48 protein-coding genes and 1 tRNA gene (1 of these 49 running past the window's edge) are annotated in these 57671 nt (G+C 46.6%); 17 read left to right on the top strand and 32 right to left on the bottom strand.

The features are described 5' to 3' along the window. Together QN395_RS14505 and QN395_RS14500 are read left to right on the top strand one after the other, a co-directional pair. A protein-coding gene (locus tag QN395_RS14505) for a hypothetical protein (RefSeq protein WP_322118309.1) crosses the window boundary here: on the top strand, positions 1-248 show its 3' portion. The gene continues 199 nt to the left of window position 1, outside the view; the window shows 248 of its 447 coding nt (coding positions 200-447); its start codon lies beyond the left edge, outside the window; its stop codon occupies positions 246-248. After that, complete coding sequence (locus QN395_RS14500; RefSeq protein ID WP_322118308.1) at positions 245-1087, top strand: DUF2145 domain-containing protein; 843 nt, start codon at positions 245-247, stop codon at positions 1085-1087. Before QN395_RS14505 ends, QN395_RS14500 begins: the two co-directional genes overlap by 4 nt. Before the next feature lie 260 nt (positions 1088-1347). Here QN395_RS14500 and QN395_RS14495 read toward each other — a convergent pair whose 3' ends face one another. From QN395_RS14495 to QN395_RS14485, 3 genes are all read right to left on the bottom strand, one after another. Beyond that, complete coding sequence (locus QN395_RS14495) at positions 1348-2661, bottom strand: replication-associated recombination protein A (RefSeq protein WP_322118307.1); 1314 nt, start codon at positions 2659-2661, stop codon at positions 1348-1350. Beyond that, positions 2658-3314 carry an outer membrane lipoprotein chaperone LolA gene (lolA, locus tag QN395_RS14490; RefSeq protein WP_322121552.1) on the bottom strand — a complete coding sequence of 219 codons (657 nt, stop codon included), beginning with the start codon at positions 3312-3314 and terminating at the stop codon, positions 2658-2660. Before lolA ends, QN395_RS14495 begins: the two co-directional genes overlap by 4 nt. A gap of 115 nt (positions 3315-3429) precedes the next feature. Further along, entirely contained in the window at positions 3430-5763 is a 2334-nt protein-coding gene (locus QN395_RS14485) for a DNA translocase FtsK (RefSeq protein ID WP_322118306.1), read from the bottom strand. 468 nt (positions 5764-6231) lie between these two features. Here QN395_RS14485 and trxB point away from each other — a divergent pair, with 468 nt between their 5' ends. Both trxB and QN395_RS14475 read left to right on the top strand, forming a co-directional pair. Further along, complete coding sequence (gene trxB / locus QN395_RS14480) at positions 6232-7185, top strand: thioredoxin-disulfide reductase (RefSeq protein WP_322118305.1); 954 nt, start codon at positions 6232-6234, stop codon at positions 7183-7185. A 51-nt stretch (positions 7186-7236) separates the two neighbouring features. After that, positions 7237-7875 carry a Smr/MutS family protein gene (locus QN395_RS14475; protein WP_322118304.1) on the top strand — a complete coding sequence of 213 codons (639 nt, stop codon included), beginning with the start codon at positions 7237-7239 and terminating at the stop codon, positions 7873-7875. Positions 7876-7929: 54 nt separating this feature from the next. Here the strand turns inward: QN395_RS14475 and QN395_RS14470 are convergent, their stop codons facing one another. The 3 genes from QN395_RS14470 to QN395_RS14460 are packed head-to-tail and all read right to left on the bottom strand — an operon-like array spanning position 7930 to position 11150. Continuing rightward, on the bottom strand, positions 7930-9078 hold the full coding sequence (locus QN395_RS14470; RefSeq protein WP_322118303.1) for an ABC transporter substrate-binding protein: 1149 nt from the start codon (positions 9076-9078) through the stop codon (positions 7930-7932). A 21-nt stretch (positions 9079-9099) separates the two neighbouring features. Then, on the bottom strand, positions 9100-9438 hold the full coding sequence (locus QN395_RS14465) for a P-II family nitrogen regulator (protein ID WP_322118302.1): 339 nt from the start codon (positions 9436-9438) through the stop codon (positions 9100-9102). Positions 9439-9488: 50 nt separating this feature from the next. Continuing rightward, positions 9489-11150, bottom strand: coding sequence for an NAD+ synthase (locus tag QN395_RS14460; RefSeq protein WP_322118301.1), 1662 nt, complete (start codon positions 11148-11150; stop codon positions 9489-9491). Positions 11151-11259: 109 nt separating this feature from the next. Between QN395_RS14460 and QN395_RS14455 the strand changes: the two genes are divergently transcribed. Together QN395_RS14455 and QN395_RS14450 are read left to right on the top strand one after the other, a co-directional pair. Then, positions 11260-12450: a GNAT family N-acetyltransferase gene (locus QN395_RS14455; RefSeq protein ID WP_322121551.1), complete on the top strand. Its 1191-nt coding sequence runs from the start codon at positions 11260-11262 to the stop codon at positions 12448-12450. Positions 12451-12501: 51 nt separating this feature from the next. Continuing rightward, the gene (locus QN395_RS14450; RefSeq protein WP_322118300.1) at positions 12502-13545 is read left to right on the top strand and encodes a serine/threonine-protein kinase; all 1044 of its coding nucleotides are present in this window, start codon (positions 12502-12504) and stop codon (positions 13543-13545) included. Positions 13546-13957: 412 nt separating this feature from the next. Here the strand turns inward: QN395_RS14450 and ppa are convergent, their stop codons facing one another. The 5 genes from ppa to hemC form a co-directional block, all read right to left on the bottom strand. Further along, the gene (gene ppa, locus QN395_RS14445) at positions 13958-14488 is read right to left on the bottom strand and encodes an inorganic diphosphatase (RefSeq protein WP_322118299.1); all 531 of its coding nucleotides are present in this window, start codon (positions 14486-14488) and stop codon (positions 13958-13960) included. 131 nt (positions 14489-14619) lie between these two features. Next, a complete protein-coding gene (locus QN395_RS14440; protein WP_322118298.1) occupies positions 14620-15816 on the bottom strand; it encodes a heme biosynthesis HemY N-terminal domain-containing protein in 1197 nt (398 codons plus the stop codon). Between the two features lie 14 nt (positions 15817-15830). Then, positions 15831-16967 (bottom strand): uroporphyrinogen-III C-methyltransferase, encoded by a 1137-nt coding sequence (locus QN395_RS14435; protein ID WP_416200150.1) that lies wholly within the window; start codon positions 16965-16967, stop codon positions 15831-15833. Positions 16968-16999: 32 nt separating this feature from the next. Further along, entirely contained in the window at positions 17000-17851 is an 852-nt protein-coding gene (locus tag QN395_RS14430) for a uroporphyrinogen-III synthase (protein ID WP_323492229.1), read from the bottom strand. A gap of 39 nt (positions 17852-17890) precedes the next feature. Next, the gene (gene hemC / locus QN395_RS14425) at positions 17891-18880 is read right to left on the bottom strand and encodes a hydroxymethylbilane synthase (RefSeq protein WP_322118295.1); all 990 of its coding nucleotides are present in this window, start codon (positions 18878-18880) and stop codon (positions 17891-17893) included. Positions 18881-19318: 438 nt separating this feature from the next. Here hemC and trpS point away from each other — a divergent pair, with 438 nt between their 5' ends. Both trpS and QN395_RS14415 read left to right on the top strand, forming a co-directional pair. Next, the gene (trpS, locus tag QN395_RS14420) at positions 19319-20422 is read left to right on the top strand and encodes a tryptophan--tRNA ligase (RefSeq protein WP_322118294.1); all 1104 of its coding nucleotides are present in this window, start codon (positions 19319-19321) and stop codon (positions 20420-20422) included. Positions 20423-20655: 233 nt separating this feature from the next. After that, positions 20656-21933 (top strand): winged helix-turn-helix domain-containing protein, encoded by a 1278-nt coding sequence (locus tag QN395_RS14415; protein ID WP_322118293.1) that lies wholly within the window; start codon positions 20656-20658, stop codon positions 21931-21933. 68 nt (positions 21934-22001) lie between these two features. Here the strand turns inward: QN395_RS14415 and QN395_RS14410 are convergent, their stop codons facing one another. Together QN395_RS14410 and QN395_RS14405 are read right to left on the bottom strand one after the other, a co-directional pair. Further along, positions 22002-22826 (bottom strand): LytTR family DNA-binding domain-containing protein, encoded by an 825-nt coding sequence (locus QN395_RS14410; RefSeq protein WP_323492228.1) that lies wholly within the window; start codon positions 22824-22826, stop codon positions 22002-22004. After that, positions 22823-23860 carry a sensor histidine kinase gene (locus tag QN395_RS14405; RefSeq protein WP_322118291.1) on the bottom strand — a complete coding sequence of 346 codons (1038 nt, stop codon included), beginning with the start codon at positions 23858-23860 and terminating at the stop codon, positions 22823-22825. The genes QN395_RS14410 and QN395_RS14405 overlap by 4 nt, the downstream gene beginning before the upstream one ends. A gap of 155 nt (positions 23861-24015) precedes the next feature. Between QN395_RS14405 and argH the strand changes: the two genes are divergently transcribed. Then, complete coding sequence (gene argH, locus QN395_RS14400; RefSeq protein WP_322118290.1) at positions 24016-25419, top strand: argininosuccinate lyase; 1404 nt, start codon at positions 24016-24018, stop codon at positions 25417-25419. A gap of 291 nt (positions 25420-25710) precedes the next feature. Here argH and QN395_RS14395 read toward each other — a convergent pair whose 3' ends face one another. Next, positions 25711-27039, bottom strand: coding sequence for an MFS transporter (locus QN395_RS14395; protein WP_322118289.1), 1329 nt, complete (start codon positions 27037-27039; stop codon positions 25711-25713). 158 nt (positions 27040-27197) lie between these two features. Then, a complete protein-coding gene (gene pmbA, locus QN395_RS14390; protein WP_323492227.1) occupies positions 27198-28550 on the bottom strand; it encodes a metalloprotease PmbA in 1353 nt (450 codons plus the stop codon). A gap of 84 nt (positions 28551-28634) precedes the next feature. Between pmbA and yjgA the strand changes: the two genes are divergently transcribed. The 4 genes from yjgA to QN395_RS14370 all read left to right on the top strand — a co-directional run bounded on the left by yjgA (position 28635) and on the right by QN395_RS14370 (position 31710). Beyond that, positions 28635-29288: a ribosome biogenesis factor YjgA gene (yjgA, locus tag QN395_RS14385; RefSeq protein WP_322118287.1), complete on the top strand. Its 654-nt coding sequence runs from the start codon at positions 28635-28637 to the stop codon at positions 29286-29288. After that, on the top strand, positions 29278-29943 hold the full coding sequence (gene mog / locus QN395_RS14380; protein ID WP_322118286.1) for a molybdopterin adenylyltransferase: 666 nt from the start codon (positions 29278-29280) through the stop codon (positions 29941-29943). The genes yjgA and mog overlap by 11 nt, the downstream gene beginning before the upstream one ends. A gap of 202 nt (positions 29944-30145) precedes the next feature. After that, positions 30146-30814, top strand: a complete 669-nt coding sequence (locus tag QN395_RS14375; protein ID WP_322118285.1) for an alpha/beta hydrolase — start codon at positions 30146-30148, stop codon at positions 30812-30814. Between the two features lie 233 nt (positions 30815-31047). Beyond that, entirely contained in the window at positions 31048-31710 is a 663-nt protein-coding gene (locus tag QN395_RS14370) for an alpha/beta hydrolase (RefSeq protein ID WP_322118284.1), read from the top strand. Positions 31711-31770: 60 nt separating this feature from the next. On the opposite strand, the gene QN395_RS14365 is transcribed toward QN395_RS14370, so the two are convergent. The 7 genes from QN395_RS14365 to purU form a co-directional block, all read right to left on the bottom strand. After that, the gene (locus QN395_RS14365) at positions 31771-34998 is read right to left on the bottom strand and encodes a CusA/CzcA family heavy metal efflux RND transporter (protein ID WP_322118283.1); all 3228 of its coding nucleotides are present in this window, start codon (positions 34996-34998) and stop codon (positions 31771-31773) included. Positions 34999-35008: 10 nt separating this feature from the next. After that, entirely contained in the window at positions 35009-36628 is a 1620-nt protein-coding gene (locus QN395_RS14360; protein WP_323492226.1) for an efflux RND transporter periplasmic adaptor subunit, read from the bottom strand. A gap of 9 nt (positions 36629-36637) precedes the next feature. Then, complete coding sequence (locus QN395_RS14355; protein ID WP_322118281.1) at positions 36638-38044, bottom strand: TolC family protein; 1407 nt, start codon at positions 38042-38044, stop codon at positions 36638-36640. 171 nt (positions 38045-38215) lie between these two features. Continuing rightward, complete coding sequence (locus QN395_RS14350) at positions 38216-38584, bottom strand: hypothetical protein (protein WP_322118280.1); 369 nt, start codon at positions 38582-38584, stop codon at positions 38216-38218. A gap of 274 nt (positions 38585-38858) precedes the next feature. Beyond that, positions 38859-39623 carry a spermidine synthase gene (locus QN395_RS14345; protein WP_322118279.1) on the bottom strand — a complete coding sequence of 255 codons (765 nt, stop codon included), beginning with the start codon at positions 39621-39623 and terminating at the stop codon, positions 38859-38861. 42 nt (positions 39624-39665) lie between these two features. After that, positions 39666-40211, bottom strand: coding sequence for a YaeQ family protein (locus QN395_RS14340; RefSeq protein WP_322118278.1), 546 nt, complete (start codon positions 40209-40211; stop codon positions 39666-39668). A 119-nt stretch (positions 40212-40330) separates the two neighbouring features. After that, positions 40331-41197 carry a formyltetrahydrofolate deformylase gene (gene purU / locus QN395_RS14335; protein ID WP_322118277.1) on the bottom strand — a complete coding sequence of 289 codons (867 nt, stop codon included), beginning with the start codon at positions 41195-41197 and terminating at the stop codon, positions 40331-40333. Between the two features lie 263 nt (positions 41198-41460). Between purU and QN395_RS14330 the strand changes: the two genes are divergently transcribed. Beyond that, positions 41461-42489, top strand: a complete 1029-nt coding sequence (locus tag QN395_RS14330) for an NADP-dependent oxidoreductase (RefSeq protein WP_322118276.1) — start codon at positions 41461-41463, stop codon at positions 42487-42489. 264 nt (positions 42490-42753) lie between these two features. On the opposite strand, the gene otnI is transcribed toward QN395_RS14330, so the two are convergent. Together otnI and QN395_RS14320 are read right to left on the bottom strand one after the other, a co-directional pair. Further along, entirely contained in the window at positions 42754-43554 is an 801-nt protein-coding gene (gene otnI, locus QN395_RS14325; RefSeq protein ID WP_322118275.1) for a 2-oxo-tetronate isomerase, read from the bottom strand. A 35-nt stretch (positions 43555-43589) separates the two neighbouring features. Then, on the bottom strand, positions 43590-44582 hold the full coding sequence (locus tag QN395_RS14320; protein WP_322118274.1) for a bile acid:sodium symporter family protein: 993 nt from the start codon (positions 44580-44582) through the stop codon (positions 43590-43592). A 259-nt stretch (positions 44583-44841) separates the two neighbouring features. On the opposite strand from QN395_RS14320, the gene QN395_RS14315 reads away from it, so the two are divergent. Continuing rightward, the gene (locus QN395_RS14315) at positions 44842-45108 is read left to right on the top strand and encodes a hypothetical protein (protein WP_322118273.1); all 267 of its coding nucleotides are present in this window, start codon (positions 44842-44844) and stop codon (positions 45106-45108) included. Between the two features lie 45 nt (positions 45109-45153). On the opposite strand, the gene QN395_RS14310 is transcribed toward QN395_RS14315, so the two are convergent. The 3 genes from QN395_RS14310 to QN395_RS14300 form a co-directional block, all read right to left on the bottom strand. Continuing rightward, on the bottom strand, positions 45154-47217 hold the full coding sequence (locus QN395_RS14310) for a M13 family metallopeptidase (protein WP_323492225.1): 2064 nt from the start codon (positions 47215-47217) through the stop codon (positions 45154-45156). A 188-nt stretch (positions 47218-47405) separates the two neighbouring features. Beyond that, positions 47406-49379 carry a CocE/NonD family hydrolase gene (locus tag QN395_RS14305; RefSeq protein ID WP_323492224.1) on the bottom strand — a complete coding sequence of 658 codons (1974 nt, stop codon included), beginning with the start codon at positions 49377-49379 and terminating at the stop codon, positions 47406-47408. 170 nt (positions 49380-49549) lie between these two features. Continuing rightward, positions 49550-49774: a hypothetical protein gene (locus QN395_RS14300; protein ID WP_322118269.1), complete on the bottom strand. Its 225-nt coding sequence runs from the start codon at positions 49772-49774 to the stop codon at positions 49550-49552. Between the two features lie 243 nt (positions 49775-50017). Between QN395_RS14300 and QN395_RS14295 the strand changes: the two genes are divergently transcribed. Next, the gene (locus QN395_RS14295) at positions 50018-50419 is read left to right on the top strand and encodes a hypothetical protein (RefSeq protein ID WP_322118268.1); all 402 of its coding nucleotides are present in this window, start codon (positions 50018-50020) and stop codon (positions 50417-50419) included. A gap of 125 nt (positions 50420-50544) precedes the next feature. On the opposite strand, the gene QN395_RS14290 is transcribed toward QN395_RS14295, so the two are convergent. The 3 genes from QN395_RS14290 to QN395_RS14280 all read right to left on the bottom strand — a co-directional run bounded on the left by QN395_RS14290 (position 50545) and on the right by QN395_RS14280 (position 55807). Continuing rightward, the gene (locus QN395_RS14290) at positions 50545-51504 is read right to left on the bottom strand and encodes a chemotaxis protein (RefSeq protein WP_323492223.1); all 960 of its coding nucleotides are present in this window, start codon (positions 51502-51504) and stop codon (positions 50545-50547) included. Between the two features lie 92 nt (positions 51505-51596). Beyond that, the gene (gene ppnN, locus QN395_RS14285) at positions 51597-52967 is read right to left on the bottom strand and encodes a nucleotide 5'-monophosphate nucleosidase PpnN (protein ID WP_322118266.1); all 1371 of its coding nucleotides are present in this window, start codon (positions 52965-52967) and stop codon (positions 51597-51599) included. 83 nt (positions 52968-53050) lie between these two features. After that, complete coding sequence (locus QN395_RS14280; RefSeq protein WP_322118265.1) at positions 53051-55807, bottom strand: diguanylate cyclase domain-containing protein; 2757 nt, start codon at positions 55805-55807, stop codon at positions 53051-53053. A gap of 285 nt (positions 55808-56092) precedes the next feature. Between QN395_RS14280 and QN395_RS14275 the strand changes: the two genes are divergently transcribed. Next, positions 56093-56169: transfer RNA gene (locus tag QN395_RS14275), tRNA-Met, on the top strand. 144 nt (positions 56170-56313) lie between these two features. Here the strand turns inward: QN395_RS14275 and QN395_RS14270 are convergent. Together QN395_RS14270 and QN395_RS14265 are read right to left on the bottom strand one after the other, a co-directional pair. After that, on the bottom strand, positions 56314-56667 hold the full coding sequence (locus tag QN395_RS14270; protein ID WP_323492222.1) for a hypothetical protein: 354 nt from the start codon (positions 56665-56667) through the stop codon (positions 56314-56316). A 193-nt stretch (positions 56668-56860) separates the two neighbouring features. After that, a partial coding sequence (locus QN395_RS14265) for a hypothetical protein (protein ID WP_323492221.1) occupies positions 56861-57671 on the bottom strand: 811 nt, incomplete at its 5' end.

Below are 57671 nucleotides of genomic sequence, written 5' to 3'. Positions count from 1 at the left end.
TGCTTGTCGTGTCGGTAGAAAAACTAGCGGATGGCGTGGTCATCGTATGTAAAGGCGCATCTGACGGCGCAAGCTACACTCTCAAACTCAGTGGTAAAGCGCTGGGTAATGTGTCAGTAGCCGCTGGCACCGTGGTAGAAGTCACTGCATTATCTGCTGGCACAATGCTGGTAGTTTCTGGCCAGGCAATTGCCTTTATTCCGAATGAAATTAGTCGTAGTTTGGTCCATCATACGGTCGCCAAATGAACCTCTTTCATCAATCAAAATCAGTGCTGGATCGCCTGCTAAAACGCGGTCTTAAAGCCGAGCTTTTACTCTTAAGCCTAGCTTTTATCGTATCGGCCAACAGCTACGCTGGTCGCTCATGCGAAGATCAGGCGCTCGATGCAAACGGATTGATGAAAGGCATGGAGCTGGCATTAAAAACCCGTAATGCATTGGACGCCAGTGGCGCGCAAGTCGCACTGATTGCGCGGGTTGGTCAAGATTTATCTAAGTACCATGTACGCTACTCACATATGGGCATCATATGGCGCGATCATCCTGAAGGACGCTGGTTGGTGGTGCACGAACTCAATGATTGCGGCACCGCTAACTCTCAACTGTACAACGAAGGTTTAGGTAATTTTTTTATGGATAGTCCATTTGCCTATGAGACTTTGATCGTGTTTCCAGATGCCGCGCTTCAGCAAAAACTGGTCGGTTTACTAAATTCTGACCTGCCGAGAAAACTGCATGCACCTCGTTACAATATGCTGGCATTTCCATTTTCAACCATGTACCAAAACTCAAATCAGTGGGTGCTGGAACTGCTGGCAGCGGCAAGCGCCACCGATGTGCAAATCGATAATCGTACGCAAGCGCAAGCCTGGCTGACAATGGCAGCGTATCATCCAAGCACATTGGATATTCCGGCGATGACGCGACTGGGAGCACGGATGTTCCGCGCTAACGTGGCATTTGATGACCATCCATTTGATCGTCGTATGGCAGGTCAGATTGACACGATTACGGTCGACTCTGTCGTGCATTTTTTGGAGCAGCGGCACACAGTTAGTAGTCAGCAGGTTTTAACTTACCCTTGATTGAATTTTATATACTCCCCATTTATTTTTTTAAAATACCCGTATTATCCATATATTAATTGGACGATTAAAAAATACACCATAGGAGTATATAAGATAATAGTAGCTTTAAATACTGAAATTAATCGCTATGCTGAGCAAGCTTGTAGCTGCCAGCGTCTCTTTCACAGATAAATTGAGCAAGGTGACCCAATACACTTATCAAACAAAATTGATCACCTTATTTTTAAGAAAAATGAAGCTCATCACGCAATATGCGCTCACTCTTCCGCAGCATCCAAGGATCGCAAATAAGCAAGCTTCTCGGCAATTTTGATCTCTAACCCACGTGGCACCGGCTGATACCAGGACTCGCCTTCTAAGCCTTCTGGCAAATAAGTTTCACCTGCGGCATAAGCTTCAGGCTCATCATGCGCATAGCGATATAACTTACCGTAGCCAAGCTCTTTCATCAACTTGGTCGGCGCATTACGCAGATGTTCTGGAACGGTACGTGATTTATCTTTAGCTACCAAGGCTCGCACAGCGTTATAAGCTTTGTACACAGCGTTGGACTTGGCTGCGCACGCAAGATAGACCACTGCTTGTGCCAACGCCAGTTCGCCTTCTGGAGAACCGAGACGCTCGTATGTTTCTGCGGCATCCAATGCCAGTCGTAAGGCACGTGGATCGGCCAGACCGATGTCTTCACTGGCCATGCGGACGATGCGGCGTGCCAGATAACGTGGATCAGCGCCACCATCCAGCATGCGCACCATCCAATACAAAGCAGCATCGGGATTAGAGCCGCGTACTGATTTATGCAGAGCAGAAATCTGATCATAAAAAGCATCGCCACCTTTATCAAAGCGGCGTAAGGCATCCCCTAGACACTCGGCCAGTAGAGCAGTGTCAACTTCTTGCAACGCTTTTGCAGAGGCAGCACGTGCCACGATATCGAGGTTGTTTAATAATTTTCGACCATCGCCATCGGCACTGCTAATCAAACTTGCCTTGGCATCGGGATGAAATTGCAAGCCATCCAATTCACGCTCACAAGCTCTGTCTATCATCGCCTCCAGATCAGCGTCAGTCAGCGATTTGAGAACATACACAGAAGCACGGGATAACAGCGCGCTATTGACTTCAAACGAGGGATTTTCGGTAGTAGCACCGATGAAGGTGAACAAGCCACTTTCTACATGCGGCAAAAAAGCGTCTTGCTGGCTTTTATTAAACCGGTGGACTTCATCAACAAACAAAATCGTACGACGTTGCGAAGTGGCCTGCAAAATTTGCGCCCGTTCAACTGCTTCGCGTATATCTTTTACGCCAGACAATACTGCAGATAACGCGATAAATTCTGAGTGAAACGCATTTGCCATCAACCTTGCCAGCGTGGTCTTACCAACACCCGGCGGCCCCCATAAAATCATGGAGTGCGGATCGCCAGAGGTAAACGCCGCTCGTAAGGGTTTGCCCTCACTCAGCAGATGTTGCTGACCAATCACCTCATCCAAATTTGCAGGACGCATGCGCTCTGCTAGCGGAACGGGATTTTTACGCGTTTTACTGGCGCTGCTCATATCGCTCATGGACGCAATACATCAACGCCGGCTGGTATGACGAATTTAAATTGATCAGCTTTGAGCGTCGGATTTTTTTCAATATTCTTTAAAGTCAGTAAAGAAATTTGACCAAAGCTGTCACGTAATTCCAAAGCCAAGGGAGCACCGTCTTTCATGCCTATGCCAATATGCTCAAAATTACTATCTTTGTCTTTAGGAGTAGCTTCAAGCCACTCCAGACCTTGTTTAACGCCGACCTCACGCAGAGTAAAACTTTTTTCCAGATCACCGCTGCCGAACAGGATTGCCGCAGGGCTGGCACCTAATACATTGCCTAATTTTTTAATCGTAACCTGGCTGAGATCTTTATCGAAGATAAACAACTGATCACCATCCGCCTGCAAGACTTGCTCGTAAGGTTTTTGGTAGGTCCAGATAAATTTGCCAGGGCGAGCGAAAATAAAAATTCCGCTGGAGGTTTTAGTTACCTTGGGCGCACCATCCACCATCTTGACTTGCTGTTGCAGGAACTCACCTTTAGCACTTTTTATGTTGGTGGCAAAGGCTTTAAATTGTTCAATCGCGCTGGCATTGGCTAATGCTGGCACTAGCATGCTGGCACTTAACATCATGCTAGCTACCAACTTTGTGACGCTACTAGCTACTTTATTCGTATTCATTTTCAATGAAAGTTTCACAAAAATCCTGACTGATTTAATTAATTGTCTCATGCTGCGGCCGCCTGCCAAACCGCTGCGTTCACCGCCGCGGTCGAATCAGCTGAAGTCCAGATATTTATTCGGCATTCCCTGCTGGCACCAAAATTTCACGATTACCATTTGACTGCATGGTGGATACTACGCCGCTGGTTTCCATCTGCTCTAGCAAGCGGGCGGCGCGATTGTAGCCTATGCGTAAATGCCTTTGCACCAAAGAAATAGAAGCACGACGATTCTTGAGTACGATTGCGACCGCCTGATCGTAGAGCGCATCGGCCTCACCGCCACCTTCGCCAGGTGGCGCGCCTACTTCGCCGCCCTCTTCCAGTATGCCTCCTTCTAGGATGCCTTCAATGTAGTTTGGTTCCCCTTGCGCTTTCAAATGCGTTACCACACGATGCACTTCGTCATCAGAAACAAAAGCACCATGCACACGTATTGGCAAACCAGTGCCAGGCGGCATATATAGCATGTCGCCCATACCCAGCAATGCTTCCGCCCCCATCTGATCAAGAATTGTTCTGGAGTCAATTTTGCTACTCACCTGAAACGCGATACGAGTGGGGATATTCGCCTTAATCAAACCAGTGATCACGTCAACCGATGGGCGTTGCGTCGCCAAAATTAAATGCAAACCTGCCGCGCGGGCTTTTTGGGCAATACGGGCAATTAACTCTTCAACTTTTTTACCGACGACCATCATCAGATCAGCTAACTCATCGATGATGATGACGATGGTGGGCAATTTTTCTAATGGCTCAGGAGCATCCGGCGTTAAGCTAAACGGGTTGGGAATAAACTCTTCGCGTTTAGCTGCCTCAGCAATTTTGATGTTGTAACCGGCCAGATTACGCACACCCATTTTTGACATTAATTTGTAGCGCCGCTCCATCTCTGCAACCGCCCAGTTCAAGGCATGCCCGGCCTGTCGCATGTCTGTTACTACCGGAGCTAACAGATGCGGAATCCCCTCATATACAGACATTTCCAACATCTTAGGATCGATCAAAATCATCCGTACATCATTCGGATCTGATTTGTATAACAACGATAAAATCGTGGCATTAATACCGACTGACTTACCGGATCCAGTCGTACCTGCCACCAGCAAATGCGGCATCTTGGCAAGATCAGCAACTATGGCATTACCACCGATATCTTTACCCAGCGCGACCGTTAAACTGGACGCACTGTCGTTGTACACTTTGGAGCCAAGAATTTCGGTTAAACGTACGATCTGGCGCTTGGGATTTGGCAGTTCCAAACCCATATAATTCTTGCCGGGAATGGTCTCAACTACTCGGATCGATGTCAGCGATAATGATCGTGCAAGATCACGCGCCAAGCCAACAATCTGGCTACCTTTAACACCGGTTGCTGGATCAATTTCATAACGAGTAATCACTGGTCCCGGATAGGCCGCAACGACTTTGGCGTCAACACCAAAGTCCGACAGTTTTTTCTCAATTAAACGGCTGGTAAATTCCAGAGTTTCTATGCTAACAGTCTCTTGCGTCGGCGGTGCATCATCCAGCAACGACAGTGGCGGTAATTTGCTGTCTAACATATCGCTAAACAGCGATACCTGACGCTCTTTTTCTACCCGTTCAGATTTTTGTACGCTGATGATTTGTGGTTCTATACGTATAGGTGCCGCCTCAATAATCTTGGCTCTTTCAACAATAACGACCTCTTCACGTTTGACGGCGGCCGTTTGCCCGACCTTACGATCTTCACGTGCAGCATACTTGTTACCTATAAAAACAAAGACCGTTTCTAAAGCAGTACCAATTTTCTCGGCAATCTGCAACCAGGAGACATGAAAATATAAGCTGATACCCAGCGCAAATAACAAGAGTAATAGCAAAGTTGATCCGGTAAAACCAAAGGCCGCAAAGCTAGTGTTTCCGATCAATTCACCCAGCACTCCTCCTGGAGCTCGTGGCAATTGTGCCTTGATTGAATACAGCCGCAGGTACTCGATTCCCATACTGCCAGCCATCAGCAGAAAAAATCCGCCTGTCTGTATAAATTTTTCATAACTATGTTCAGCGTCTTGTTCTGCATTGACTGCCAGACGATTCGTTAGCTGGCGATAATCCTTCCAAACCAAACGGCATAGAACAACGCTCCACCACCAAGCAGATAAGCCAAAGATGTATAGAAATAAATCTGCAAGCCAGGCTCCCACTTTGCCGCCGACATTGTGGATTTTCGGGACAACACTGGCGTGCGACCAGGCGGGATCAAGTTTGGCGTAAGTGAATAAAATTAAAATCAGATAAATACAAAGCGCCGCAAAGAGTATCCAGCGTGCTTCGATAAGCAAAATTACTAGCCGATTTGGCAACGGCGGCGCCGGCGTTTTATCGCGGTTGCGGGTATAAGGTTCATTGTTGGAAGTAGTCATAGTGCACAATCAGCAGCCCATTACAATCAAGTTCAATCAAAATCAATCAAGTCAAACGTACATTCAACACATATTAAACACTCATAAGATAGCATGTATGACAAGTGCCGCCAATCAGGCATCATCTTAGAACCGTGCCGACTCAGGGCAAATCAAGCAATCGGCTGGCTATTCAATCAAAAACGCTTATTCGTCTATAATCTTGCCTAGGTAAAGTAAGACTTATTCGTGACGGATAAGTAAGAAGCTAAGATGAAAGTTAAATACTAAAGTCAACTGCTAAATTAGATGGTCGTTGGCTAATAGTTAGCTAATATTCATCAGCTAATACTACGCCAGCATATATGATTGAAATTTGCTGTTCCGTCGCAATCTGCAGCTTAGTTTATAGCCTCTTAAGGCAATTTAAATAGCATCAACTATGCCGATTGCCATCATCATTCAATTTATTTTCTCTCGGGTCAGCTTATGTCAACTACCACTCCAAAACATGCACACGTATTGATACTCGGCTCTGGCCCTGCTGGCTACTCTGCGGCTGTGTACGCGGCACGTGCCAATTTAAAACCAGTATTGATTACTGGTGTAGAGCAAGGCGGTCAATTAATGACCACAACAGATGTCGAGAACTGGCCAGCAGACCCTATGGGTGTGCAAGGGCCAGAATTAATGCAACGCTTTCAACAGCATGCAGAACGTTTTAATACTGAAATTATTTTCGACTACATCCACACCGCCAAATTGACTGAAAAGCCGATCCGCCTGATCGGTGACCAGGCTGAATATACCTGCGATTCACTGATTATTGCGACTGGCGCATCAGCACAATATCTCGGCTTACCTTCTGAAGAAAGTTTTATGGGTAAAGGCGTATCTGCTTGCGCGACATGTGATGGCTTTTTCTACCGTGGCAAAGAGGTTGCGGTAGTTGGTGGTGGCAATACTGCAGTAGAAGAAGCGCTGTATTTATCTAATATCGCCAGTAAAGTGACTGTCGTACATCGTCGTGACAAATTCCGCGCAGAGGCTATTTTGATTGATCGGCTGATGGCAAAAGTAGCCGAAGGTAAAATCGAAGTTAAATGGAATCACACATTAGATGAAGTAGTAGGAGATAGCTCTGGCGTGACTGGCATTAAAATCAAATCCAGTATTGACGGCAATGTGAGCGATGTCACCCTGCATGGTGTCTTTATCGCCATTGGTCACAAACCTAATACCAGCATCTTCGAAGGTCAACTCGATATGCATAATGGCTATATCAAGACTAAAACAGGTCTTGAAGGTATGGCGACAGCTACTAGCATCCCAGGTGTATTTGCCGCTGGCGACGTGCAAGATCATATCTATCGCCAAGCAATTACTAGTGCGGGTACGGGTTGTATGGCAGCCTTAGATGCACAGCGCTATCTCGAAGATTAATTGCAATTTAAAAACCATTCTTCAGCCTGTTGGCTCTTTTAGTCCTCGCTTATGCCCAGCTCCTTAAAAAATTTTGCTGATCTGAAAAATTTAGGTCAGCAATTAAAACAGCAGGAAGAAGTGCGTCTGCTGCAAGAAGCTGAGCGCAATAAGCGAGAGAAACAAGCGAAGCTGGAAGCCAATATTTTCCGCAATAGCATAGGTGAGGTGGCGCCACTGAAAACGGTGCCCAAACACATAGTTCAAGCGGCACGCCCGCAACCGATTCCATTCCAGCATATTGCAGATGAGCGCGCTGCATTACAAGAATCTATATCGGATGAATTTGACGCCATCACCTTGCTAGCCACCGACGATGGCCTAAGTTATACCCGCGCAGGTGTTGGCAGTGATGTCGTCAAAAAATTACGTACCGGCCATTGGACTATACAAGCGCAACTAGATTTGCACGGTTTGCGGCGCGATCAGGCGAGAGAAAGTTTGGGCGAGTTTTTGCGGAAATGCCAGCGCAATGAACATCGTTGCGTGAGGATTATTCATGGCAAGGGACTAGGTTCAATCAACAAAGAACCCGTGTTAAAGAATAAAGTAAAAAACTGGTTGATACAAAAAGATGAAGTACTAGCATTTAGCCAAGCCACCGCTGCAGACGGTGGCTCTGGCGCATTGATTGTCTTGCTCAAATCTTAGTACTCAAATCTTAGTTGCTCAAATCTGGATTACTCCAATTTCAACCCAAGAATTTTAATTCAAGAATTTGCCATCTTTAGTGATTACAGTCATATCAACGTATTTTGATCCGTTGTGACTAGTTGGCGAAAAATTCACATCAAATCCGCCGACATCATAATTGCTCGTATTAATTGTCTCTAAGGAGGAGATCAATTTCTCACGCGACAAACTACGACCTGCACGGCGTAAGCCCTCTACAAATACTTTGGCGGCAATAAATCCCTCCAGACTGGAAAAATTCAAATCCTTAATGCCCGCTTTTTGCATGACTTTGGTGTATTCATTGACCACGGGCGTTGATGCTTTCCAAGGGAATGGAACTACTTGCGAAATCACGGTACCAGGGCCATCCGTACCTAAAGCATCTGCCAAGGCCTGGCTACCGACAAAAGATACGTTATAAAACTGTCCGTTATATCCTTCTTTGCGCATTCCTTTGATGTATGCCGCGCATGAGGAATAAGCACTAATCTGGATAATTACATCCGGACGCTTCGGCAAAATCTTAGCAATCGCCTTACTCACGTCGGTGCTATTACGTTCTACGGTCGCGGTTTCTACCATTTGCACGTTCATTTTTTTCAGCGCACGTTCTACACCAGCTAAACCAGCCTTTCCATAAGCATCGTTCTGATAAAAGACAGCGATATTTTTAAGACCTGTTCTGACTAATCGCTCGACCAAATGCTCAGTCTCATCAAAGTAACTTCCGCGAATATTAAATATCTGACGATTTAAGGGCTCGCGCAGCGACTGTGCGCCAGTAAAAGGAGCAAAGAAAGGAACTTTAGCTTGCGTAAAAATAGGCAAAGCTGCGTTACTGGTAGGCGTACCAACATAGCCAAATAAGGCGAATACATCCTCATTTTCGATGAGTTTTTTAGTATTAGCAGCGGCTAAATCGGCCTCGTATTTATCATCCATTTTGATGATTTCAATTTTGCGCCCGTGCACACCACCAGCAGCATTGACCTGATCAAAATAAGCCTTGGCACCGGCGTGCAATTGGATGCCCAGTTGTGCAGCAGGACCAGTAAAAGCAGCCGATTGACCTAGTGTGATTTTTTGATCCGTAATACCCTGATCCGCTGAAGCAGGTAATACGATGGTAGAGAGAGCCGCGAGCAGCGACAAGGAGAAATAACGACGTAAAGTTTGCATGATTTACCTGTTTAATCCAATTTAAACAGCATCAGAGCCGGTTTCACCTGTACGGATACGTATCACCTGCTCGACATTTTGTACAAAAATTTTGCCATCGCCAATTTTGCCTGTATGCGCTGCTTTAATGATGGCATCAACGATGTTATCGCAGATATTATCATCAACTACAACCTCAATCTTGATTTTGGGCAAGAAATCTACAACATACTCAGCGCCACGATATAACTCGGTATGTCCTTTTTGACGGCCAAAACCTTTAACTTCAGTAACGGTTAGACCTGTGACACCGATATCGGCCAATGCTTCGCGCACTTCGTCTAATTTGAACGGTTTAATAACTGCGGTGATTTGTTTCATGTTGTCCTCTTGAAATTTTATGTGATTTTATTGTTTTATTTTCTAACTATTTAGTCACGGAATTTTGATGTAATAGGATAACGCCAGTCACGCCCAAATGCACGATGTGTAACACGTATACCGACTGGCGCCTGACGACGCTTATATTCGTTAATTTTGATCAAACGAGTAATACGTTCAACATCTTCTTCACGATAACCAGCAGCAACAATATCTGCTCTGCTTTGATTCTCCTCCATATACCGCTGCATGATGCCATCGAGTATCTCGTAAGGAGGTAAAGAATCCTGGTCTGTCTGGTCAGGTCGTAACTCGGCTGATGGCGGACGGGTCAATATACGTTCAGGGATGACAGGTGATAAACGATTACGGTAAGCACACAAACGATATACCAATGTCTTGGCAATGTCTTTAATCACAGCAAAACCACCCGCCATATCGCCATATAAAGTGCAATAACCGACTGCCATTTCACTCTTATTCCCGGTAGTCAGGACGATGGAGCCATATTTGTTCGATAAAGCCATGAGAATGGTGCCGCGAATCCGCGCTTGAATATTTTCTTCCGTCGTGTCCTCTGCTAAACCAGCAAACTCCTGACTTAAGGTATCTCGAAAAGCACTAAAGCAGGCGATGATCGGAATTTCATCATAGCGTACACCCAAACCCTGCACCATTTCGCGCGAATCTAGCCAGGATATGTCAGCAGTGTAAGGTGACGGCATCATGACTGCTCTGACTTTATCAGCACCCAAAGCATCAACCGCAATTGCCAGAACCAACGCAGAATCCACTCCACCAGACAAACCCAATACAATACTAGGAAAACCATTCTTACCGACATAATCGCGCACACCTAAGACTAATGCCTGATAGACCTGCGCCTCTATCTGTGTATCTATCTGTGCATCTGGACTGGCGCCATTGATTACCTCCTGTGGTGCTAGCATTGGCGCTATTGGCATTATGGGCGCCGCACCATCAAATTCAACAATCTGCAAATCGGCTTCACAATGTTTTAGCTGAACACACACTTCGCCAGCCTGATTCATCACAAATGAATTGCCATCAAAAATTAGTTCATCTTGTCCGCCTACCAGATTGGCATAGACCAAAGACATACCTTGCGACGTAACATTGGCACGCATCACATCAAAACGTTGATGCTGCTTACTCATATGATAAGGCGATCCGTTAGGTACTAACAGCACTTCTGCACCAGCGTTTTTTGCAATCTTCGGCGCAGTAGGCAACCAGGTATCTTCACAGATATTCACACCAAACTTGATGCCCTTCACTTCGAACACGAAGGCATCGTGACCGGATGAAAAATACCGTTTTTCATCGAATACCATATCGTTTGGCAAATCATGTTTGTAATAGCTACCGATCACCTCACCGTTGCATAAAACGGATGCGGCATTCAAACGCACACCATCATTTTCGGCAGGATGTCCTATCAAAACATGCATGTCTTTTAAAACCCTCAAGCTCTCTGCAAGAGCGAATAAGGTCTCGCGCGTTTTTGCGTAAAATGCACTACGCAATAATAAATCTTCTGGCGGATACCCCACTAAAGAGAGCTCTGGCGTAACGACAATGTCAGCGCCTTGTGCAGCAGCTCGCTGAGCATAATCAAGAATTTGCGCGGCATTACCAGCAAGATCGCCAACAACGCTGTTCATCTGGGCTATTGCAACTTTTACTGTCATAGTGGCTTGTAGTAAATTTAAAAGAATTTGAAAATAAGTCTGAAGAACTAGGTCTCAATAAATTAATCTAATAAGTTGAGTTTGAATGAACAGGGATATCACGAGCATCATGACTGAAAACCAGCACGACCGGATCCAAGAAGATCTTCAAGAAAGTTCACATTATCGCACGCGTATCGTGACTTCATTGTCCGATGTCGGCGAGGCGCAGTGGAATCATTTGCTCAGCCTGCAAACTACTAGTAATCCATTTTTATCTTACGCATTTCTGCACGCATTGCACGAATCTGGATCGGCATGCGCCAATACCGGTTGGCAACCGCGTTATATAACATTATGGGATGGCGGCATCTTAGTCGCTGCAATGCCTTTATATGAAAAAATGCATTCTTACGGTGAATATGTATTTGACTGGGCCTGGGCTGATGCCTACCAGAGAAATGGCTTTCATTATTATCCCAAATTACTCTCGGCGATTCCATTTACGCCGGTCACTGGCGGTCGTCTGCTAGCAAGAGATGTGCATACACAAATCGCTTTATTGAATGCTCTCAAGGATATTCAAAAAACGGGAGAATACTCATCTACCCATATTCTCTTCCCTCCCATAGAAGAGGCTCAATTACTACAAGCTGCGGGTTTTCTATTGAGAAGCGGTGTTCAGTTTCATTGGATCAACCGGGATTACTATGATTTTGAAGATTTTCTGTCTCAAATGGAGCAGAAAAAGCGTAAAAATATCCGTGCCGAACGACGTAAAGTAAGTGAGGCCGGCGTCCAGTTCCGCCAGGTTGCAGGGTCAAATATGACAAAAGACGACTGGATATTTTTTAAGCGTTGCTATGACCACACTTACTCCGATCATCATTCCTCGCCCTATCTAAACTTAGATTTTTTTCTGAGAATAGGCGCAAGTATGCCCGCTAATTTGAGACTCATTTTTGCAGAACGTAACGGCAAACCCATCGCAGCTTCTTTGTTGGTGCATGACGACGATACGCTGTACGGCAGATATTGGGGTTGCCTGGAACATGTACCTTGTCTGCATTTTGAGACCGCGTACTATCAGGCAATAGAATTTTGTATAGCAAAAAAAATTAAGGTTTTTGAAGGCGGTGCGCAAGGCGAACATAAAATGGCACGTGGGTTTTTACCCCAAAAAACTTGCTCAGCACATCATTTGGTTCAGCCAGAATTTTTTGACGCAGTTGCGCATTTCCTCGAGCGCGAAACCGATGGCATAGCGCACTATTTTAATGAACTGAATGACCGGATTCCATTTAAAAATCTAAAAAATTAACTGTGATAGGAAAGACTTGAAATTCTTCCTTGAGCAAGGCATCCTGTATAGATGACTCCATTATCCTCAACTCACCCAGCGTCTAAGCAAGGATTGCCAACGCGTCGTGTCGGGCGCTTCTATCTGACAGACAAGCTGGGCAAAGGGTCAAATGGTGCCGTCTTTCTGGGACATGATCCTGTGATTGATCGCCCGGTCGCAATCAAAATACTTGGCACTAGCCACGGGATTGCAGACAAAAAACAACGCGAACAGCAATTCATTAACGAAGCACGCGCTGCCGGACGCTTATCTCACCCCAACATTGTGACCATCTATGATGCCTCCAGTGAAGGCGGCACAACATTTATTGCGATGGAGTTTTTACAAGGACAAGATCTGCGTGAGTTACTCGCTAGCGGCAAACATTTTGATAATATTGCGACCACTACTATTATTCACAAAATTGCCGAAGCGCTCGCGTATGCCCATGAGAATGGTGTAATTCATCGGGATATCAAACCTGCCAATATTTTTATCCTGCCAAACCAGCAACCGAAAGTAGTTGATTTTGGGATTGCCCGTGCACCGAATAGAATTTTAACCAATCCCGACAATCCAGCACAAACCTTATTCAACAATAATGTGCTCGGTACGCCAAACTATATGTCACCAGAACAGGCCATGAGCCAGCAAGTGAATGCACTGACCGACGTGTACTCGCTAGGTGCAGTGATGTATGAGATGTTGACGCAACAAAAACCGTTTCAATCCAACGACATTGACAAACTACTCAATCAAATCGCTCATAAACACCCAAGATCGCCATCAGAATTAAATCCTGCTGTCCCTAGCAGTTTGTCTGCGGTTGTAATGAAGGCCATGCAAAAAGCGCCTGCGCAACGCTACCGTAGTGCCGCTGAAATGGCTCAAGCTTTACATAAAATATTGGAAAGAGATCAACGCCTTAAACGCAAACGTAAACATGCTGGTACTGCGGCTGATACATCAAAGGAAAACATTGGCGATGAGAGGAAAATTTCTTGGTTGAGCTGGATTGCAGTACTAATCGCATTAGGAATTTTTGTAGCTTATTTTTTTAATGTAAAGCCTTAGACTGCTGCTAGCTATACAGTCAGCTAGATCATTAAGACTTGTGCACAATTGCCCCAACAAGGCGCAGGACAAAGGCAGTAATTTAGTGAGGCGAGAAGCTGCAACGTAGCTGAACTATTTTGCGCAGCCCCGCACAATTTAACTCAAGGCATTACTGATATACTCGTAGCATGTATATCTTAGCTCGCCAGAATTTTGTTGGGCAATAGAGCATTTTTTACAGAAATATGGGGGAGTATATTAAACCCAGATTTTTCCATCTTCGTAAAGAGGGTCTGTATTTTTGAAAGTATGCAAATATTTTGGAATGAAAAAGTCACAAAAAAAGCACATATATATGTGCTTTTTTTGCGATTAAATTCGTTGACTCAACTACCGGACCTAATCCTGTTTCAATAAAACCAAACACAAATTAAAGTTTGCGAAAGTTTGCAACGCCTTCCATGATTTCAGCTTTCGCATCTTCAGGGCCGCCCCAACCTTCGATCTTAACCCATTTACCTTTTTCCAGATCTTTGTAGTGCTCAAAGAAATGCTGAATTTGACGCAAACGCAATTCATTCATATCTTCTGGTTTTTGCCAGTGGGAATAGATCGATAAAAGCTTATCTACTGGCACTGCTAACACTTTGGCATCATTGCCGGCCTCATCCGTCATCTTCAGCACGCCGATCGCGCGGCAACGCACTACTACGCCCGGCAGCAGAGGAAAAGGTGTAATCACCAATACATCCACCGGGTCGCCATCACCCGCGATTGTTTGTGGCACATAACCGTAGTTACATGGATAGTGCATTGCAGTACTCATAAAACGATCAACAAAAATCGCGCCAGTTTCCTTATCAACTTCATACTTGATTGGATCGGCATTCATCGGGATTTCAATGATGACATTAAAATCATTCGGCAAGTCACGGCCAGAAGGAACGTTATTTAAGCTCATATTGCTCTTTCAAAATAGAAGTCAAAAGTAAATCGGGTTGGATTATAGTCGTTTTTATAGACGCTTCGATAGCTAATTAGCTAGTCACTCACGCTCAGCAAGCAGTCCGCAATCTTCAACGAACGTTATGGCTAAAGCATAGTAGCAATTGCGCATTGACGATAATGTTGCGCAGCCTCATCAGCTTGCCCTAAAGCCTCGTGCAATTGTGCCAGCTTGAGATTAGATTCTCTTACGGTTCGGGACTCTGTTGCATCAGACAATGCCTGTTCCATATGACGTTGCGCCTTACCCCATAATTTTTGCTTAAGGCAAAGAGTACCTAAGGTTAAGGCCAGCTCTGGATCTGTTGGACGCTGTATCGTCCAGCGCTCACAGTGCTCAATCTGTCCCAATAAAGCGACTGAGCCTTCGCTTGCAGCAGCGTCGCGATAAATCCGCATTAATCTGTCATCCCACTCTTCAGCGACCGTCTTTTCAACGATCACTCGCGCATCCTCATGCAAGCCCCGTTCATTAAACGATTTAGCTGCGGTAAACGCGACGAAGCGATTTTTCCGGTCATCGGCAGGGATTTCGTACCAAACCCGACGTAGTGATTCTGCATCATGTCCGTGATCAGTCAGCAAATCCTCATAGGCCAATTCACGCAAACGATTCGATAAAGCCGGATGCAGCGCGCGGTGTTTATCTAAAGTCCGAACTAGTTTTAATACTTCTGGCCACTTTTTAGCTTGCTGATTCGCTTTTAGTGCCCAGCGCAGTACTTGGATATGACGTGTACCACTTGCGTGCAACTCTTTCACAGCGTCAAGAGCTTGTTCTGCTTTGTGCTGATCAACCAGTAACTCAGTCATTGTGACCAAGCGAGCCGTTTTATAAGTCATGTCGGCTTCGGTACTTGCGAACCAGGAATCACGGCGTTCGAACTGGCCCATATGATGGGCTGCTCTGGCCGCAATTAATGCAGCAACCGCGGCATTATCTGGCAGTTCAACAGCACGCAATGCTGCTTTTTCTGCATGACCAAAACGCCCTTCAAATAAAGCCTTTAATGATTCTCTTAAGGCCTTATTGCCATCCCGTTCTCGCTTACCTTGACGATACATAGCCACCTTACGCGGCATTTTTTGCGTGGTAACAATGGTGCGCATCACCAGATACAGCACGACAAACAAAACCAGTGTCAGGAATAAGAAAAAATTGAGTGAGATATCTATTCTGTAGGGCGGATAAAAAAGCACTACGTTGCCGGGGTTATAGCGGGCACCAACGGCAAGACCAACTGCCATGGCAAAGAGAATCAGAAGCCGGATAAAAAGACGCATATTTTTATTGAACCTTAGGGCTTCACTTTGTAGTTACGAACGGCATTCAAGCTCTCCGCTAATGTGGGCATTTCTATAGACAAGTTACTACCTTGTACTTGTCTCAATAAAGCTTGCACTGATTGGGTTTGCTTCGCTCGTGTATCAAAATATTTAGTGATGGCATCTTGCGAAGCAATCAAATCATTGCGAAACATACTTTCATTACGCGACAACAATGCTAGTCGCGCATTTAACAGCCGCAACTTAAGATTTTCTCTGGCAAAGTAGCTTTGCGATGGTGTCAGCAATAACGCATCTGGCGTTTCAACATTACGGACTCTGATGAGTTGCTTAACTTCGTTCCACATCTCGCTGGAAAAACTTTGCCATGCATCTTCTGCCCGCATTGTCCAGGAATTTTCAGGAATTTCATCAAGAGCGACTTTTTTACCATTTTTCAACAGCGGCACGGGAGATTTTGGCAATACTCGCAGAGGTGCTTTTGGTGGTGTCGCAGAAACAACTGATTTTTCATCTGCCCACAATGGAATATGATCAACTTGCGCGATGACACTATCCAGGCGCAAAGCGATGCCTGTCAAATCGAGAATCGGCAAAGACTTCAGCTTATCGGTATCTTTGGCAATCGCACGGCGGATATTAATAAATTGCGGTTTGTCCGATTTAGCCAGGCGGCTATCTGCATTTTGCAAAGCGATTAAAGCACCTTGGACATTACCGGCCAATTGTAATTGCTGGCTAGCCGTCGAGAGTACCTGCTCGATTTCTGCCAATGCCCATTCGTCACGATTTTTGGATAAGTCTTGATACAGTTGATCCAGCGCTAATTGCTGACCTTGTGCCTCGACCTGCTTGCCTTCCAGCAGCGTCACTTTGGCCTGAATTTCCTTCGCGGACTCTTGTACCGTTTTTGCCAGTACTTTAGTTTCGCTGGTCGTACTCTCCGCGACTTGCAAACGCTTAGCAACCTCTTCGCGCAAGTTGTTTATCTGATTTTGTGAAGTCCACCAGTTGGCAGCCAGCAAAATCGCCAATACGCCGGATAACACATAAGCAGGTTGCGAAAACACTGGACCAGGCGCTTTTGCCGGTTCTGACGATGCGGGAGGTGATACCTGAGTTACAGGGAGTTCTGTCGATTTATTCATCGATATAGTGTCGGATGGTGATTGCTGATCATTCATAGACGAGATTGTAACGCGACAAGCAGGTGTTCGTCGCCAGAACCTGTGAGAGTAATTGATTGGAAACCACAATTCTTTGCAGTTTCTGCGATACGGGCATGTGGCAGTATCAAATGCTGTTGTTGCAATTTTGCCACGATTCCATGAAAACCAGGCTGCTGCTCTAACTGTTTAGTCCAGGACAGCAAAGTTTGCAATGCCTCAGAGCTAGTGATAACCCATTGATTTTGCGTTTGCAAAAGTCTGCCAAGCTGATCTTGTCGCAACGATGTAAATTCGGGTGCCGTACGGCGATACGCTGCAATTTGGGCTACATCAATCCCCTTTGATCGCAGAGCATCGGCCAATAATTCGCGTCCGGTCTCACCTCTAATAATTAAAACTTTTTTATGGCGCAGGGCATCGATATCTAATTCGTCCAATAAAGTCTCAGAGTCAGTACGATCCGGGTTGTGGGGATAATAAATTGTGGTGTTGGCAGTCGTGATGCCAAGCTCATCTAATGCGGCCAGACTCCCGGCACCCATCACGGCAATTGGTATTTTGGCAGACCAGTTGTTTTTTAAACGGACAAACGTCGCCTGAATTGCGTTGGGGCTGACGAAAGCCACCAGAGCGTAAGCCGACAAATCGGCCAACAGACGATCGAAAGCGCTGTAATCCGTTAAGGGGTGAATCTCCAGCAAAGGAAAACGCACCACAGTCCGCCCCATCGCCGTAACTCGTTGCGACAAAGACTCTGCTTGGCTTATCAGGCTTATTGGAATTATCGGGCTTAGAGAGCGAATAGGACGGGTGACAATGACTGGCATATCAGGCATATCAGGCATATCAGGCATATCGTACATACAATTGCCTCGCTCTACTGTTTAATTTGCTGATCAATCTTACTGGCTTTTCGCAGAAAAATCTGTCGTAGCCTCTTTCTTGCAAGCCACCAAGATAGCCTCCGCATCTTGTGCCGACAAGGCTTGCGCCACTTGCGCGCCTAATAGCTGGGCAGTTTCTATGCTATTGACTGCGCCACTGACAGCGGCACTGGCGATCCTGCTGCCATCTGGCATTCCTATCATTGCACGCAAGTGCATGATGCCATCGCTTATCGTTGCAAACGCGGCTAATGGCACCTGGCAGCTACCGCCAAAAGCTTTAGAAACAGTCCGCTCAGCGCTGACTGCCTGGGCAGTTAAATCGTGATTTAAAGGTGCTAACCATGTCATTAACTCTGCTCTGTCATCTGGTACTTCGATTGCCATCGCGCCCTGTCCCGCTGCTGGCAAGCTATGTTCCGGTTCCAAAAAATGACGGATTCTGCCCGGCACACCCAATCGTTTTAAACCTGCTGCTGCCAGAATAATTGCTGCATATTCACCGTTGTCCAGCTTACGCAAACGCGTATCCAGGTTGCCGCGTAAAGGACGAATAATCAAATGCGGGAACCGAGCCGCAATCAAAGCCTGACGACGCAAGCTGCTGGTACCAACGACCGCGCCGTAAGGCAAAGCATCCAATCCGGCATAGTCATTTGACACAAACGCATCACGTGGATCTTCCCGCTCCAATACCGCAGCCAACGCAAAACCCTCAGGCAAATCCATGGGTACGTCTTTCAGCGAATGTACCGCCAAATCAGCACGTCCCTCTGCCATCGCCACCTCTAGCTCCTTCACAAACAACCCCTTGCCACCGACCTTGGATAAAGCTCTGTCAAGGATCTGGTCACCACGCGTCGTCATACCTAGAATCTCGATAATGCAATCGGGATAAAGTAATGCTAAGCGGTCGCGCACATGTTCTGCCTGCCACATAGCGAGGCGACTCTCGCGCGAAGCGATGACCAATTTAGTTGGATGATTCGTGAGATGGGATGGGTTCAAGACTGACCTTCAGTGAAATGGTGCCGAATTTTATCACGCAGCTCTCGCCACTTGGGATTCAAACTTCACTCAAAACAGAGAAGAAAATCATCGAAGTATGAATACAATCAGTCAGAGAGAAAGATATACAAGAAGCAATATAACGTGTGGAATTCCGAGCTAACTTGACAAAATATTAGGGCTGGCGGCATCATGACGCAACACAGCACGCAGTCTATTGTCATGCCGCCTCACTGCGCGGCATTTTTTATGCGCAGATTCAACATAAAAATCGGTGCTCTCGACATTGAAGGCATTAAAAAACACTGCGGACGTAATAAATGTTATTGAAAGCGAAATGACTAATATTTCCGAAAATACGCAAAAAGAGTGGCGGCTAGCAACGACAAATCTCCATAAAACCGAGCAAATTACATTACAGAATAAACAGAGCACACTATGAGCGATACCACTACAACTGCAGCATCCAATGCAACATCCGCCGCCAACTCTGACGTTACGTCAACAGCACCTCGTGCCAGCAATAGCGTGCCGGAAGAAGGTAAACAACATCTGATTCTGACTGGTGACCGCCCTACCGGTCCATTGCATCTCGGCCACTTTGTCGGCAGCCTGCGCAATCGGGTTAAGTATCAGCATGAATATCAGCAATACATCATGCTGGCCGACGCGCAAGCCCTCACTGATAACATGGATGATCCCGCTAAAGTCCATAACAACGTGCTGGAAGTCGCGCTGGATTATCTGGCGGTCGGGATTGATCCGACGAAGTCGACTATATTTATTCAGTCACAAATTCCTGAGCTAACTGAACTGACTTTCTACTACTTAAATCTGGTCACGGTCGCGCGTCTGGAACGTAATCCAACGATCAAACAAGAAATCGTATTACGTAATTTTGAACGCGATATCCCTGCCGGTTTCCTGACCTACCCAGTCAGTCAAGCCGCGGATATCACCGCGTTTAAAGCCAGTCTGGTACCGGTCGGCGAGGATCAGATTCCGATGATTGAGCAAACCAACGAAATCGTGCGCCGCTTCAACCGTCTGGCTAAAAAGGACATTCTGGTTGAATGTCAGGCGCTGGTACCTGAGATTGGTCGTTTACCTGGTATCGACGGCAAAGCCAAAATGAGTAAATCCCTCGGCAACACCATCAATCTCGGTGCAACACCCGCAGAGATCAAGGCTGCGGTCAAAAATGTCTACACCGACCCTCTACATTTACGTGTAGATGATCCTGGTCATCTGGAGGGCAATGTCGCTTTCATTTACCTAGATGCATTTGATATTGACAAAATCGCTCTGCAAGAAATGAAAGATCACTATGTTCGTGGCGGTTTGGGCGACAGCAAAGTCAAGGCACGATTAGAAGGCGTTTTGCAAGATTTACTCACCCCCATCCGCGCCCGCCGTGAAGAGTTCGCCAAAGATCGCGGGCAAGTGTTGCAGATGCTCAAACAAGGTACCGAGCGAGCGCGTGAAGTTGCCGCCAGAACCACCGATGAAGTCAAAGCAGCAATCGGTTTGAAGCATTTTTAATTCAGCTGGATAAAACTTGTGCGGGCGATAGAGAAGTTCACTTGCTTTTTGTTATCTGCACAAGTTAAATCATGCATAGATTTAATATACTCCCCCACAATTTATTAAAATATGCCTTAATGTCCAATGATTACCTGGACAATAAAATATACCCTCCATCAGTATATATTTAAACTAAATTAATCAAACACCGGGAAACACCTAAGGGAGCGCTGAAAAGTGTTAAGAATTTTATGAGCAGCCCTCCAAGTTCCGCCAATATTCCTAGCCTCCCTAGTCTTCGTAATTTACCCAGCCTTCCCAAGCCCAGCTTGCAATCCGCCCGCGCACTACATCTGGCAGCACAAGGATTACTTCAATCTCCACGAAAAAAAGCCAGCAAACAAGATGTGCTGGCACAAATTCGTCAAATGGCAGCGCTGCAAATCGACACCATCAGCGTGGTTGCACGCAGTCCGTATCTGGTGCTCTGGAGTCGCCTCGGGCCTTACCCGCAAACCTGGTTAGAAGAGTTGCTAGAGGAAGGTCAGATTTTTGAATACTGGTCGCACGAGGCCTGCTTTTTACCGATAGAAGATTACGGCTGGTACCGGCATCAGATGATAGCGCCGGGCAAATTGGGCTGGAAATACAATCATCAGTGGCTGAGTGACAATCAGGAGCAAGTCAATAAGGTCAAACGCCATATCAAAAAACATGGTGCAACCCGCTCAGCGGACTTTGAACGTACGGATGGCAAAGCCGGTGGCTGGTGGGAATGGAAACCAGAAAAGCGCGCGCTCGAAGTCTTGTTCACCTTGGGCGAAGTGATGGTTGCCAAACGCCACAACTTCCAGCGGATTTACGACCTGCGTGAGCGTGTGCATCCCAGTTGGCAAGACCAACAGCATCTGCAACCACAACTCGCTTGCCAGCAACAACAGATATTGCAGGCTGTGCGCGCACTGGGCATGGCTAAAGCAAGTTGGGTCGCCGATTATTTTCGCATGGGAAAACTGGATACCCGTATTGAGCCAGAGACCTTAGCGCAGCAAGGTCTGCTACTCAAAGCCACCGTAACTGGCTGGGATCAGATCGTCTACGTGCATCCCGACCACGCCGGTCTGCTTGAGCAGGCGGCGGCTGGCAAACTGAAAGCCACCAACACCCGGATTTTGTCGCCATTTGATCCCGTGGTGTGGGATAGAAAACGGGCAATCGACTTATTCGACTTTGACTACAAACTAGAATGCTACACGCCAGCACCCAAGCGGCAATATGGCTATTTCACCTTACCGATATTACGCAATGGTGCACTGATCGGAAGGATGGACGCCAAAGCCCATCGTAAGGAAAGCCGCTTCGAAATCAAAGCATTGCATCTAGAAGCTGACGTCCGCATCAGCCAAGCGCTGGCAAACGATATCGCCAAAGTCGTCCAAGAATTTGCGGACTGGCACGGATGTAATGAGATTGACGTCGGCTATTGCAGTTCTGAGCAATTGCAAACAATGCTGGCGACGAGTTTTTGAAGGTTTAAAAGGCCGCAAATACTACTTTTTTACTGCATTAGATTAGATTACAAATTTGCTCTGCCAAATTAGCGCACCAAGGCCTTAATCACAGGCCATTGCCGGCGCGATATCGGCAGACGCTCTGTGCAGTCGCGCAAAATGACTTGCCAGGATTCTGTGACTTTTTCGTGATCGCTATCGGCATCAAACATAAATAATGCGCGTTCGACACCGATGATGGCATTGCGTGCGACCAACGCATTTCTGTGTGCTCTGACAAAGACGTCAGCCATTTCATGTTCGATCGAGGTGAGTGATTCCTCCAGCAGATAATTACGCGTTTTGGTGTGCAGCGTCAGATATTTTTGTTCTGCTTTCAAGTACAAAACATCAGCGACAGGAATCAACAAAACCCGGTTGCGCTCAAATATAGAAAAAGACTGTCGTCTGTTGGGCAGCAGCGGCGCTACCGGCGGACTATCTTGAGCGTCAGGTACCGGAACGGCTTGTTTGGAGCGAGCGTGGATCAATCCGGCGCGGTTGATGGCTTCTGCCAAGCGACTGGCACGCACTGGCTTCAGCAGATAATCGATCGCATGCACTTCAAACGCTTTAAGCGCATAGTCGTCATAGGCCGTCACAAAAATAATCGTCGGCACTGGCGTTGCCTGCTGTTGCGACAGCGTTTGCAAATGCTGCGCCAGCTCCAGACCCGTCATGCCGGGCATTTGCACATCGAGTAAAACAATATCAGGCCGCTGCGCCAAAATACCCTCTAAAGCAGATTGTGCGTCACTAGCCTCACCCACCAGATTATTCGGACACTCTGGCTGGATGTCGTCAAAAAGCGTCGTCAGACGTTGTCTGGCGGGCGCTTCATCATCGACAATAAATATAGTGGGGCTACTCATTTTTTCAGAGGGAAATGTAATTGCAAAACAAAAATGCCATCGACAATCTGATCACTCATTTGCGCTTCAATATCATAAAGCAAGGCCAGACGCTGGCGTATGTTTTCTAATGCCATGTGGTTGCCACCTAACACTTTGACTCCGGCATGAAAAGGATTGCTGATGCGGATCTCGATTTTATCCAGACTACGCTGGATGCGCACGCTAATGGTTGCCGCTGTTTGTGATGGCTCTATACCGTAATGCACAGCATTCTCTAGCAAAGGCTGTAATAACAGGCTAGCAATGTGTGTGTCACGCAGTTCTTGCGGAGTCAGATTGATGATGCTCCATTCAACCTGAAGACGATCACCCAAGCGAATTTTTTCTATCGACAGGTATTGCTGACAGAGGTTAATTTCTTCCTGCAAAGTCGTGATATCGCGGGTATCACGCATCAGTACGCGGAACAGGTCAGCCAAATCCTCCAGCGCAGTTTCTGCGCGACGGGGTTCAGTGCGAATCAGCGATAAAACTGCATTAAGACTATTGAATAAGAAATGTGGCCGGATTCGCGCCTGTAGCGCCTGCAAACGCGCCTCGCCCAAGGCCGGCGAAAATGCCTTGCTACGTAATTCAAAATAGTGTTGTAAAGCGATCCCGAATAAAAAACAAATGAAAGCGACATAGGCTTTGGACAATCGGGGATAAGTCAGGGTAAACCACTCAAAACCGCTCAGGGTCGATAATAAAAGCATCGCAATCAAGGCAGGCACAATGCCACAGAGCAGTCTTTGTAACCATGCTGGCGAACCGTCGCGCTCCGCCAGACGCCGGATACCGCACAAAGCGAAAAGTGATAGTAAGCTGATCATTTCAATCAACATCGCGCTTTCTGCAAACTCTTGAAAATTAAATAACCAGCCTTGTCCACGCGCCAACAAAGTCAACAATACCAGAACATTGACAGCGATCAGCACCCTCGAAATAACGCCGGTATTGCAGTAATCGGGAATCAATAAATCCGTGGGAGTACGATTTGTTTGCTTGGTCATAAAGGGAAACAGGTCGTCGGTGTTTTATAATCGGGGAATTCAGCGTTTTTGAGCATGGTTGACTTTATACTTCGGCTTAACGTCGTTGGCACTTCTAACACTCCATACTCAAGCGCTATCCGCATCATCCTATTATTCGCCTTACAAAGTTAGCTATGACATCACAATTCTCTAAAAAAAGCGAGGCATGGTCTGCCCGTTTCTCCGAACCGGTATCTGATCTAGTCAAACGTTACACTGCCTCGGTCTTTTTTGATAATCGGATGGCCGCTTTTGATATCCAAGGTTCGCTAGCACATGCGGAGATGTTATCAGCACAAAACATTATCACTGCACAAGATTATGCCGACATTCAACGCGGCCTGGCACAAATCAAATCTGAGATTGATGCTGGTCAGTTTGTCTGGTTACTGGATCTGGAGGACGTGCATCTGAATATCGAAAAACGCCTGACCGAATTAGTCGGCGATGCCGGCAAACGTCTGCACACCGGTCGCTCACGCAATGATCAGGTGGCGACAGACATCCGTTTATATGTGCGCGCAGCGATTGATAATATCGTTGGCTTACTCGGTGATTTGCGCTCTGCTCTGCTGGATCTGGCAGAAAATAATGCAGAAACGATTTTGCCCGGCTTTACCCATATGCAAGTCGCACAACCGATCACGTTTGGTCACCATATTCTGGCGTATGTAGAAATGTTCAGCCGCGATGCCGAGCGTATGGTGGATTGTCGCAAGCGCGTCAATCGTTTGCCGCTGGGCGCTGCTGCACTGGCTGGTACGACCTTCCCGATTGACCGTGAACGTGTCGCAAAAACACTGGGTTTTGATGATGTATGCCACAACTCGCTGGATGCAGTATCTGATCGTGATTTTGCGATTGAATTTTGCGCAGCGGCGGCGCTGATCATGACGCATATCTCCCGTATGTCAGAAGAGCTGGTAATCTGGATGAGTCCACGGGTCGGCTTTATCGATATTGCAGATCGCTTCTGCACAGGCTCATCGATCATGCCGCAAAAGAAAAATCCTGATGTGCCAGAACTGGCACGTGGTAAAACGGGCCGCGTCAATGGTCACTTAATTGCCTTGCTCACCTTGATGAAAGGTCAGCCACTGGCCTACAACAAAGATAATCAGGAAGATAAAGAACCGCTATTCGATACGGTAGATACCATCACTGACACCTTACGTATTTTTGCCGATATGGCAGGCGGCATTACTGTGAAGCCAGACGCAATGCGCGCTGCAGCCTTACAAGGTTATGCAACAGCGACCGACCTAGCAGATTATTTAGTCAAGCGCGGCTTGCCTTTCCGCGATGCGCATGAAGCTGTGGCGCATGCCGTCAAAACATGTGTAGATAAAGGCTGCGATCTGAGTGATATGAGTCTGGATGAGTTACGTGCTTTCTCAAGTCTGATCGAAGCGGATGTGTTTGCCGTATTGACACTGGAAGGCTCCGTCGCCGCACGTGACCATATCGGCGGCACTGCACCTAATCAGGTCAAAGCAGCGATTGTCCGTGCCCGCAATAAACTTGCAGCAAACTTATAGCATCTTAAACCCAGATTTTCCATTAGACCGCTACCACTTCGCAAAAAACGCAGACGGCATGCGGTGTTTAGAGGGATAGCACCACCGCGATTTGAGTGAAAACGCTACAGCGACAATTGCACCTTTGGCAAACTGCCTGGCGTTGTTCCAATGGAAAATCTGGGTTAAATAGGCAAGTAGTTCAGCGAGTAGTTCAGCAAACGATTCAGTAAATAAGTTAGCAAATAAAAAGGAGGACTTAGTCCTCCTTTTTTACGTCCATCTTCGTTTGATCATTCCTGCCAATCAGATTTACTTGATTGCGCTGCGATCCCGAACAAACATCGCCGTCAGCATACCGATCACACAAACACCCATTACATAATAAGCGGGTGCCAGTGGATTATCTTTCAGCAATAAGGTCACAACAATTGGCGTCAAACCACCGAATATTGCATAAGCTACATTGTAGGAAAATGACAGTCCTGAGAACCGGACCTGCGCCGGAAAAGCATTGACCAACACAAATGGAACAGCGCCCACGACACCAACCGCAAAACCGGTTAAGGCATACAGCGGCAATAGCATTTCTGGATTGGTCTTAATTGTTGTGAACAGAAAATAAGTACAGATCAGTAGAAATAAATCGCCCAAAAACAATATGCGTTTAGCGCCGAATTTATCAGACAACAGTCCGGCAACTACACAGCCAGCGGTCAAACACAAAGTTGCAACGCTGTTTGCCATTAATGCCGTGCGTCCATCAAAACCATAGATTTTTTGAAGAAAAGTTGGTGTCATCAAAATCACCACCACAATCGCAGCCGACAACATCCAGGTCAGCAGCATGGACACAGCAACCGCGCCGCGATGATCGCGCAATACAGTTTTGAGCGGCATCTCAGCAGCCAAGGCTTTACGTTTTTGTAGTTCTGCAAACACGGGTGTCTCATGCAACCAGCGACGTAAATACATAGCAGCGATACCAAATATCCCACCCAACAAAAACGGCAAACGCCAAGCCCAGTCAGTCAACTCTACTGGCGTAAAAATCGTATTCATCGCGGTTGCGACCAATGACCCTAACAAGATACCGCTAGTCAGACCTGCGGTCAGCGTGCCGCAAGCGTAGCCCACGTTTTTAGCTGGCACGTGTTCAGAGACAAATACCCATGCACCAGGCACTTCACCACCTACGGCAGCACCTTGCAAAATACGCAGTATCAACAAGGCGATTGGTGCAAAAATACCGATAGTCTGATAAGTCGGCAGCAAACCCATCATCAGCGTGGGTACCGACATCAATAAGATGGATAAAGTAAACATCCTTTTGCGTCCTAGCAGATCACCAAAGTGCGCCATGATGATGCCTCCCAAGGGACGCGCCAGATAGCCCGCCGCAAAAATCCCGAAAGTCTGTAATTGTCGCAGCCATTCAGGCACAGATGGCGGGAAGAATAATTTACCAATCACCGTGGCAAAGAACACAAAAATAATAAAGTCATAAAACTCTAATGCGCCACCAAGCGCAGCTAACGACAGTGTTTTGTAATCTTGTTTGGTCAGCAGGCGATTTTCTTGATTGACATCGGTGCTGGCCAGATTGCCGCCACCGGCATAAACATTGTCCTTATTATTCATTCATTGTCTCCTCTATTTTTTAATTTCTTATTAAGTTAAGAAGTCGTACCCGCTGCTTAAATTGTCCATTCAATTTTTTATTGACTTGTTCAATAAAGCTGCCAGAGCCGGACTCGACTTCCTAACTTTCCCTTTTTGCTAACTATTACTCTCTTTTGCTAACTGCCTGCTACCGTCATACTTTCAATTAAAATTGAACCTGTTTGTTTAGTGCCACGTGTCAGCGTATCCGCGCCGATTGCCACAATGTGCTGAAACATATCGCGCATGTTGCCAGCAATCGTAATTTCTTCTACCGGATATTGAATCACGCCACGCTCAACCCAAAAACCAGAGGCGCCGCGGGAATAATCGCCGGTCACATAATTAACGCCCTCGCCCATCAACTCGGTCACCAGTAAGCCGGTATCCATTTTTTTCAGCATGGCTTTAAAGTTATCTGTCTTTGTAGTCAACGCTGAAGTCATAGACAAATTGTGCGATCCACCTGCGTTACCGGTGGTCTTCATCTTCATTTTCCGGGCGGAATAACAAGACAGGAAATAGCCTTGCAACACGCCGTTTTTAACCACATCACGACGCTGCGTTTTGACACCCTCGTCATCAAATGGGGACGAGCCTACTGCACCAATGACATGAGGATCTTCCAGAATTTCGATGTGGGATGGAAAAATTTGCGTCCCTAAACTATCCAGCAAAAAACTGGATTTGCGATATAAAGCACCGCCAGAAACCGCTTGCACAAACGATCCCAGCAATCCTGCCGCTAATGGTGCTTCAAACAATACCGGACACTTACGGGTATCTAATTTGCGTGCGTTCAAACGTGCCAGCGCACGTTCAGCGGCATAACGACCTATAACCTCTGGCGAGGCTAATTTTTTTGCGTTACGCTGCGATGAATACCAATAATCGCGCTGCATACGAGCGCCTTTGCCCGCAATCGGCGCTACCGAAATGGTGTGACGAGAGAAGGGATAACCGCCGATAAAGCCACGCGAATTAGCCGCGATAAAATGCGATTGTTGCGCGTGAATACTGGCACCTTCGCTATTGGTAATACGTTTATCGACTGCCACAGCTGCCGCTTCCGTACGGGTGGCAAGATCAATCGCCTCCTCTGCCGTGATCAGCCATGGGTAGCAAAGTTTTAAATCTTGCGGATGCATTTCTAACAAATCCGCTTCCGGCAAGCCTGCGCAATCGTCTTCCGCCGTAAAACGGGCGATGTTATAGGCGGCATCGACAGTTGCCTGCAAGGAGGCGCTGGAAAAATCGGATGTACTAGCATTACCACGCTTTTGGCCGATGTAGACGGTAACGCCTATGCCTTTATCGCGGTTTTGCTCTATGGTTTCTATCTTGGCTTTGCGCACACTGATGGATAAACCACCACCTTCGCTAATTTCGACAGCGGCATCAGATGCGCCTTTTTCACGCGCAAAACGTAAGACATCCTCTGCGATTTGCTTCAATTGATCTTGAGTATGGGTAAAAACAGGCTTGCTCATAGGCTAGGTTTCTTTGGAGTCATCGATAAACAAGGTATCATAGCAGCCGTTTCATTAAGTTTATAGAATAAAGGCGAATCAATTATGCCAAATCCAAACCGAGGCTCCTGCGGCTTCAAGTCCAACGAATTCGAGCAAGAATACGAGCGCCCCTCCAAATCGCAACTCAAACGCGAGAGTGACGCCCTGCAAAAATTAGGGCAAGAACTGATCGACCAGCCACGAGACCGTGTTAAACGCGTCCCGATGCCGGAAGATGTGCGCGATGCGATTTTAATGTGTCAGACCATCAAAGATCACGAGGGTCGCCGTCGTCAATTGCAATTTGTCGGCAAAAAAATGCGTACTCTGGATGAAGAAGAAATTGCTCTCATCCAGAAAACCATCGATAGCTGGAAAGGTAAGTCCAAATCCGACACCGCCGCCATGCATGCGCTGGAGCGCAGACGCGATAAATTGCTGACCGATGACAAAGCATTGACTGAACTGCTAGAGCAAAATCCAGAACTCGACGTGCAACACCTGCGTAATCTAATCCGCAACGCGCGTAAAGAACAGGCAGAAAACAAGCCGCCAAAAGCATATCGTGAAATTTTTCAGATTCTGAAAGATATCCAGGTCGCTCAACGTGCTGCGCAGAAAAAAGCTGCTGGCGATTTAGCTGATGCGGAATCTGATGATGAAGATGACTTCGATGATGATGTTGATGATGCTAAACATGAGCAACATGACGACTAAATCAGCCACTGAGTTAGAAAATACTAAAGTAGAAAATACTGAAGTAAAAGATAAAAAAGCAGACCATTTAAAAATTGGTCTGGTTTCTATTTCTGACCGCGCTTCTGCTGGCATTTATCAAGATCAGGGTTTACCCGCTTTGCAAGACTGGTTTGGTAGCGCGCTTAGCAGCTCATGGAGTATGGAAACTCGCTTAATCCCAGATGAACGTGCTGCCATTGAGCAGGCCTTGATTGAGCTGGTCGATCAGGAGCAATGCCATCTGGTCATCACTACAGGCGGAACTGGTCCCTCACGACGCGATGTCACTCCAGAAGCCACTTTGGCCGTCGCCACAAAAGAAATGCCGGGTTTTGGCGAGCAAATGCGACAGATCAGTCTGCAATTTGTGCCGACAGCAATCTTGTCGCGTCAAGTTGCGGTGATACGCGAGACGGCGGAGCATGCCGCGCTGATTCTGAATTTGCCTGGACAGCCTAAGTCGATCAAAGAAACGCTGGAAGGCTTGAAAGATGCCGACGGCAAGCAACTCGTCTCTGGTATTTTCGCCGCCGTCCCCTACTGTATAGATTTAATTGGCGGTCCGTATATCGAAACACACGATGCAGTTTGTAAAGTGTTTCGGCCAAAATCGGCTATTCGTAGCAAAGCATAGCTCGCTACACTCTCACTTCGACATCCCTAAAATGATCCGATCAAAAAAGCTAACTTCTTTAAAAAGACGCTGGCTTTTTGGTGCGACCTTAGGTGGTGTAACCTCTGTAGTATCAATGGTATGCCGCAGTAGTTTTAGTCAAACCAGCGCAACAAAACCTTTGCCATTGCCTTCAAAAACCACACCAACCTCAAAGTCCAATATGAGCACATTACTTGACACCGTAGAACTCGAAAGCGCCCCCAATCCGACCGTCGCCATCATCTGGATGCATGGCCTTGGCGCGGACGCGAATGACTTCGTTCCGATCGTGAAAGAATTGAATCTAAAAGGCTGCCCGGCAATCCGCTTTGTGTTCCCGAATGCGCCTGTGATGCCAGTCACGATCAACGGTGGTCATGCAATGCGTGCCTGGTACGATATTTTGGGCACCGACATCGCCAGACGTGAGGATGAAAAAGGCCTGCGCAGTTCACAAGTATTGATCGAGCAATTAATCGCCCGTGAGAATGCCCGTGGCATCCCGGCTAGCCGTATTATCCTCGCGGGCTTCTCCCAAGGTTGCGCGATGACGCTGCAAACTGGATTGCGCCATACCGAAAAATTGGCTGGTCTGATGTGTCTGTCAGGTTATGTTCCCTTACGCGATCTGGTCGCCAACGAACGCCATGCATCGAATCAACATACGCCTATCTATCTGGCACATGGTCGTGCTGATCAGGTAATCCCAATTGCCAGAGCAGAACAATCGCGTGATCTTTTAAAATCCCTAGGCTACCCGGTGGAATGGCATGAGTACATGATGCAACACTCGGTCTGTCAGGAAGAAATTGGCGACATCAGTAGCTGGCTGAAAAAGGTATTAGCCTGATTTTTTGTTTGGTACTGAAGCGCGTCACAAGCACGTCTCGATGCTCTGGTAATGGGTCTGAATTGCAGGCAATGTAGCTTCTGCACCTCGCCATCGCACTTGAAAAACAGCTTCAGCGCACTTAGAAGCCAGTAATATACTAGGGGAGTGTATTTTTAATTGTCCAACGGTTATGTGGACAATAAGGTATATTTTTTCACATACTCCCCTTATTTTTAATTTTACAGCAATCAATGGCTGACAAATCTACTCAAGAACATTCTCAAATCGGCTCTCAGCCACTGCAAGTCTTGTTTGTACATGGGATGGGGCGCTCATCGCTGTCGGCTACACCGATGCTGCAACGTTTGCGGGCGCATGGTCTGACGACCAGTAGTTTTAATTATTTTGTGGCGCTGGAAAGCTTTGCGGGAATCCGGGACAGGCTCGTTAAAACGATCACGGCAGTTGCGGCCAAGGGCGATTATATTTTGATTGGGCATTCGCTCGGCGGTGTGTTGTTGCGCAGTGCGATCAATGCATTGCCGGAAGATTGCCGTCAGCCCCGGCAATTGTTTTTACTCGGCTCGCCCATCACGACCTCCAGAGTGGCGGGACGGGTGCAACATCTGTTGCCATTTAGAGTGGCGACAGGAGATTGCGGACAATTGTTATCAAGTGCCGAGCGCATGGCAGCGATTGCACCTGTCAAAACGCCGACGATTACGATCATCGGCACCAAAGGAATTAAGGGCAAATACAGCCCTTTCGGCGATGAAGACAATGACGGCGTGGTGTCCATATCAGAGGCGTATGCACCATGGGCAGAACAGGAAATCTTGCTACCCATCATGCATACGCTGATGCCATCAAATCGCCTCGTAAGTGAGGCGATTTTGGCGCACCTTCCAGCCTGACTAAGTTGCTAACTAAGTTGCCAAATTAGTTTCCACTTAGTGTCCAACTTAGTGTCCAACTTAGTTGCCGACTGAATTGGTAGCAACAGCAACCGAATCTTCCTCCGCCTCACGGCGATGCATCATCCGGTACAGCAAAGGCAACACCAGCAAAGTCAGCAAAGTAGACGACAAGATTCCGCCGATCACGACTGTCGCCAACGGTCGCTGCACTTCAGCCCCCGTTCCGGTTGCAATTGCCATAGGAATAAAGCCCAGCGAGGCGACTAGCGCCGTCATCAGCACGGGCCGTAAGCGGGTCAAAGCTCCGAGCTGAATCGCTGCATCCAGCCGCATTCCCTCCTCACGCAGACTTCGGATAAAAGCAATCATCACCAACCCGTTGAGTACCGCCACACCAGACAGTGCGATAAATCCGACCCCAGCAGAAATTGATAAAGGAATATCGCGCAACCAAAGGGCAACGATACCGCCAGTCAACGCAAACGGCACACCAGTAAATACCAGCAAACCATCTTTCAGATTATTGAACATCGCAAACAGCAATAGTAATACCAAGAATAAAGCGACAGGCACCACAATTTTTAATCGCTTGGCTGCTGATTCCAGCTGCTCAAAAGTGCCACCCCAGGTAGTCCAGTAGCCGGTCGGAATAGCGACTTTTGCGGCCAATTGTTGTTGTGCCTCATTGATGAAAGAGCCGATATCTCTGTCTCTGACATTTGCCGTGACGACGACGCTACGCTTTCCATTTTCCCGGCTGATCTGATTCGGTCCCGGAGCAAAATTAAAACTGGCCACATCGGCTAACTGGACAAAGGACGCATGCATTGCAGCATCCGAACGAAATGACGAAGTTGATAACGAAGTTGAGGACAAAATTGATGACGAAGCGGAGGATGCCGTTGGCAGTCGAACAGGCAAACGCTTTAGTGCCTCGATATCGCTGCGGAGTGCCTCTGGCAAACGAACTACGATATCAAAACGCCGGTCTCCCTGAAACATCGTGCCTGCCTCTTTGCCGCCAACGGCAGTGGCAATCACGTCTTGCACGTCCGCCACGTTCAATCCCATTCTGGCCGCTTTTTCGCGATCAATCTGTATGGTCAGCATTGGCAAACCCGTAGTTTGCTCCACCTTCACGTCGGCGGCGCCAGGAATTTTTTCCAGCACCGCAGAAATCTTATCGGCTGTACTGTTCATTACCTCCATATCGTCGCCAAAGACTTTGACCGCCACGTCACTGCGTACGCCTGACAACAACTCATTAAACCGCATCTGGATGGGCTGCGTGAACTCGTAATTATTCCCCGGCACTTGCGACACTGTCGCTTGCATCGCTTTGATCAGATCGGCTTTACTGCGTTTGGGATCTGGCCATGCGGATGTCGGCTTTAAAATAATAAAGGTATCCGCCACGCTCGGCGGCATGGGATCGGTTGCGATTTCTGCCGTACCGATTTTGGCAAATACCTTATCGACTTCAGAGAATTTCTTAATCGTCTTCTCCAACTCGGCCTGCATCAGAATCGCCTGAGATAAGCTGGTACCGGGTATTCTTAAGGCATGCAATGCGATATCGCCTTCGTTCAAACTCGGGGCAAACTCGCTCCCCATGCGACTCGCCAATAGCCCGCTTAAAACGACAACGACACCGGCAATGGTTAACACCAGCGCTTGATTCATCATCGTAAAAGCCAGCATCGGTTGATATGCCTGCTTAGCCCAGATCATCAGCTTATTTTCCTTTTCGCTGACTTTGTCACCGATCAGTAAAGCGACCGCTGCTGGGATAAAAGTAATCGATAAAATCATCGCCCCCAGCAAAGCAATCACGACAGTAAATGCCATCGGATGGAACATCTTGCCCTCAACACCTGTGAGTGCAAAAATCGGCAAATACACGACCATGATGATGAGCTGACCAAACAGCAATGGTCTGCGTGCTTCTTGTGCAGCTGCAAAGACTTCCTGATAGCGCTCTTTGCGGGTTAACGAGCGTCCTAAGCTGGTTTGCGCATGCGCCAGACGCCGCACACAGTTTTCTACGATCACGACTGCGCCGTCAATGATGATGCCAAAATCCAGCGCGCCCAAACTCATCAGATTGGCGCTGACCTTATTGCCCACCATACCGGTAAAAGTGAACAACATCGCCAAAGGGATTACCAATGCGGTGATTAGCGCGGCGCGAATATTTCCTAAAAACAGAAACAAAATTGTGATGACCAATAATGCGCCTTCCAGCAAATTTTTCTTCACGGTACTGATCGCTTTATCCACCAGCGTAGTGCGGTCATACACCGTTTTAGCGGTCACCCCCTTAGGTAAACTGAGATTAATTTGATCCAATTTTTGATCTACAGCGCGAGCCACAGTACGACTGTTTTCACCGATCAGCATGAATACCGTTCCTAGCACAACCTCTTGGCCGTTTTCGGTCGCGGCACCAGTGCGCAGCTCTTGTCCGATACCGACTTCGGCAATATCTTTGATACGGATCACACCAGCTTGCTGATTGCCGACTATCATATTGTTGATATGTTTGATGGACTCTACCTGACCTGGTGCACGGATCAGATATTGTTCGCCCCGCTTTTCAATATAACCCGCGCCGACGTTGGTATTGTTGCGCTCTAATGCCGTAACCACATCTTGTAAAGTGAGACCGTAAGACCGCAACTTGTCTGGGCTGGGCGCTACCTGAAATTCTTTGGTAAAACCACCAATCGAATTAATCTCCGTCACTCCGGGGACATTACGCAATTGCGGTTTGACAATCCAGTCTTGAATTTCTCGCAGATCGGTTGGGCTGTATGGTGTGCCGTCGGTTTTTAAAGCGCCTTCTTTAGCCTCAACCGTCCACATGTAAATCTCTCCCAAGCCGCTTGAAATTGGCCCCATGCCCGGCTCTGCCTCTACTGGCAACTTTGCCTTTGCCTCCTGTATCCGCTCATTGACGAGCTGGCGCGCAAAATAAATATCGGTACCATCCTTGAAAATCACCGTCACTTGCGACAAGCCGTAACGCGACAAGGATCTGGTCTGTTCCAGACGTGGCAAACCCGCCATCGCAGTTTCAATCGGAAACGTAATTCGCTGCTCTGCCTCTAATGGTGAATATCCGGGTGCAGAAGTATTGATTTGCACCTGTACATTGGTAATGTCGGGTACCGCATCGATGGGCAGTTTTTGGTAGTTATAGAGTCCCAATAGCGCCATCGTTAATGTCAGCATCAGAACCACCCAACGTTGGGCGATGGAAAACTGTATGATTTTTTCAAACATATTGTTCTCCTTAATGATCGTGGCTTGCGCCGGATTTGCCTATGTCGGCTTTAATCAAAAAGCTATTTTTTGCCGCATAACGCTCACCTGCATTCAAACCCTTGAGCACTTCAACGAATTTTCCATCGCTGCGTCCCAAGGTAACCGGGCGCGCTTCAAAATCATTGCCATATCGGCCGAATACGGTGCTTGTTTCCTTTAGGCTTTGTATCCCGTCAACGGCAACTGCGACGGGCACCTCTACCTCATCGGACACCAGATCAACACTGACTTGTAAGCCCGGGCGCCACACTCCCGTGGTGTTAGGTAGTACGACGCGGGCAATTGCGGTGCGCGATTGCTCACCGACTAACGATCCGATATAGGACAAGTTACCGTTCGCTTCCGCGACAAATGCAGTGGCTGTGACTTTGGCCTTTTGTCCTGATTGGATGAGATTGATATCTTTGGCAGGCACGGTCATTTCCACCCAAACAGTGCTTAAATCCGCGACGATAAAAATCGGCGTGTCATCTTTGAGTGATTGTCCCGGAGCGATATTTTTTTCGGTCACGGTACCGGCAATCGGAGAACGTATTTCATACCTTGTCAGGTTGCCGCCAGCACTGGCAGTGGCACCGAGCGACACCAACTTTTGCTGTGTACTTTGCAGAGTAATTTCTGCCTCGTGCATGGTATTACGGGCTTGTAAATAATCCTGTTCTGCGGAGATTTTTTCTTCCCATAATTTTTTTTCACGTTCAAAATTAGTGCGGGCTAATCCCAGGCGTTTTTGTGCGGCCAGCATATCGCTGCGCTGATCTGCCAGCGCCTGACTAGATATGACGGCTAATACCTGCCCTTTTTGTACTTTGTCACCAGCATTAGCCGACACCGTTTCGACAATACCGGTCAGACGTGGCACGACTTGGATCATGCGATCCTGATTGAACCGAATTTCACCAGCCAAGGTCCGCGCACTTTGTATCTTCGCAGGTCCGGCAGTTGCCAGCGCGACTCCATTTTGCTGTAATTGAGATTCGCTCATACTCATACGCGCCTCCACCTGCTCATAAGCAAATTGATAGGACTGATCATTGTATTGAGCTGCGATGGTGACCTTGAAGGAGTGCGGCTCATCTACGGTTGCACTCCCTTTGAAATAGTCCTTCTCCGGCACAAATGTAAAGGTTTGCGGCGCGCGCCCTAAGCGCTCTAAAACGATACTGAGTTTGCTTGCTGCTTGTGCATCAGGTGCCAGAGCTTTGCCATCTTTATAGGCATACAGTCTGAATTCCGGCTCCACCTCAGTCTCGAAAATAGTGAGCTCCAGACCAAAGCCCTCTTTGGCAAATAATTTACCGCCGTGTGGCCCTTTTAAAAACTCACTTGGCGACGCTTTTTGTGCAGAAGAAGCGGTCGTGCTTGTTACCAGATTTGCCGGATTTCCCTTAGCATTTTCAGCGACATCAGCATGTGCCTCATTACCATGTTCTTCGCTATGCTCGTCCGCTCCGGTACGACTTCCCTTACCCATCAAAATCAGGCCAGCCAACACAACGGCGATTACCAGCACCACGGCAATGGCGAGGCGCTGATGTCTATTTTTTTGATTATTTTTGTTCATTTTATTGTCGGTATTTAAGTCCATCTTCAGCTCCTAAAATGGGGATGTGGATGCTGTCTGATCTGAGATCAGCGCAGCAACCAAAGTAGCGTCACCGGTAAGACGTACGATCTCAGCAGCGGCGCGGTGGGTGTCGGATAAAGTACGCAAATACTGGGATTGTGCTTGCAGCAAAGTACGTTGTGCATCGAGTACATCCAGAAAGCTGAACTTGCCAAATTCAAAGCCTTTAAGCGATGCGTCGTACGCTGTTTGCGCTCCCGGCAACAGGTCTTTTTGCATCAATGTGGTTTCCTCGTGCGCCACACTCAGGCGCTGATGAGCTTGCATCAGTTCGCTGCCCAGACGTAGTTCTGTCGCGCTTAACTCATCACGCGATTTATCGGTTCTACTTAAGGCTTCTTGCAGATTGCCCTGGTTACGATCGAATAAGGGAAGCGGTATTGAGACACCAAAGATCGCCTGGTTACGCCCTAATTGCTCATCACGTTTAGCACCGGCGCTAAGGGTAATATCCGGTACCCGACGGCTGCGTTCTACCTGCGACAAGGCAAGACGTCGATCCACTTCTGTCCTTGCTCGCAGCAAAATGGGGGAGCGCTGCATACTTGCCATGATCTCCTGCAGGCTTGGAACGTTTGGCAAATTCAGCGGGCTCATTAAGTTAGGCTGAGTTAGGGGACTTGTTGCACCGGGCGACTGAGCAGCTACCGTCTCAACTATGGACAAATGACTCCCCATCACGGCAGCAAGTCGCTGGCGTGCGTTGATAAGGTCGCTATTGGCTTGCGCAAGTTCAATACGAATAGCCGACTCAGCAACGCGCGCTTTAGTCTCTTCCAGCGGTGAGATTTTTCCGGTTAACACCCGCTTAGAGGCTGCTTGCGTTACCGTTTGTGCCAGATCAGTAGAGCTACGCGCCAGGCGTTGTCGCTCTTGTGCGATCAATACCTCATAAAAATACGAGACTACTGCGGCGTGAATCTCGGCACGTTTCATCGCCAGTTCAATCACAGCAATATCATATTGACGCTCTGCTGCAGTCATCCGCGCGGAGCGTTTGCCGCCCAGTTCTATTAATTGACTCAGTTGGACGGTGGTGGTTCTGGTCGCTTTTTGCGTATCTTCTACAGTCGCGGCCAGCTCAGGGTTGGGCAATATACCCGCCTGCCGCATGACGCCCTGTTGCGCTTGCACCTCACGCATTGCAGCGGCGACCTCCGGATTGGCTTTGAGAGCGCGATCAAGTGCCACTGGTAAGGTGAGTGATGAGGTTAATGAGGTAGCTGGCGAAGTAACTGCGAAAGTAACCGATAAAGTGCGTAATGACGCAGGCGGCTCTGCTGAGAATGCCTGGGTTGAGGCGATGGAAGATGTAGCCGGACATAAAATCCGGGCAGACAAGGCCAAGGGTGAAAATATTTTAAAAAATGGTGACATAGGATGATCCTGCGTATTCGATACAACCGAAAACAGCTCGACAACGTCTCGGAAAAAATTCCGACAATCGAGCAGGGAAAATCCAGCGAAGTCGCGTCTACGACGACATAGTCAAACTATATTTAGCGTGTAAATCAGTAAACAAAATGGGGGACTAACGATGCGCTGGAACTAGGCAGCGATCATCCATTTGGGGCGCAAAGGCTTGCCCAGATAAGGAGCCGTTGGCTCTGTGTTTGAAGTACCAGCTTGATAGGAAACCAGCAAAGGCTTGACCAGTTCGTTTTGCAAGGAATAGGCGGCGACTGGGCTATGTGCACACGATGCGCAATCCGGGTGGAATGCTATTTTTGAGTCAGATTTTTTTTCAGCAGAATTGCTTGGCTGATCGGCCTGTTTTTCAGCCTGATGTTGATGCGGATGGTGACCAAAATGCTGCGATGTTTTGCCAGTCTCATGCATGCAATAGGCGCTTGCCACCGACCAACTGAGCTGGAATGTGAAGGCGACGATGAGCAGGATGATGAACTTTTTTAACATTTGCGGATTATAAACCAAACTTGTTCAGTGTCTTATTCAGTGTCTTAGCCAGTCTATTTTGCAAAACAGAATTAGATTATTCAGAGATTGAAGTTAAATATACTCACCATTAGTATATTTTTAATGTCCATATAATGATTGGACAATAAGCTATTTTTTTCATTTTTTGTGGGGAGTATATTAAATTACTTACTAAAACAAATTTTATATCACGGATTTATCCAAATCGAAAGAGCCTGAGAAAATAACAAAAACATGATTTTCACTAAAAATATTACTCGCCAACCTGCTCTTTCATCCACAACTTCAATCCATCGACCCAGGATTTGGCGCGTAAATTATATTTTTTCTTAACTACACCAGCGCGCTCATATAAATCACTAAAATCGAGAGAAGGTGCTTTTTTAAAAGCGATAACAACCAGATTTTCATCGTCGACCGCCGGTAGCCAGACAACGGCATCAAATACTAGCTTCATCGCATCAATATTTTTGGCATAGCTGTCGTAGTCGCCAAACACATTCGTCGTCATGATGCCGTCTTCCGTCAAGCAATCAGCGCAGGCTTGATAAAACTCAGGGCTATCTAAAACAGGACCGCGTGATAACTCGTCGTATAGGTCAACTTGCAAAATATCGATCGTGTTGTGATGAGACTGATCCAGCACAAAGTCCATCGCATTCATATTGCGCACTTGCAAACGCGCGTCGTTCGGTGGCAAGGCGAATAAAGCTTCGCAAGTAGAGATCACAGCAGGATTGAGTTCGATCGCTGTCACTCTAGCATCGGGAAATTGGCGATAGCTAAATTTAGTCAGCGCCGCAGCACCCAGACCTAATTGTGCAATGTGCTGCGGCGCGGCTTTAAATAACATCCAGACCACCATGTTTTGCACGTATTCCAGCTCAATCGCGTCTGGTTTAGTTAAACGCATTGCGCCCTGCACCATCGGTGTCCCCAGATGTAGGAAACGCACACCATCGTCCTCTGATGTCGTTACCGGGGGAAATTTAAATGATTTGGACTTAAAAATAGACATGAGTGACTTGAGCAAGATGATCTGGCTTTATTTCGACTTAGGTTAAGCCTGATCGGCCTTGAAGGTTTCCAGATCAATTTGTACCGACTCATCCCCTGCTGTCAGCCAGATCTGCGCATCTTGTATCGTGCATTGCAATTGCATATTTCTTTGCGCGAGTTTGGCAAGCGCCTGACTGGTAGCCGCGGGCACATTCATGACCTTAAGATTTTTGGCGCGATCGAGGCGGCTATTCATTTGCTTCCACCAGATGTCGCTGGTGCTGGCATAACTATAGGCGACCACTTGCTCAGAACGGCCACAAGCTTTGAGCAAACGACGGTCATCCGGTTGCCCTACTTCGACCCAAAGCTGGATCGCATCTGTGTAATCTTTTTCCCATAAATCAGGTTCTTCGGTATCGGAAATACCTTTGCCAAAACTCAGCTTTTCACTGGCATGGATGGCAAATGCCAGGACTCTGATCATCATACGTTCGTCCGTTTCGGACGGATGTCTGGCGATGGTCAGACTATGGTCAGCGTAATAGCCGCGATCCATGTCAGAGATATTCAGGTCAGCTTTGTAAATGGTGGATTTGAGTGCCATGCAACTTCTACTTTAAAAATAATGGGGTAAGTCGCTCATTGCGCTTACCCCTGAACTGACAAATGAGCTGACAAATATGCCAGAAAAAGCGCCAGCGAATTCAGTGAAAAAATATCTGGCTATTTAAAAACGACGGTCTTATGTCCGTTCAACAAAATACGATGCTCGACAAACCATTTCACAGCGCGCGCTAGTACGACACATTCCACATCACGTCCTATCGCGGTGAGTGTGTCGGGCTCCATTGCATGATCGACGCGCTCTACATCTTGCTCAATAATCGGACCTTCATCCAGATCACCTGTCACAAAATGCGCGGTTGCACCGATCAGCTTAACGCCACGCTCATGCGCCTGATAATACGGCTTGGCACCTTTAAAACTTGGTAAAAACGAATGGTGAATATTGATTGCCTTGCCTTGCAAGGCATTGCATAACTCTGGCGACAAAATCTGCATGTATCGGGCTAAAACGACCAGTTCGATTTCATTCGCTTCGACAAGTTCGACAATTTTTTGTTCTTGCACGCGCTTGGCATCGGAGGAGGCACCTGCAGCCAAAGGCAAATGATGGAATGGAATATTGTAACTAGCCGCTAACTGATAAAAGTCCGTATGGTTAGAAACGATCGCTTTAATCTCCACCGGCAATAAACCACTTTTATAGCGGAACAATAAGTCATTCAGGCAGTGCCCGATCTTAGAGACCATTAACATCACACGCGGCTTATGGCGCGCATCGTGCAATTGCCAGTTCATCTGAAAATCGCCCCCCAATGTGGCAAATTCTTGTCGCAAGCTGGCATCGCTGATCGTCGCATCTTCAGCAGCAAAATGAACGCGCATAAAAAACAAAGCCGATTGCGCATCGCCAAACTGGGCGGAATCAATAATATTGCAGCCATGGTTGGCCAGGAAGCCGGAAACTTTGTGAACAATGCCACGTTGATCTGGACAAGACAGGGTTAGGATATATTCTGGATGCATAGTTAAAGGTAATGCTTTAGAAATCAAAAAAAATCAAAAGAAATCAGCAAAAAACTGTCGATGTAGTGCAAAAAAACGAGTGCGTATTGTCGCATGCCACTTGATGCGTCTTAAATCAATTTAAAAGCACGATCGTTCTAATTAATCGTGTATAGTTTGATGATTCATTGCTATCTCAATGATCGATATCTTTAGTACGCTTTTTTTAGATTTCACATTGCATTTTAAATTTGCAACCCATCCAATAAAAACCTGGAGACAACATGACAAACACACTCAGCAATCAACAATATCGTCTCGCCGCCCGTCCGGTCGGCAACCCAAAACACAGTGACTGGTCTTTTACGACGGAAGCCGTCCGCGAAATCGTCGATGGCGAAATCGTCGTACAAGCGATTTATCTGTCGCTAGACCCCGCCATGCGCGGCTGGATGAACGAAGGCAAATCCTACATCCGTCCGGTAGCGATTAACGAAGTCATGCGCGCCGGTGGTATTGGTAAAGTAATTGCCTCCAAATCGCCCCGCTTTGCGATCGGTGATTATGTCTCTGGCGGTATTGGTGTACAAACATACTGGGTTGGTGCCGCTGACGATAAAGTCGCTGGCTTTTATAAAGTCGATCCTAAGCTGGCACCATTGCCAAAATACATGAACGCATTGGGCATGCCTGGCATGACCGCTTACTTCGGATTGCTAGATGTCGGCATGCCAAAAGCGGGAGAAACCGTGGTGGTCTCCGGCGCAGCAGGCGCGGTTGGCCAGACTGTCGGTCAAGTTGCGAAACAAAAGGGTTGTCGCGTCGTCGGCATCGCGGGCGGCAAAGATAAATGCGATTTCGTTGTCAAAGAATTGGGTTTTGACGCCTGCATCGATTACAAAAATGGCTCAGTCAAAGATGGCTTGAAAGAACATTGCCCGAATGGAGTTGACATTTATTTTGATAATGTCGGTGGCGAGATTCTCGATACCGTGCTGACCCGCATCAACATGAAAGCTCGTATTATTATCTGCGGCGCGATCTCTCAATACAACAATACAACGCCCGTCAAAGGTCCTGCTAATTATCTGTCATTGCTGGTCAATCGTGCGCGCATGGAAGGCATCGTCGTGTTCGACTATGCAGCGCGTTATGGTGATGCAGTCAAAGAAATGGGCGCTTGGATGGCGCAAGGAAAATTCCATACGCGGGAAGATATCGTCAATGGTATCGAGACTTTCCCTGATACTTTGATGATGCTGTTTGAAGGTAAAAACTTCGGCAAACTGATTTTGCAAGTGGGCGAAGAGTAAATCAGAATTATTTGATTAGTTGCGCATTTTAAGTCGTCATTCCGGTCACAACATGAATGGCGACTTAGTAAGCGACTCAATGGGCAAGCTAGTGAACAACTTCGCGATATTCGGTTTAATCGCCGAATATCGCCAATATATACCCCCACCCGTATTTATTAAGTGTCCAATGACTCCTTGGACAATACGGCATATTTTATAAAAAAATGGGGGAGTATAGGTTTTTTAGCTGTGATGAGTTAGCCCAGCATTTGGTCTGACATCTTATGCCAGCCAAGGTTTTAACCAATTTAATCCCTCTGATGTCCCTGCCCTCGGTCTGTATTCACAACCGATCCAGCCTGCATAATCCAGCGCATCGATCTGCTCAAACAAATACGGATAATTCAGCTCGCCCAGATCGGGTTCATGCCGATCTGGCACACCTGCAATTTGGATATGGCCAATGCCGCCATGCTTGCGCTGCATATCGCGCTGTAGCTTTTTGCTGACATCGCCTTCCATAATCTGGCAGTGATAAATATCAAATTGCACTTGTAGGTTTTCTACGCCGATTTCAGTACAAATCTCTTGTGCCTCTTGCTGATGGGTCAAAAAATAACCGGGCATATCACGTGTATTGATGGGTTCAATCACTACAGTGATGCCCTCTTTGGCAGCAAGCAACGCAGCATAGGCAAGATTTTTAAGATACACAGCGCGATGGCGCGCTCTGTCCAGCTCTTCCTGCTCTGGCTGTATTAATCCTGCCATGACATGTAATGTGCGATTACCCAGCACGCGGGCATAGTCAAGTGCAATATCAATCGCATGCTTAAACTCATCCTCGCGGCCCGGCAACGACGCCAGACCACGCTCGCCCGCGATCCAATTCCCGGGAGAGACATTGAAGAGAACTTGTTGCAATCCATGCTCATCTAAATTCTGACGTAATTGGCTAGCTGGATGGTCGTAAGGGAATAAAAATTCCACACCTTTAAATCCATCTTTAGCGGCAGCAGCAAAGCGGTCAATAAAGGCGTGTTCGGTATACATCATGCTGAGGTTAGCGGCAAAACGGGGCATCGCGACTCCTTCGTAATTATTTCTATTTTTCGGTTTTAAGTGTCAACAGACCCTAGTCCAGCTATTTCATTTCGACGAGCATACCGTTGCGCTAACACGGCGCAGACCATTAGCTGCAATTGATGGAACAACATCAGCGGTAGCAGCACCATGCCTACCGTGTGGCTGGCGAATAAAACTTTTGCCATTGGTACGCCACTGGCCAGACTCTTTTTGGAACCACAAAAAACCACAGTAATTTCATCCTCTTTACTAAAACCGAACTGACGGCTGGCATAAGACGTCAAGAAGATGATAATCGCCAGCATCACACCGCTAATGATCAGCAGACTGGCCAACATCACCAGCGGCACTTGCTTCCACAAACCTTGTACAACAGCCTCGCTAAAAGCGACATAAACGACTAACAGAATAGAGCTTTGATCGACCATCTTCAGAACATCTTTATTTCTCTCTATCCAGGGCGCGATCAAAGGTCGCACTAATTGGCCAGCCACAAACGGTAGCAGCAATTGGTACACAATCTTTAATACTGCATCAAATGAAGAATGATTAGCGCCATTCGATACAACGATCAGGCTGACTAATAAAGGTGTGAGAAAAATGCCGAGCAAATTGGAGGCAGATGCGCTACAAACCGCTGCGGGTACATTACCACGCGCGACCGAGGTAAAAGCGATCGACGATTGTACGGTTGAGGGCAACACGCATAAAAATAAAATACCAAGATACAGCTCAGGTGTAATCATCCACAGCAGTACAGGTTTCAACAGCAAACCAAGAATCGGGAAAACTGCAAAAGTAAATAACAATACTGTTAGATGTAAACGCCAGTGACCTGCACCAGCAATCACCGCCTGACGAGAAAGTTTTGCGCCATGCATAAAAAATAGCAGGCCAATCATGAACGTCGTTACATAATCAAAACCAACTGCCACATTGCCAGTGCAAGGAAAGATACTCGCCGTCAGCACGACTGCCAATATCAGCAAGGTCATGTTATCGGGCAAAAAACGGGGACGCTTCATATTGGAATACGCGGAGTGCGTGGAGAGAAAATAGAGAATACTTTGATTGTACTGTAAGCCTCGCTATCTCAAGCGTGTCATAGCTATCCAAATACAATTTGCTACAAGCAAACCAAAATAGTCATTCAATAAAGGCAAGAAAATAAAAGAATAGGCGAGCAACAAAATTTCTTTTGATTAAGATATCCAGTGGCACTGCATGCGGTACGAGCGATAAGCTATGGGATAATGCAACTATTATCAAAATTGAGGATTTTATATGACTAGCCCCAAAATACTCGACTGTAAAAATCAAATAGTTACAGTGGGAGACATTGTTCGTATTGTTAGTCTGGACAAGCAATTCATTAAAAGCTTCCCTGCTGATGAAAGAATTTTATTTGAATCAATGATCGGCAATTTTTTTAAAATCGTTGACCTCGATGATTTTGGCCAAGCCTGTGTAGTACGTGAATGGCATGACGAAACTGGTATGTTACAAACTCACGTCATTGCGCTAGATGCAGAAGAAATGGAAAAAGTGTAATCAGGCACCTTTAGTCTGGATTCGGCCTGATCACACCGTTAGGACTTACCAAATAGTCACACGCTTTCCCTCAGGGCGAAGTGGAGAACGATTTGCAGGACAACTAAATGCCTCGGCAAATTCAGGCATATTGGCGATAGGACCGATCACTCGATATTTTTCAGATGCGTGTGGATTAGTTGCCAATTGCAGACGCAAACTCTCGTCACGCATCTTGCCGCGGAAGCTCTGTGCATTCGCAATAAAGTAACGTTGCTCTGGCGTTAAACCATCAATCTCTGGCGCTTGTGGCGTGTTTTTCAATGCAGCACGCAAGGCTTGCAAAGCAATTTTATCGCCGCCAAGATCGGCAATATTTTCACCCGCAGTCAATTTGCCATTGATATGCAATTTTTCGATAGGATTAAATTCATCAAATTGCTTTTCTATCCCGGCAACTCGCTTTAAGAAGGCTTTTTCATCCGATGTAGTCCACCAGCTTTTAAGATTACCATCGGCATCAAACTGACGACCTTCATCATCAAATGCGTGCGTTAGTTCGTGACCAATCGTGGCACCTGTGTTGCCGTAATTTGCAGCAAGGTCAGCTTTAATGTGATAAAGCGGTGGTTGCAAAATACCTGCAGGGAAGACCATTTCGTTCATCGTCGGATTGTAATAAGCGTTGACCGTTTGCGGTGTCATGCCCCATTCGTTTCGGTCAATCGGTTTGCCAAACTTAGCGAGATTACGTTTAAATTCAAACTCGGCTGCACGCATATTATTACCTGCATAAGAATTAGGATCGACTTTGAGTTGACTGTAATCACGCCATTTGTCCGGATAGCCAATCTTAACAACGATCGTATCTAATTTGCGATATGCCTGTTGCTTGGTGCTGGCAGCCATCCAGTCTGCTTTAGCCAGGCTGTCACGCATTGCCAATTTGATGTTATCGACCATCTCCAACACGCCGGCTTTGGCTTCGGGACCAAAAAATTGTGCCACATAAAGTTCTCCCAATGCCTCACCAACATTGCTATCGAGGTTATGCAAAACTCGCTTCCAGCGCGGCTGTAATTCTTTGGTGCCAGCTAAAGTACGTCCATAGAAGTCAAAGTTTGCATTTACAAAAGCGGAAGATAAATCTTTGGCGTTTGCATTTGCTAATTGCCAGCGTAGATAGGTTTTCCATTGCGGGAGCGGCAAAGTGTTCAACATGCGGCCGGCCTCGGCAATAAACTGAGGCTGACCAACATTAAATTGTGCGGGGTCAACCAAGCCAATATCTTTGAAATAATTAGCCCATTTAGCACTTCCATCAAGTTTGCTTAACTTGCTTAAGCCATTAACGTCCATCAAATGATAAGAAGCTTTTGGATCGCGTAAATCGACCTTGCTCATAGAGGCTTTAGCAAGTCGTGTTTCTAATGCGATAACTGCTGCAGCGTTTTGTTTGGCGAGTTCTGGTACATCACCTAACAATCCAAACATCGTCGCAATATAGGACTGATATTTTTGACGGATATCCAAGGTTTTTGCGTCGGTTTTGAGGTAATAATCACGATCTGGCAAACCCAAGCCGCCTTGAACGATTTGAGGGATATACCGCGTAGTGTTTTTAGCATCTTGATCAATATAGAAATTGAATAGTGATCCGACACCAATTTGATGTTGATGTGCGATTACTGCTAACAGTTGAGCACGATCAGTAATAGAGTCAATCTGAGCCAAATCTGCCGCCAATGACTTAGCGCCATCCGCTTCGATGCGCGCTTCATCTATACCGCTATGATAATAAGCACCAATCAGATTGACTACGGCACTATTGCTTTGGTCCGCTAATTTAGCCGATGCAGATTCGGCAATTCCCTTTAGGGCCAGCAGATTTCTCTCGGTCACTTCGTCATATGCGGTATAGCGCGCACGATCAGCGGGAATAGTATTTGTCTTGAGCCAAGTACCATTGGCATACTCAAAGAAGTCAGTACATGGATCCGATTTAAGGTCCATCGTTTGCGCCTCTAGCACCAGATTATTACTATTGGATTGCGCATGTATGGTTGCTGCTGATGAGAAGCACAGCAAAATTGCCAGTACGCTACGACGCAGTGTCATTGTTTTTTTCATTGATTGTGTCTCATAAAAATTAATGGAAGCTTGACCCAGGTCAATGAGTCAAACGACTTGTCTAAGCAAGTAAAACGAAGTAAGTCAAACAAAATAAGTAAAACTAAAGGGCAATATGGTTAAGCGCTGTTACTCCTTTTCGCCACATTTTTTACTACAACACTCATATTGAAATCACCCGGCAGGGTCTATTTTAATGCTGGCAATACCTGAACCGCGATACCCGAGTACTGTCCCGGCGCGTGGTACACACGCTGAGTCGCCTTTTGGAAATCCTCAGACTTTGCATCTGGAATCTGCATAAACTTTTGCGGATTCAAATCGATCAGCGGAAACCAGGAGCTTTGCACCTGTACCATAATGCGGTGACCGCGACGGAACGTATGGTTAATGTCAGGCATAGAATAATTCACGCTTTCAACCTGACCAGGGACAAACGGTTGCGGCGCCTCGAAGCTATTGCGGAACTTGCCGCGCAAAGGTTCGCCACGCACCAATTGCTGATAACCGCCCATCGTCATCGATGGCGGAGGTACATCATTAAGCCTAACTTTCGCGTCAACTGGGGCAGGATAATCACTAGGGTAAACGTCAATAAGTTTAACTACCCAATCGGCATCGGTACCCGTAGTAGAGACAAATAGTTTTGGCGAAATTGGCCCGACGATCGTGATGTCGTCCTCCAGCGGCTCGCTCTTGTAAACTAATACATCTGATCTGGTGGACGCAAAACGCTGATCGGACGTCGGATATTCTTTTGGTACTCCAAGTGCCGTGTAACCAACAAACGGGACCGGCTTTTTTGGATCGCTGACGTACTCGTCAAATGCATTAATATTGGCTGAAGGCTGCGTCCAACTCAAAGTACCGCCGGCACCAAAATACAATGTCTTCGTGATCGCTTGTTGCGGTGGCCACGATGAGTAACTGCGCCATACATTGGTACCAGTTTCAAACATCTGAGCTTCTGGCATTACTTTACCAGTCACTCCTTTGAGATATTGTTCAAAGAAAGGAAAAACAATATTTTTACGATAATAGTCCCCTGTCTTTGCATCAAAATTGGCGTAGCCTAGCGACTGACCATCGGAGCGCCCCCATCCTCCATGTGCCCAAGGTCCCATCACTAGTCCGTTATAAATACCGGAATTGTTTTTCTTAATACTGCGATAGGTTGTTAATGGTCCTTGCGGATCTTCTGCGTCGTACCAACCACCAACGGTCAGAACTGCAGCGTGGATATTTTTAAGATGCGTCGCAATATTTCTTGACTGCCAAAACTCATCATAACTTGTATGGTTAATTGTTGGCATCAATAATTCACGCTGTTTTTCCGTAAGTTGTCCTGTGATTTTTTTCAGCGTCAAGTGCGATAAAAAGTATTCGTAACCATCTTCAGTTCCAAAATCAAACTCATCCCAACGCTTAGGTTGGTTAGTCGGGTTAGCTTGCTCGGTAAAACTGGCATAAAAACCGAAATTAGCCGACAACATGAAAGCACCGCCATGATAAGAATCATCGCCCATATACAAGTCAGTCACTGGTGCTTGCGGAGATGCGGCTTTGATCGCGGGATGGGAGTCGATGATACTGGCCGATGTATAAAATCCAGGATAAGAAATTCCCCAGATGCCGACTTTGCCGTTATTGCCGGATACATTTTTGAGCAACCATTCAACAGTGTCATGCATGTCCTGACTCTCAACACCCTCACCTCCTAAACGTGCAGTTTTTTGATGCGGCGTCATTTCTTGCCATTTGCCTTCAGACATATAGCGACCGCGCACATCTTGATTGACGAAAATGTAACCGCTGGCATCAAATTCTTTAGATGGGCCTAAAGACGAAGGATAAAAATCTACCCCATAATGCAATTGGTCCTGCTGATGAATGCCTGCACTGTATGGCGTGCGTACCATTAGAAACGGATAGGTTTTGCTGGCGTCTTTGGGTACATACACCACGGTAAATAATTTAACGCCGTCACGCATGGGAATGCGATATTCATACTTGGTGTAGTTTTCACGGGTATTGGGCTTACTTGCTTCAGCAGCGTCGGCTTTGTTCAACTCTTTTGTATTGAGACTATCCGCAGTAGCAATATTTGTAAAAGCAAAGACAAAGAGAAGGAAAATAAAGAACAAGGACTTCAAACTTGGCATGGCAGCTTTCAAGTAAATTAAATCAGCGTCGGACAAAATCAAAAAAATCCCTTAAGAGACAGCGCTGGCGCTCTTCCATAAAAAGGATGATTTTCTCTTTAAACTGTAAAAACTAAATCAAAATGTTGTTATTGACTATGAGAGCAAAATTTAGTGCCCTAAAAACGAAATTATTTTCGATAAATTTCTGGACGTGATTTGTTTCTTTGCTCAAACACTAATTTAGCATCATGAATCGCACGCTGTTGATTGCGCATTTCTGGATAATCGTCATGCAAACTAAAAAAACTCGCTGCTTGCGCGCGCATCACATACCTAATCGCCGCCTCGTCTGTGAGGTCATACATTTCAGTCAACAACGTGGTTACTTCATCTAAATATTCTTCGTAAGTCATTTCTCTCTCCGCTCTTCTATCTTAATTAAAATGCTATTTCTACTGCATTAGTTAAACTTTTTCATACTCATCCGGTCAAATAAACGATATTTTTAATGAAAAATTATGGTTATAACCTTCCATGTAACGTAGTTTAAATAAAGATAATAAACGAGTAACAGGCTGTAATTCATTAAGTATTATTATGATTTTCATCCTAAACTAATTGCGTATGATGTCATTGTATTTTTTGCGAGGTGTGTGATGAAGTTAATTAAACCTTTTGTTTCTATGTTGGTAATCCTTGCTATCACTAGCAGCAGTGTAGCTCTGGCACGTCCGTTTTATCATGGGCCACGTTTTGGTTTGGGTATTTATGTCAACCCATTCCCCGTGTTTGCCAGTTCATATTATTATGGGGGACCATATTATTACCCAAATACCTACCGCTATTATCCAGATGTAGTAGTTGCCCCTCCGACCACGGTCTATATTGAGCAATCAAATAGCAATAATCCGCCCAATAACTACGTAACACCTGGGACACCGCAACAAAGCTCTGGTGATTGGTACTACTGCCATAATCCCGACGGTTTTTATCCGTCGATTAAGAGTTGCCCGGCTGGTTGGCAACGAGTGCCGGCACAAGCGCCAGCAGATCGTTGAATAAAAATTGATTTAAATTTACAACGACCGTTCAATTATAAAGGGCGCTTAATGCGCCCTTTATAATTGGTAATCAACTTTACTTGGCTTAGCTCACAAGCGCAGCCGAACTTAAGCGATCAAGATTAGCCTCGTAACACTTCACGAATAGTCGCGGCTAATTCTTCTGCTACAAATTTTGCGACATATGCATCTGCGCCAACGCTTCTGACGTGATCCTCGTTAGTGGAACCTGATAAAGATGAATGAATCACCACTGGTAAACCTTTAAAACGCTCATCCTGCTTGATATTGCGGGTTAAAGTAAAACCGTCCATCTCTGGCATTTCTAAATCCGTCAATACCATCGCCACTTTGTCGTATACCGTCTTGCCTTCTGCTTGCGCAGCAGCTGAAATAGCTTGCAAGCGCTCCCATGCTTCCTTGCCAGTTTTGGTCATAATGAATGGCGTTCCCATGGCATTTAAAGCTTGCTCGATCAAGCCACGTGCAACGGCAGAATCATCGGCTGCCAAAATCGCTGCGCCAGCGCGTAGTACAATTTTGGCACCTATTGTTTCTGGGTCTACGTCCTTACCATCTTTGGGTGAAATTTGACGTAGGATTTGCTCCACATCCAAGACTTGTGCCAAACGGGTATCTTCTACATCGCCATCAAGGCGGGCTATACTGGTGACCATGCCGCCACCGGCGCTAGATTCTGCGGATAACACCTGGCTCCAGTCGAGACGGACGATTTCTTCTACCGATTCCACCGCAAAACCTTGGGTTGAACGGGCGTATTCAGTAACCAACATAATATTTAGACCAGTCTTAGGCTTGCACCCAACTACCGATGGCAAGTCAATTACCGGAATAATCTGTCCACGCAAATTCACTACACCAAGATTGTGTGGCATAGCACCAGCGACAGCAGTAATCACTGGCATGGCAACAATCTCACGCACCTTAAACACATTAATACCAAACAGCTCCGAGCGATCGCCGTTAGCATCTCCGCCTAGCCGGAATAACAACAGCTCAAATTTATTAGAGCCAGTCAGGTTAGTACGCTCATCAACTTCCTGTTGTACGCTGCTACTCATGTCAGTAATCCTCAAGGGTTAGGGAGTCGATCATGTTGTATGTATGAGCAAATCGGGCGACTCGTCATTACATCTAATTATGCTACTAAAACTTATTTTATAACGCGATAACACGGTATATATGCTTTGCCTGGTAGTTTCATGCGACTTTGTGCAACAAATGAGTTAAGCAAGGCATCCATGGACTCCATCAGAGTGACATCGCCCCTGATTTCAAAATGGCCATGCTTCTCGATGGCACGTATCCCCTGGTCTTTGACATTGCCTGCGACCACGCCTGAAAAAGCGCGACGTAAATTTGCCGCCAACAAATGGCGCTCCTGATTTTTGTGCAACGCAAGGTTGCGCATATTCTCATGAGTAGGATCAAACGGCTTTTGGAATTCTGTATCGATTTTTAACAACCAATTGAAATAATACGCATCTCCTCTGGCTTTACGGAATTCTCTCACCTTCTTGATACCGGCCTGCACTTCCTGCGCGACCAACACGGGATCGTTCACAATAATTTGATAGCGTTGCTGCGCCTCTGTACCCAAAGTATCACCAATAAATTGATCAATTTGTTTAAAATAATCTTTAGCACTTTCTGGGCCTGTAAAAATCAGAGGGAAAGGCATCTCCGCATTTTCTGGGTGAAGCAAAATGCCCAACAAATACAAAATCTCTTCCGCCGTACCTGCTCCGCCAGGGAACACGACAACAGCATGACCTACTCTGACAAATGCTTCTAAGCGCTTTTCAATATCAGGCAAAATAATCAAATCATTGACGATAGGATTTGGTGCCTCTGCCGCGATAATACCTGGCTCAGTCAACCCTAAATAACGTCCGCCGTGAATACGTTGTTTCGCATGGCCGATCGTTGCACCCTTCATCGGCCCCTTCATTGCGCCCGGACCACAACCGGTGCAAATATCTAAGGCTCGCAAACCCATTTGATAACCCACCTGCTTGGTGTAGTCATATTCATCACTAGAGATGGAGTGCCCGCCCCAACAAACGACGATATTAGGATTGATTTGTGGTCGTAAGAAATTAGCGTTGCGCAGAATGTGAAATACCGCGTTGCTGATACCTTCTGTGGCTGTCAAATCGAACTGTGGGTTGTCTTCTATCTCCGACTGAACAAACAAAATATCGCGCAGCACAGCAAACAAATGCTCTTGTATTCCCTTGATCATTACACCATCAACAAAGGCACTGGCAGGCGCCGCTTTGACGTCCAGCTTAATGCCACGTTCACGTTGGACAATGCGAATATCAAAGTTTTTATAACGCTCCAGCAATTCTTTACCGTCATCCAGACTGCTACCGCAATTTAATACAGCGAGTGAGCATCGGCGAAACAATTGATAAAGACCGCTATGGCTGGTATCCAATAATTTTTGTACTTCGGCTTTGGATAAAACTTCCATCCGGCCATCGGGTGAAATTTGTGTATCAATTACGGCATATTCCATGTGTCGCATATCTTTCTAAATAGGAATGAACTCAGGCAGTCGCTTAGTCAATATCCGAACTTACCTGTGGTGATGTATTTATTTTACTCGCCGGGCTGCTTGGCACGCAAAGCATGGACTACAGCCTCCGTCACTTTATTTGTAGTCATGCGCAATTCGTTATTGAGTATGGCGGCTTGCGCGTCGGCCTTCAAGGTACAAAGCAATAATTCTGGCCATGCGTGTTCTTCCGCCAACAAGCCAACCCAACCATTTCTGCCAGAATGCTTCACTGAATATAAGGCGATATCAGCAATATCAATTACGTCTTGCCAGTCAATCGCACGTGGATAAACTGTCACGAACGGGAAACAAGCAAAACCAATCGAGCAAGTCTGACGAATAAATAAGTCGCCCTCAAGTTGGAATGGCACATCAGCCACAATAGTTCTCACTCTCTCTGCCAGTTCTTCAGCTCTGTCTCTTGAAGTGCCACGTGCCACGATCAAAAATTCTTCACCGCCCCACCGTATCAGGTAATCAGAATCGCGGAATACTTGCTGCAAGCGTTGCCGTATCTGCACCAAGATCGCATCACCGGCAGCATGACCATATTTATCATTGACTTGCTTAAAATGATCCAGATCAACTAAGAACATCAGCAAATCTGTATCTTTTGGAGTCGAGTCATCGGTAGTGGACGGAGTCTGGTAACTCCGAATACTTAAGGCGACATCAGCCTCAATATTTTGGGTCAGAAACCGTCGGTTTTTGAGCCCGGTTAAAGGATCAGTCAAACTTGCATCTTCTAATTCAAGCAAAGCTTGTTCTAGCTGTTTTTGAGTTTTTTGTAAATTGTGGTGTGTATGAGCGTTATCTAAAGCGATTGCACCGTATGCACATAAGCTACGAAATATGAGCCGTTGCCGCTCACCGTAAGCGGCTTGATTGGTCGACTGTATCGCGATCACACCCAAGATATGATCGCCGACAATCAAAGGTCCATACAAAGCAATACGCATGCGATCAGCATTGGCGCTATCAGACGAGGATTTAGAAAATCCCATCTCCATTAATAGTTCCTGTCCCTCAGTGATGCAACGCGCAGCATTGCGGGTGCTTCTATCAGGTGTTGTTAATTGCAAAGAAATAACTTCGCCATTTTCTACCCGGTGATACAAGTTCAGACTAATGCCATCTGCGTCTAACAGCCAGATGGACAAATCGGATGCATCCAATAACGCACTAAGGTGGCGATGCAGCCCGTGACAAACATTTTCTAGGTTTAAGTCAGCAGTAATTTCTTGGCCGATTTTGCTCAACAAATCGAGAGTTTGCGAGGTTTCTAACAGGGTTGCCGCTAATTGTTGATGATGCAATGCCTCAGCTCTGGCCCGTTCGGTCTCATGACGCACTTGCATCAATGTTGCCCAGTTTGCAGCTTGTTTAGTGCGCTCACGCTGATCGGCAGCGATTGCTTGTTTTGCATAAGTAAACGCATGTTGGCCATTGCCCGCGTTAGACCACGCCTCACCTAAGGACAATAATAATTTAGAAGGAGCCAGCCAGCCAGGTACTGTGTGACCAAAATCCAAGGCTTGCTCAAGATAATGCAAGACGATATTCGGTGCCGTCATATCGGCAGGCGAGGACAAAGCGTGTCGGCCATAAATTTCGGCCATTGCCTCGTTGATATCTACACCTAAGGCATCCAGGGATAGCTCGTCGATTAACTGCCTTGCCTCGTCAATTGCCTTCAACGCGGCGCCCGGCTGGTTTGCCGTTGATAAAGCGCGGGCATAACAAATTAAATGCTCTGCTAAATTATTGCGCGACCCTGCTTCGCGATATAAAGCAATTGCCGATTCAAAATAGCTTGCTGCTTGAGTTGCATCGCCACGTAGCAACAAGGTATTCGCAAGCTCTGCCTGCGCAATTGCTTTGTGAATACCGATTTTGTTGTCACTCATGCGCTCTAAGGCTTCTTGTAGCACAATCTGGCTTTGATCAAACTGCCCCAAATGTCGCAATAATTCGCCCAATCGCATCATGCTATAGCCAATTAATGCAGGCCATCCAGTTTTGCGAGAGCAAGATACCGCCCAATCGTAGCAAGCTGCAGCCTCTTCAAAATCACCTAGCTTTTGTAAACAAACACCGGCATTTGATGCAGAGACAATTGCCAACCGTAAAAGCCCAGCTTGCTCAGCAGATTTGCTGGCATGGTGATACATCACAGCAGATCGGGTCAGTTCAGGAGAAAATAAAATCTCACCTTGCGCTGCTGAAATCAGCGCGGCAACAGCTGGGTGCCTTGGCTCGGGGTTGAGCACAATCAGTTCGGCTAGCTGCTCGCTTGCGACCAAGCTATCAGTAAATGCCATTAAGTAAATCGCCCAGCCACGAGCCAGGGTTTGGCGCATGCGATCACCAACCCGACCAAAATTAATGTTGGCATTCTGAGCAGCGGCAATAGCGCGCTCCATCTGACCTTGCTCCAGCGCGATTACCGATTCTGTTAGCGCAGCATCGCCCTCACCAACCAGATCACCCGTAGCAATAAAACCTGTCCTGGCACTTTGCAAAAAATCTTCAGCATTATCAAAATCGCGGAACAATGCTGCAACCTCGGCACGAATCAATGCCAACCTGGCGCGCACGCCACGACGTTGATCTGGCATCAAAGGACTATTTCGCAATAACCCATCGGCCTCGTTTACCAAATTTAATGCTCGCTGACTATTACGCTGCCGCAAATGCCAAGCCACGTTAACCAAAGTATTGACTCTTGCGGCGCCAGCCAATGTCGCCAACTCGGTCTCAAGCCGATTTACTTCATCATCAAGCGCGTATAAGTACATGAAAATTCTTTAAATGTGCAGTAGCATCAAAGCGCTATATTATGCATGTATTTTATATAGGTTTTATTGCGATAAGACATTATCTTGAGTGAAACATGCCTACATCAAAATTAGCTTTCAGTTTGCCAGTGACTTTGCTTATTTTTTCAACATTAAACAGCAAATTAAACAGTAAAAAAAGTTTCCTCGAAAAAAACAGTAACCCAGATACTAATGCAGTAAAACATTATTTTCAGTAATAGGTTGTGAACTTCACCATCGACCTGTAAAATTCGCCCCTTCAGACGCGGGGTGGAGCAGTCTGGCAGCTCGTCGGGCTCATAACCCGAAGGTCGTAGGTTCAAATCCTGCCCCCGCAACCAATAAAATCAAAGGCTTACAGAATTGCTGTAAGCCTTTTTGCATTTAAAACGATTTATTGCTGCAATTTTGATGCACTTCTGTTTGACATGCTATTACCGATACCCTGGTACCCAATCTCATTTGAGGCAGAAACCTGGCAGCGATCAATAATTGCTGCCCCCATCGGTATCAAACCATTGTCTGGGGCAAAACCCTATAATCGTGAAACCGATAGTGGGAATATCACCGCCGGCCACCGTCATGCCATAGGCTTCGTATTTGGTCTGCGTAAGACGAGTTCCGTTTTGATCCGTCCTCGCTACCAGACTGCCTAATCCGTCGGTGTGAACATAGGTGACGGTTTCTGCGCCAACGTCGTTGATGTGGATGATGCCTTTGCCCACAGCACCAGAACTCGTCGTCTGGGCGATTGCTGAGTTGATGGTCGATGTTGCTAAGCATAGACTTAGCAAAACGCTCGTTGCGTTGGACAGTATCGTTCGGAACTTTGTCGTCATTTGCTTGGCATTGAGTAATTATTGATTATTTGAGAGTTGGGGGATTTTAAAGATTCTCCCCAATTTTATTTTCAAAATTCAATCATTGTTCCGCTTTTATAAGCACTTCTTTAGTCTGGTCATGGCTAGTATTTATAGATAGCCGGTGCTTTTGCCAACGCCGGCTAATCAGTTTGCTGCACACGTCTCAATATTAATCTGACACTTTACCGGCCTGAGATGTTGGGCTTCGCTTGCTTAAATTTTTTTCTTTCAAAAATATTTCAACGATTTGTCCATCGCTCAATTCATCTTTATTCCGTTCGTTGAAGAATCCCGACATAATCCCCCTGGAAGACGGCACCACCGTAACATAAACGGTTCCATTTTCCCTTTTTATGTAATAACCATCACTCAAGAGTGCAATCTCTTTTGCGATAAAACTTCGCATCTCAATGTCGTTTTCGCGTGCCATGGCAACCCTAAGCAACGGCAAAAATTGAATACTATAATTTCTTCCAACCCAAGCAATCGCCATCTCCCTAACTCGTCTAGACTTATCAGATATTAAATCCTTGATAATCCCCGCTAAGAAATCATCGTTTAGTGTCGGAGGTAAACTCATGATCGCTCCGACACGCCCTTGAAGTCGTTTAGATCTAGCAAGCCGAGAAATAAGCGATTCGGCTTCAACATACTTTTCAGTCAGTGATCTGGCGATCATGCAAGCAATATCTACAACCCTTGATGGACCATGCTCTATTGCAAATTTCAACCCCAATAAAACTGATTCATCAATCTCACCCGCTCTGAGCACCAAATCTCGCGCTCTAACCAGGGCTAGCAATATTTCACTTCCCTCAAACTCCCAAGTGTTTAGAGCGCCCTGAATTTGATCGGCAGTTAACGCTTCAACAAGTTCTAAATTTACCGTATTCATCATGTTATTAGAGCTTCTTGCAAAATACCCAAACCAGTAAAGTCGAGCATGGGTGTGGCCACTGTTGCGATTGGTTTTCTTGTTT

Origin of the sequence: Undibacterium sp. RTI2.2 (assembly GCF_035018705.1) — a bacterium.
Classification (GTDB): Bacteria; Pseudomonadota; Gammaproteobacteria; order Burkholderiales; family Burkholderiaceae_D; genus Undibacterium.
Note: the sequence above shows the minus strand (reverse complement) of the source record. Positions and strands in the feature narration are given on the sequence as shown.

Coding starts and splice junctions, on each gene's coding strand:
- QN395_RS14500 (WP_322118308.1), top strand. CDS start 245: ATGAACCTCTTTCATCAATCAAAATCAGTGCTGGATCGCCTGCTAAAA.
- QN395_RS14495 (WP_322118307.1), bottom strand. CDS start 2,661: ATGAGCGATATGAGCAGCGCCAGTAAAACGCGTAAAAATCCCGTTCCG.
- lolA (WP_322121552.1), bottom strand. CDS start 3,314: ATGAATACGAATAAAGTAGCTAGTAGCGTCACAAAGTTGGTAGCTAGC.
- QN395_RS14485 (WP_322118306.1), bottom strand. CDS start 5,763: ATGACTACTTCCAACAATGAACCTTATACCCGCAACCGCGATAAAACG.
- trxB (WP_322118305.1), top strand. CDS start 6,232: ATGTCAACTACCACTCCAAAACATGCACACGTATTGATACTCGGCTCT.
- QN395_RS14475 (WP_322118304.1), top strand. CDS start 7,237: ATGCCCAGCTCCTTAAAAAATTTTGCTGATCTGAAAAATTTAGGTCAG.
- QN395_RS14470 (WP_322118303.1), bottom strand. CDS start 9,078: ATGCAAACTTTACGTCGTTATTTCTCCTTGTCGCTGCTCGCGGCTCTC.
- QN395_RS14465 (WP_322118302.1), bottom strand. CDS start 9,438: ATGAAACAAATCACCGCAGTTATTAAACCGTTCAAATTAGACGAAGTG.
- QN395_RS14460 (WP_322118301.1), bottom strand. CDS start 11,150: ATGACAGTAAAAGTTGCAATAGCCCAGATGAACAGCGTTGTTGGCGAT.
- QN395_RS14455 (WP_322121551.1), top strand. CDS start 11,260: ATGACTGAAAACCAGCACGACCGGATCCAAGAAGATCTTCAAGAAAGT.
- QN395_RS14450 (WP_322118300.1), top strand. CDS start 12,502: ATGACTCCATTATCCTCAACTCACCCAGCGTCTAAGCAAGGATTGCCA.
- ppa (WP_322118299.1), bottom strand. CDS start 14,488: ATGAGCTTAAATAACGTTCCTTCTGGCCGTGACTTGCCGAATGATTTT.
- QN395_RS14440 (WP_322118298.1), bottom strand. CDS start 15,816: ATGCGTCTTTTTATCCGGCTTCTGATTCTCTTTGCCATGGCAGTTGGT.
- QN395_RS14435 (WP_416200150.1), bottom strand. CDS start 16,967: ATGAATAAATCGACAGAACTCCCTGTAACTCAGGTATCACCTCCCGCA.
- QN395_RS14430 (WP_323492229.1), bottom strand. CDS start 17,851: ATGTACGATATGCCTGATATGCCTGATATGCCTGATATGCCAGTCATT.
- trpS (WP_322118294.1), top strand. CDS start 19,319: ATGAGCGATACCACTACAACTGCAGCATCCAATGCAACATCCGCCGCC.
- QN395_RS14415 (WP_322118293.1), top strand. CDS start 20,656: ATGAGCAGCCCTCCAAGTTCCGCCAATATTCCTAGCCTCCCTAGTCTT.
- QN395_RS14410 (WP_323492228.1), bottom strand. CDS start 22,826: ATGAGTAGCCCCACTATATTTATTGTCGATGATGAAGCGCCCGCCAGA.
- QN395_RS14405 (WP_322118291.1), bottom strand. CDS start 23,860: ATGACCAAGCAAACAAATCGTACTCCCACGGATTTATTGATTCCCGAT.
- argH (WP_322118290.1), top strand. CDS start 24,016: ATGACATCACAATTCTCTAAAAAAAGCGAGGCATGGTCTGCCCGTTTC.
- QN395_RS14395 (WP_322118289.1), bottom strand. CDS start 27,039: ATGAATAATAAGGACAATGTTTATGCCGGTGGCGGCAATCTGGCCAGC.
- pmbA (WP_323492227.1), bottom strand. CDS start 28,550: ATGAGCAAGCCTGTTTTTACCCATACTCAAGATCAATTGAAGCAAATC.
- yjgA (WP_322118287.1), top strand. CDS start 28,635: ATGCCAAATCCAAACCGAGGCTCCTGCGGCTTCAAGTCCAACGAATTC.
- mog (WP_322118286.1), top strand. CDS start 29,278: ATGACGACTAAATCAGCCACTGAGTTAGAAAATACTAAAGTAGAAAAT.
- QN395_RS14375 (WP_322118285.1), top strand. CDS start 30,146: ATGAGCACATTACTTGACACCGTAGAACTCGAAAGCGCCCCCAATCCG.
- QN395_RS14370 (WP_322118284.1), top strand. CDS start 31,048: ATGGCTGACAAATCTACTCAAGAACATTCTCAAATCGGCTCTCAGCCA.
- QN395_RS14365 (WP_322118283.1), bottom strand. CDS start 34,998: ATGTTTGAAAAAATCATACAGTTTTCCATCGCCCAACGTTGGGTGGTT.
- QN395_RS14360 (WP_323492226.1), bottom strand. CDS start 36,628: ATGGACTTAAATACCGACAATAAAATGAACAAAAATAATCAAAAAAAT.
- QN395_RS14355 (WP_322118281.1), bottom strand. CDS start 38,044: ATGTCACCATTTTTTAAAATATTTTCACCCTTGGCCTTGTCTGCCCGG.
- QN395_RS14350 (WP_322118280.1), bottom strand. CDS start 38,584: ATGTTAAAAAAGTTCATCATCCTGCTCATCGTCGCCTTCACATTCCAG.
- QN395_RS14345 (WP_322118279.1), bottom strand. CDS start 39,623: ATGTCTATTTTTAAGTCCAAATCATTTAAATTTCCCCCGGTAACGACA.
- QN395_RS14340 (WP_322118278.1), bottom strand. CDS start 40,211: ATGGCACTCAAATCCACCATTTACAAAGCTGACCTGAATATCTCTGAC.
- purU (WP_322118277.1), bottom strand. CDS start 41,197: ATGCATCCAGAATATATCCTAACCCTGTCTTGTCCAGATCAACGTGGC.
- QN395_RS14330 (WP_322118276.1), top strand. CDS start 41,461: ATGACAAACACACTCAGCAATCAACAATATCGTCTCGCCGCCCGTCCG.
- otnI (WP_322118275.1), bottom strand. CDS start 43,554: ATGCCCCGTTTTGCCGCTAACCTCAGCATGATGTATACCGAACACGCC.
- QN395_RS14320 (WP_322118274.1), bottom strand. CDS start 44,582: ATGAAGCGTCCCCGTTTTTTGCCCGATAACATGACCTTGCTGATATTG.
- QN395_RS14315 (WP_322118273.1), top strand. CDS start 44,842: ATGACTAGCCCCAAAATACTCGACTGTAAAAATCAAATAGTTACAGTG.
- QN395_RS14310 (WP_323492225.1), bottom strand. CDS start 47,217: ATGAAAAAAACAATGACACTGCGTCGTAGCGTACTGGCAATTTTGCTG.
- QN395_RS14305 (WP_323492224.1), bottom strand. CDS start 49,379: ATGCCAAGTTTGAAGTCCTTGTTCTTTATTTTCCTTCTCTTTGTCTTT.
- QN395_RS14300 (WP_322118269.1), bottom strand. CDS start 49,774: ATGACTTACGAAGAATATTTAGATGAAGTAACCACGTTGTTGACTGAA.
- QN395_RS14295 (WP_322118268.1), top strand. CDS start 50,018: ATGAAGTTAATTAAACCTTTTGTTTCTATGTTGGTAATCCTTGCTATC.
- QN395_RS14290 (WP_323492223.1), bottom strand. CDS start 51,504: ATGAGTAGCAGCGTACAACAGGAAGTTGATGAGCGTACTAACCTGACT.
- ppnN (WP_322118266.1), bottom strand. CDS start 52,967: ATGGAATATGCCGTAATTGATACACAAATTTCACCCGATGGCCGGATG.
- QN395_RS14280 (WP_322118265.1), bottom strand. CDS start 55,807: ATGTACTTATACGCGCTTGATGATGAAGTAAATCGGCTTGAGACCGAG.
- QN395_RS14270 (WP_323492222.1), bottom strand. CDS start 56,667: ATGACGACAAAGTTCCGAACGATACTGTCCAACGCAACGAGCGTTTTG.